The organism is Streptomyces sp. M41, assembly GCF_043673425.1.
Classification (GTDB): Bacteria; Actinomycetota; Actinomycetes; order Streptomycetales; family Streptomycetaceae; genus Streptomyces.
The window spans coordinates 57,672-113,574 of sequence record NZ_JBIMKE010000007.1; the positions used below are offsets into that span (position 1 = coordinate 57,672).

Below are 55,903 nucleotides of genomic sequence, written 5' to 3' on the forward strand. Positions count from 1 at the left end.
CATGTCGCCACCGGCACCGCCGCGCACGTCCTGCTGGCCGCGACCGCCCACGGCTGCCTGACCGTGGTCGGCCGCAGACTCCATCTGTCGCAGCTGACCTGGAAGCTCGGCCCGGTCGCCCACGCGGCCCTCCACCATGTGCCGTGCCCGGTCGCCGTGGTCCCGCACGACTGAAGACCGGGCGTGACTGAAGACCGGGCGTGACTGAAGACCGGGCGTGACTGAAGACCGGGCGTGACTGAAGACCCGGCCGGGACTGAAGGCCGGGCCGGGACGCCCGCCGTGGGTCGCCGGTCAGTCCGGCAGCTCCAGCCTCGCCGTCTGCCCGGGCTGGACGCTCACCACGCGGCCCGGCAGACGTACCTCGATCGGGGACGCGTCGGAGGAGGGTACGGCGATCTCCAGCTTTCCGCGCTCCAGGCGCAGCCGCACACCCCAGTGGCCCTGATAGCGCAGGGCGAACCCGTACGAGGACAGCTCGGGCAGCGGCACGGGGTCGAGCCACAGCGCGCCGCCCCGGGTCTCCAGGCCGGTCAGCCCCCGCTGGACCAGGTCGAGCGTGCCCGCCATGGCGCCCAGGTGGATGCCCTCGCCGGTGGTGCCGCCCTGGACGTCCGCGATGTCGCCCTGGAGGGCCTCCTGGCAGAACTTCCATGCCTCCGCCCGCCGCGCCCGGGCCAGCACCCAGCCGTGCACCAGACCGCTGAGGGTGGAGCCGTGGCTGGTGCGGTGCAGGTAGTAGTCGACGGTGCGCTGCCAGGTCTCCTCGTCGAGGCGCAGCCCCAACCGATGGAAGAGGCCCCGTAGTTCGGCGGGGGCGAAGAGGTAGCCGAGCATCAGCACGTCGGCCTGTTTGGATGCCTGGTAGCGGTTGACGGTGTCGCCCTCGGCCTCCAGGATCCGGTCCAGTCGGCGGATGTCGCCGTACCGCCCGCGGTAGCCCTCCCAGTCGAGTTCCTCGAGCTTGCCGTAGCCCTCGAACTGGCTGATGACGTCGTCGTGGAAGGGGATGTGCAGGGTGCGGGAGACGTCCTCCCACAGTTCGAGTTCGCCGCCGTCCAGCCCGGTGCGTTCGACGAGTTCGCGGCGGCGGGGTTCGGGGAGCGTGTCCAGCAGCTCCAGGGTGCGGGTGAGCACCCAGGCGGCGGTGACGTTCGTGTAGGCGTTGTCGTCCAGCCCGGGCCGGTCGGCGTCCGGGTAGGCCTCGTGGTACTCGTCCGGGCCGACGACGCCCTTGATGCGGTGCCGGCCCAGGGTCTCGTCGTAGACGGCCTTGTCACCCCAGAACCGGGCGATCCGGAGCAGCATCTCGGCGCCCTTGGTGTGCAGGAACTCCATGTCGCCGCTCGCCTCGCAGTACTGCCACACGTTGTAGGCGATCGCCGAGCCCACATGGTGCTGGAGCCGGGAGTGGTCGGGCAGCCAGCGCCCGGAGCGCGGGTTGAGATGGAGCTGCTGGGTCTCCTCTCGACCGTCGCTGCCGCTCTGCCAGGGGTACATCGCGCCCCGGCGGCCGGCCCTCATCGCCGCTGTACGGGCCTGTTCGAGTCGTCGGTGGCGGTAGCGCAGCAGGGCGCGGGAGACCTCGGGAAAGTGCAGGTTGAGGTAGGGCAGGACGAAGAGTTCGTCCCAGAAGACATGGCCGCGGTAGGCCTCGCCGTGCATCCCGCGCGCGGGCACGCCGACGTCGAGGTCGGCGGTGTGCGGGGAGAGGGTCTGCAGGACGTGGAAGAGGTGCAGCCGCAGGATGCGGCCCGACTCGCCGGGGACGTCGAGTTCGGCGCGGCGCCAGAGCTGGTCCCAGGCGGTGAGGTGGGACTCGACCAGGTCGTCGAAGCCGGGAACGCGGCCCACCCGGTCGACGGCGGCGTGCAGCGGGTCGCTGATGGCGGGGTCGCGCGAGGTGTGCAGGGCCACGGTCTTGTCGACGGTGGCGGTGCGGCCGGGGGCCAGGTCGAGGGTCAACCGCTGGACCACGCGGGGCCGTTCGTGGTGGATCGTGGCCGCCGTCTCGGCCGTGAGGCGGGCCGCCATGCCGATACGGATGTCCGAGGTGCGGGTACGGCAGCGCAGCCAGACGGTCTCCGGATCCGCGGTGCCGGTCTGCACATGGGTGAGGTGGCGGCCGTCCAGGTCCCGGTAGCGCGGCACGCCGGAGTTGGTGACGCCGCCGTCCAGAGCAGCCTCCACCTCGAGCGGCCCGGAGAACCCCTCGACGGTGAACTCGGTGCGCAGCGCCCCGATATGGGGGTCGGCCATATGTGCCAGGCGCTGCTGGCGTACCGTCAGCACCCTTTTGTCGCCGAGGTCGTAGCGGGTGCGGCGCTCCAGCAGCCCGGCGGACAGGTGCAGCATCTGCCGGTGTTCGAGCACGGTCGCGTCGTCCGGGGTGAGCCAGTGCCCTTCGGGGAGGCGGAAGCGCAGGGGCAGCCAGTTCGGGAGGTTGACCATGTCCTCGTTCTCGACCTGGCGGCCGGACACCTTGGAGGTCAGCCGGTTGTAGATGCCGGCCACATAGGTCCCCGGGTAGTGAATCTCGTCGGCAGCACATTCGGGCAGCGCTCCGCGGGTCGCGAAGTAGCCGTTGCCGAGAGTGCACAGCGATTCGCGCAGGCGTTGGTCGGCGGGCCTGTAGCCCTCGTACTCCCAGCTCCAGCCCGTCACTTCGGCGCTCCTCCCGAACAGAGTTCCGCGAGATCCAGGACGACGATGTCGGCGCCGTGCCGCAACAGCCGCGCCCCGGTGTCCGCGCCGGCCGCCCGGTCGACGCCGACCACCAGGGCGAACCCGCCGCGCCGGCCCGCTTCCACGCCCGCGAGGGCGTCCTCGACGACAGCGGCCCGGTCGGCGGGCGCGCCGAGCCGGCGGACCGCCTCCAGGAACAGATCGGGCTCCGGCTTGCCCGGGAGGCCGAGCCGGGCCGCCTCACCGCCGTCCACGAGGACGTCGAACAGGTCCAGCACTCCGGCCCGGCTCAGCAGCTCACCGGCGTGCCGGGACGCGGAGGCCGCCGCGCGGGGCACCCCGGCGTCCCGCAGGGCCCGGACCAGCCGTACGGTCCCCGGATACGCCTCGACGCCGTGCTTGCGCAGCCGCTCGGTGAAGAGGCGTTCCTTGTCCGCCGCGACGGCGGACACGGTCTCCTGCGAGGCGTCGATGCCGCGCGCGGCGAGAAAGGCGGCGGCGCCGTCCAGGCGGGACTTGCCGTCCACATGGCGCAGATAGTCGTCCCGCTCGTCGAACGGGCGGCGCTCGCCGGGGTCGTCGGGCGGGTGGGCGCGCAGAAAGGCGTCGAACGCCGTCTTCCAGGCGGCGGCGTGCACCCGGGCCGAGTCGGTGATCACCCCGTCGGTGTCGAACACGACGGCGTGTATGTCCCGCAGGACCGGGGCGAGCGCGGCGGGGGCCGTCGCGGGGCCGGTGGGTCGGCGCATGGTCACTCCTGCTGCGGTGCGACGGAGGCCGGACGGTCGGGGTGGCCGGGGCGGTGCGGCGTCCTGGGCGGCACCCGGCCGGCGCGGGGAGGAGGCGTTCTGCCGAGGCGTCGGGTCCGGGCGCCGGCCGCGTACGCGGACACGAACGCGCACCGCACAGCCTGCTCGCCTCCGCTCGCCGTTCCTCCCGCCCGGGTCCGCCGGTGGGTACCCGTCAGGCCCGGCTCGTCATCCTGGGTCATGCCGACCGGGCCGTCGGCGGCGGTGGCCGAGAGTGGTTCCATGGCACCCACCCCCTTGTGTCGCGCCGCGGGTGGTGCGGCGCGGGGTCTTCCTCCACCGTCGCACGCACACGGGGCGGCAGCAGGGTGGGAGGGCCGCCCGGGTGCTCGGCGGGCGGGTCTGCCTGCCTCCTCAGCGCTCCGCCGCCGCCAGCGGCACCCGCCACACCAGGGTGGTGCCGCCGCGCTCGGGGGTGAGCAGCTTCAGTTCGCCGCCCAGCTGCCGGGCCCGTTCGGTCATGTTGGCCAGGCCGCTGCGGCGCCCCCCGGGGGTGATGCCCACGCCGTCGTCGGACACGGTCAGCCGCACCTCACGGCCGTCGGTGCTCAGGACGACCTCGGCGTGTCGGGCACGGGCGTGCCGGCCGATGTTGGTCAGGGCCTCGGACAGCACGGCCACCACATGGTCGGCGACCTCCCTCGGCACGTCGGTGTCCACCAGGCCCTCCATGCGCACGCCCGGCGCGAACCCCAGGACGGGCGCGGCCTCGCCGGCCACCCGGACGACCCGCGCCCGCAGCCCGGTTCCGGCGGCTCCCTCGCGGGCACGCAGGCCGAAGATCGTCGACCGGATGATCTTGATCGTCTCGTCCAGGTCGTCCACCGCCCGCGACACGCGTTCCGACGCCTCCTCGTGCTCGATGAGACGGCCGGTGCTCTGCAAGGTCATGCCCGTCGCGAACAGCCGCTGGATCGCGAGGTCGTGCAGGTCGCGGGCGATCCGGTCGCGGTCCTGGAGCACGGCGATCTGCGCCGCGTCCCCGCGCCGCTCGGCCAGTTCCATCGCGATCGCGGCCTGCGCGGCGAAGCCCCTCAGCGGCTCGGTCTCCTTCTCGGAGAACGACGCGTGCCCCGCCTCGCGCACGAGCAGGACGACACCGCGTACGCCGTCCGCGGCCCCGATGGGCACGGCCACGGCGGCACCGAGTCCGTCGAACCGGGGCGAGGGGGACGGCACGCGCGCGTCGACGGTGACGTCCGGGCTGGTGACCGGGGTGGCGGTGGCGAACGCCTGACCCATCAGACTCCCGTGCACGGGCAGCACGAGCCCGCGATGTGCCTCGGCGCCCTGTCCGACGGCCAGCTCGACCTCCAGCGCGTCGGTGTCCTCCAGGGGCATGGCGACCACGGCGAGGGCCGCGCCGGTGATCTCCCGGGCGCGTTCGGCGATCAGGCCGATGGCCTCGCCGCGCTCGCTGCCGGACATCAGGCGGCGGGTGAGTTCCGCGTTGGCCTGAAGCCAGCGCTCCCGCAGCCGCGACTCCTCGTACAGCCGGGCGTTGTCGATGGCCACTCCGGCCGCGACGGCGAGGGTCGACAGGACCGACTCGTCCTCCTCGTCGAACTCCGCCCCGCCCCGTTTCTCGGTCAGGTACAGATTGCCGAAGACCTGGTCGCGGACCCGGATCGGGACGCCGAGGAAAGTGCTCATGGGCGGATGGTGCGCCGGGAAGCCGTACGAGGCGGGGTGCTCGGAGATCTTCGACAGCCGCAGCGGCTCGGGGTGGCGGATCAGCTCGCCCAGGATGCCGTGGCCCTGCGGAAAGTGGCCGATCCTGGCGATCTGCTCCTCGTCGACGCCGACCGTGTGGAAGGCGGACAGCCGCTCCCCGTCGGAGCCGATCACGCCGAGGGCCGCGTACCGGGCGTCGACCAGCACGGCCGCGGCCTCCACGATGCCGCGCAGCGCCTGCTCCAGGTCCAGCTCCCGGCCGACCGAGAGCACCGCCTCCAGCAGGCTGTGCACCCGGTCGCGGGTGCCGCGGGCCGCGTCGAGCCGGGCCTGCAACTCCTCCAGCAGCTCGTCCAGCCTCAGCTGCGGCAGCCGCACACGAGCCTGCCCGGCCCGCCCCTGGCTCTCCACCGGTAGCTCCTCCACGTCCCCTCGGCCTCAGCGAAGCCGACCCGTCCCGCCCCCTTGCCACGGTAACGGCCCGAGGAGGGGAGGGCATGGGATCAAGCCTGACGGCAGGACGGTCCCTCAGTCCCCCCGGTACAACGCGCTGAGCAGCTCGATCGTCGCCTGGGTGGCCGGCGGCGGGTCGTCGCGCCACCAGGCCAGCCGTACGGGGATGGGCTCCGCGTCGCGTACGGGCCGGTAGACGACGCCGGGGCGCGGGTACTGGTTGGCGGTGGCCTCGGCGGTCACGCCGACGCAGCGGCCGGTGGAGATCACCGTGAGCCAGTCGTCGACGTCGTGGGTCTCCTCGGTCGCCGGACGCGCGTCGGGCGGCCACAGTTCGGTGGTGGTGGTTCCGGTACGGCGGTCGACGAGGAGGGTACGGCCGCTGAGGTCGGCCAGCCGGATCGCGCGCCGCCGGGCCAGCGGGTCGTCGGCGGCCACGGCACACAGCCGTCGCTCCAGCCCGACGATGGCGGAGTCGAACCGCCGGCCGTCGACGGGTCTGCGGACGACGGACAGGTCACAGGCGCCCTCCGCGAGACCGGCGGTGGCCGAGTTGACCCGCACGAGCTGGAGTTCGGTGCCGGGGTGCGCGGCGGCCCAGCGACGCTGGAGGGCCGGGGTGTGCCGGCCCAGAGCCGCCCAGGCGTAGCCCATCCGCAGCCGGTCGTGCCCGGAGCGGGCCTCCCTCACGAGGTCGTCCACCTCGCCGAGCACCCGCCGGGCGTGGGCCAGGACGCGCAGTCCGGTCGCCGTGGGGGACACCTCGCGCGAGGTCCGCCGCAACAGCCTTACTCCCAGGGCGCGTTCGAGCGAGGCCAGGGAGCGGGACACGGCCGCCTGGGAGACGCCGAGGGCGATGGCGGCATCGGTGAAGGTGCCCTCGTCGACGATCGCGACGAGACAGCGCAGCTGCCTCAGCTCCACATCCGCATCCCTGTCCATGCGTCCAGCGTATAGATGGAGACCCCAGCGCATTTTGCGCAAAGATCGGCCGGCCTCAGCATCGGCGCATGCGTCTGCGACCCGCACCTGAGTCCGCACTTGTGTCCGCCCCGGTACCCGCCCCCGCGGCCCACCCCGCACCCGCCGAGCCGACCGGCGGGCGCCTCGCCGCGGTGGCGACGATGATCGGCAGCGGTCTGTCCAACCAGACCGGCGCCGCGATCGGTTCCCTCGCCTTCCCCGTCCTCGGCCCGGTCGGTGTCGTCGCCGTGCGCCAGTACGTCGCCGCCCTTGTCCTGCTGGCCGTCGGCCGGCCCAGGCTGCGTTCGTTCACGTGGCGCCAGTGGTGGCCGGTCGCCTCGCTGGCCGTGGTGTTCGGCACCATGAACCTCTCGCTGTACTCGGCGATCGACCGCATCGGCCTGGGCCTCGCGGTGACCCTGGAGTTCCTCGGCCCGCTCGCCGTCGCCCTGGCCGGCTCCCGCCGCCGCGTCGACATCGGCTGTGCGCTGATCGCCGGGGCCGGTGTCGTCACCCTGATGCGCCCGCAGCCCTCGGCCGACCCTCTCGGGATGGCCCTGGGCCTGCTGGCCGCCGTGTGCTGGGCGTCGTACATCCTGCTCAACCGCACCGTCGGCCTGCGGGTCCCCGGCGCCCAGGGCGCGGCCGTCGCGGCCGGTCTGTCGGCGGTGATGTTCCTGCCGGTCGGCATCGCCGTCGCCGTACGGCACCCCCCGACGGCCGGTGCCGTCGCCTGCGCGGTCGCCGCGGGCGTCCTCTCCTCGGCCGTGCCCTACCTCGTGGACCTGTTCACCCTGCGACACGTCCCGGCGCGGGCCTTCGGCCTGTTCATGAGCGTCAACCCGGTCCTCGCCGCCACCGTCGGCTGGATCGGTCTGGGGCAGACCCTGGGCGGCCCGGAGTGGGCCGGCATCGGCGCGATCGTCACCGCCAACGCGCTCAGCATTCTGACCTCGCGGAAGTGACACGATGTCAATCGCTCGCGGCCCTCTTCGCGGCGGGTCCCGGGAACCGTGATGGCGGGTCCGGGAAGAGGACCCGGGTCGAGGCCGGTCGCCGGTCGCCGGTCGCCGGTCGCCGGTCGCCGGTCGCCGGTCGCCGGTCGCCGGTCGCCGGTCGCCGGTCAAGATCGACACGACGAGGGCCAGGTCACAATGTCGGAGAGGGCAAGGTCACAGCCCTGCCCTCTGCTGCTCCTTTGCGCTCGTGGCCTAGCATCCGAGCATGACGGTCCTGCCTGACGACGGGCTTGAGCTGGCCGCCGAGTTCCCTGACGTGACCCACGAGCAGTGGCAGCGCCTCGTTGCGGGCGTGCTGCGCAAGTCGGGCAAGGACGTCGAGGGCGCCGAGGCCGAGGAAGCCCTGTCCACCGCGCTCGAGGACGGGTTGCGCACCCGGCCTCTGTACACCGCGCACGACACCGCGCCCGAACCGGGCCTGCCCGGATTCGCGCCCTTTGTACGCGGCAGCCGTGCGGAGGGAAACACCGTCGGCGGCTGGGACGTACGTCAACGGCACACATCCGGCGACGGCGGCGCGATCCTCGCGGACCTGGAGAACGGCGTCACCTCGCTGTGGCTGGCCGTCGGCGAGAGCGGCATCCCGGTGCCGTCGCTGGCCGCCGCCCTGGAGGGCGTCTATCTCGACCTGGCACCCGTCGTCCTCGACGCCGGCCGTGAGGTCGAGTCCGCCGCCCGTGCGCTGCTGCGGCTGTACGAGGAGCGCGGTGTCGCCAAGGACGCGGCGCGCGGCAACCTCGGCGCCGATCCGCTCGGCTTCGAGGCCCGCACCGGGCAGGCGATGGCGGACGACTTCGCGGCACCGGCCTCCCTGGCGCGGCTGTGCGCCGAGGAGTACCCGGGGCTGCGGGCACTGACCGTGGACGCGCTGCCGTACCACGAGGCCGGCGGCTCGGCGGCCCAGGAGCTGGGCTGCTCGCTGGCGACCGGTGTCGCGTATCTGCGGGAGCTGACCGAGGCGGGGCTGAGCGTCGAACAGGCCTGCGCCCAGCTGGAGTTCCGGTACGCGGCGACCGCCGACCAGTTCCTGACGATCGCCAAGCTGCGGGCCGCGCGCAGGCTGTGGGCCAGGGTGGCCGAGGTCTGCGGCGCCCCGGCCGCGGGTGCGCAGCGTCAGCACGTCGTGACGTCGCCGGTGATGATGACGCGCCGCGACCCGTGGGTGAACATGCTGCGCGCGACGATCGCGACGCTGGCCGCGGGGGCGGGCGGCGCCGACTCGGTCACCGTGCTGCCCTTCGACCACGCGCTCGGTCTGCCGGACGCGTTCGCGCGGCGCATCGCCCGCAACACTTCGACGATCCTGATCGAGGAGTCGCATCTGGCCCGGGTCATCGACCCCGCGGGCGGCTCCTGGTATGTGGAGCGGCTCACCGACGAACTCGCGCAGGCGGGCTGGGAGTTCTTCCAGCGCATCGAGCGGCTCGGCGGGCAGGCGGCGGCCCTGCGCTCCGGCCGCCTCGCCGAGGACCTCGCCGCCACCTGGGAGGCGCGCAGCGGCAAGCTCGCCAAGCGCCGTGAACCCATCACCGGCGTCAGCGAGTTCCCGCACCTGGCGGAGAAGCCGGTCGAGCGCGCGAGCGCGCCCGAGCAGCCGTCCGGCGGCCTGCCGCGCGTCCGCCGCGACGAGGCGTACGAAAAGCTGCGTGCCCGCTCCGACGCCCACCTGGCCGCGACCGGCTCCCGGCCCCGGATCTTCCTCGCCGCGCTGGGCCCGGCCGCCGCGCACACCGCGCGCCTCACCTTCGCCTCGAACCTCTTCCAGGCGGGCGGCATCGAGCCCGTCACCGAGGGCACCTTCGAGGAGAGCGGTGCCACCGAGGCGTGCCTGTGCTCCAGCGACGCGCTGTACGAGGAGCAGGCTCAGGCCGTGGCCGCGCAGCTGAAGGCCGCCGGCGCCGCGCAGGTGTGCCTCGCCGGGCGTCCCGGGCAGTACGCCGGTGTCGACTCGTACGTCTTCGCGGGCTGCGATGCCGTGGCCGTGCTGTCCGCGACCCTCGACCGCATGGGAGTGTCCCGATGACCGCCCCTTCCGGCCCTGCCGTCCCCGACTTCTCCGGGATCGAGCTGGGCACCCCGACCGCCGACGGCGGCAGCGCCGAGTGGCGTACGGCGGTCAAGAACGCGGCCGGCGGGGACGACCTGCTCTGGGAGACCCCGGAAGGCATCCCGGTCAAGCCGCTCTACACCGGCCAGGACCTGGAGGGCCTGGACTTCCTGGGCACGTACCCGGGCGCGACGCCGTATCTGCGCGGGCCGTACCCGACGATGTACGTCAACCAGCCCTGGACGATCCGGCAGTACGCGGGATTCTCCACGGCCGAGGAGTCCAACGCCTTCTACCGCCGTAACCTCGCGGCCGGCCAGAAGGGCCTGTCGGTCGCCTTCGACCTGCCCACCCACCGCGGCTACGACAGCGACCATCCGCGGGTGACGGGCGACGTCGGCATGGCGGGCGTGGCCATCGACTCGATCTATGACATGCGGCAGCTGTTCGACGGCATTCCGCTGGACAAGATGACCGTGTCGATGACGATGAACGGCGCCGTGCTGCCGGTGCTGGCGCTGTACATCGTGGCGGCGGAGGAACAGGGCGTCGCGCCCGAGAAGCTGGCCGGGACCATTCAGAACGACATCCTCAAGGAGTTCATGGTCCGCAACACCTACATCTATCCGCCGAAGCCGTCGATGCGGATCATCTCCGACATCTTCGCGTTCACCTCGCAGCGGATGCCGCGCTACAACTCCATCTCCATCTCCGGCTACCACATCCAGGAGGCGGGTGCGACGGCCGACCTGGAGCTGGCGTACACCCTCGCGGACGGCGTGGAGTACATCCGGGCGGGCCGCGAGGCGGGCCTGGACGTGGACGCGTTCGCGCCCCGGCTGTCGTTCTTCTGGGCGATCGGCATGAACTTCTTCATGGAGATCGCCAAGCTGCGCGCGGCCCGGCTGCTGTGGGCGAAGCTGGTCAAGCAGTTCGACCCGAGGAACAGCAAGTCCCTGTCGCTGCGTACCCATTCGCAGACGTCGGGCTGGTCGCTGACCGCGCAGGACGTGTTCAACAACGTCACGCGTACCTGTGTCGAGGCGATGGCGGCGACGCAGGGCCACACGCAGTCGCTGCACACCAACGCCCTCGACGAGGCGCTCGCGCTGCCCACCGACTTCTCGGCCCGCATCGCGCGCAACACCCAGCTGCTCATCCAGCAGGAGTCGGGCACGACGCGGGTCATCGACCCGTGGGGCGGCAGCGCCTATGTGGAGAAACTGACGTACGACCTCGCGCGCCGGGCCTGGCAGCACATCCAGGAGGTGGAGGCGGCGGGCGGCATGGCCAAGGCGATCGACGCCGGCATCCCCAAGTTGCGCATCGAGGAGGCCGCGGCCCGCACCCAGGCCCGCATCGACTCCGGCCGCCAGCCGGTCATCGGCGTCAACAAGTACCGCGTCGACAGCGACGAGCAGATCGACGTGCTCAAGGTCGACAACTCCTCCGTGCGGGCCCAGCAGATCGCCAAGCTGCGCAGGCTGCGCGAGGAGCGGGACGACACCGCCTGCCAGGACGCGCTGGACGCGCTGACCCGGGCCGCCGGCGGCGAGGGCAATCTGCTGGAGCTGGCGGTGCGCGCGGCCCGCGCGAAGGCGACCGTCGGGGAGATCTCGGACGCCCTGGAGAAGGTGTACGGCCGGCACGCGAGCCAGATCCGTACGATCTCCGGTGTGTACCGCAACGAAGCAGGCGAGTCCCCCTCGGTGGACCGCACCCGCGCCCTGGTCGACAACTTCGACGAGGCCGAGGGCCGCCGTCCGCGCATCCTGGTCGCCAAGATGGGCCAGGACGGCCACGACCGCGGCCAGAAGGTCATCGCGACGGCCTTCGCCGACCTCGGCTTCGACGTCGACGTCGGCCCGCTGTTCCAGACGCCGGCCGAGGTCGCCCGTCAGGCCGTGGAGGCGGACGTGCACATCGTCGGGGTGTCGTCGCTGGCGGCCGGGCACCTCACGCTCGTCCCGGCGCTGCGCGAGGCGCTGGCCGAGGAGGGGCGCGAGGACATCATGATCGTGGTCGGCGGGGTGATCCCGCCGCAGGATGTGCCGACGCTCCTGGAGATGGGCGCGGCGGCCGTCTTCCCGCCCGGCACGGTCATCCCGGACGCGGCGTACGACCTGGTCGAGCGCCTGTCGACGGACCTCGGGCACGACCTGTGATCGATGTCGACGCGTATGCGAAGGGCGTGCTCGACGGCAAGCGGGCGGTCATCGCCCGTGCTATCACGCTCGTCGAGTCGACCCGGCCCCAGCACCGGTCACTGGCTCAGGAGCTGCTGACCGAGCTGCTCCCGCACAGCGGCCGGGCCCGGCGGATCGGCGTCAGCGGGGTGCCGGGCGTCGGCAAGTCGACGTTCATCGACGCGTTCGGCACGATGCTGACCTCGCTCGGGCACCGGGTCGCCGTCCTCGCCGTCGACCCGTCCTCCAGCCGTACCGGCGGCTCGATCCTCGGTGACAAGACCCGGATGGAACGCCTGGCCGTGGACCCGGCGGCGTTCGTCCGCCCCTCCCCCACGGCGGGCACGCTCGGCGGGGTCGCCAAGGCGACCCGGGAGTCGATCGTGGTGATGGAGGCGGCCGGCTACGACGTGATCCTGGTGGAGACGGTCGGCGTCGGCCAGTCCGAGACCGCGGTGGCGAACATGGTCGACTCCTTCCTGCTGCTCACCCTGGCCCGCACCGGCGACCAGTTGCAGGGCATCAAGAAGGGTGTCCTGGAGCTGGCCGACGTGATCGCCGTCAACAAGGCGGACGGCCCGCACGAGGGCGACGCCCGCGCCGCCGCGCGTGAACTGGCGGGCGCGCTGCGGCTGATGCACGGCAGGGACGCGGCGTGGACGCCGCCCGTGCTGAGTTGCAGCGCACGGCAGTCGACCGGCCTGGACACGGTCTGGGAGCGCCTCGAACAGCATCGCACCCTGCTGGACTCGACCGGCCGCCTCGCCGCCAAGCGGCGTGATCAGCAGGTCGACTGGACCTGGAGCATGGTCCGCGACGAGCTCCTGGGCCGTCTGCACGCCGATCCGGCGGTACGGGCTCTCGCGCCGGTGCTGGAACAGCGGGTCAGGGACGGCGAGTTGACGCCGACGCTGGCCGCCGAGCGCATCCTCGGGGCACTCGGAGGCCCCGGGACGGGGACGGGGACGGACCAGCCCTGACCGGTGGGGGCCCGCACCGGGTGGCGCCCGTTACTACTTCAGCAGGGGCAGCGCGGGGAATTCCTGCCCCTCCCACAGCCGACGCGAGACCTCCTCCGGGTACGGCCGCACCGCCGGCTCCACGTCCAGCACCTGCGTCGGCCGGCTCACGGTGTCGTACGCCGGCCAGCCCGGGTCCCCGGTCCGGGCGAACGCCGTCCACGAGGTCCGGAACAGGGCGCCCAGCGCCTCGGCCTCCGCGGGGACGCCGGTCCCCGCGAAGAGAAGTTGGCCGAGGTCCGCTTCGTATGTGCCGAACAGCAGGGGGATGTCCAGGCCGTGGCAGGCGCCGAGCAGGCCGCCGTAGCCCGGTGCCGGCCAGGTCAGTTCGTAGACATGGGCCCGGCCGCCGCCCGCCACCTGTGCCTCGGCCAGGTTCAGGGAGGGCCGGTTGAAGAGCCAATCGGTCTGCACGCGTTCGTACAGCTCGCTCGGGCCGGCGTCCGGGAAGGCCGTGCGGTAGGCCCGTTCGCCGTCCGGGCCCGGTCCGAACGTCCGCAGCGCCCACGCCGCCCGCTCCTCGTCGATCCGCTCCGGCCCGCCGGCCATGACGAGGAACAGCCGCCACTCGTCGCGGTTGTGCCCGACGAGCAGCTCCACCTCGCTCGCGGCACCCGCCTGAAGCGCCGGCCAGGGCGTGCACGGCAGCACCTCGCCGTCGACGACCGGCGAGAAGGGCGTGACCGCGGGGGCGGCCCGACCCCATCTGTCCTCGTACTGCCGCATCCGCGCGCTCAACGCCTCGCCGGCCGAGGTGAGTCGACGGGGGTCGACGGTCGAGAGGGCGGCTGCCGTCGGGGGCAGCCCCGCCCCCGACGCGATCTCGGTGGCGATGTCCCGGGCGAGCTCGTCGGAGAAGAACGTGCCGGGCACGCTCTGCGTGATCGCCCGCCGGAACAGGCCGTGGGCGCTCGGCATGGCGAGCAGCGCGGCGATGGACCCGGCTCCCGCCGACTCCCCGAAGACCGTGATCTGCCCGGGGTCCCCGCCGAACGCCGTGATGTTCTCCCGCACCCATTCCAGCGCGGCGACCTGGTCCAGCAGGCCCCGGTTCGCCGGCGCCCCGTCGATCCGTGCGAACCCCTCGATGCCGACGCGGTAGTTGAAGGTGACGACGACCAGATCACCGGCCCGCGCGAGGTGCTGAGCGTCGTACCCGGGGCTGCCGGCGTGGCCGAGCTTGTAGGCACCGCCGTAGATCCACACCATCACGGGGCGGCGGGACTCCGGGTCCGCCTCGGGCGTCCAGACGTTGAGGGTGAGCCAGTCGTCGCCCGTGGGCGCGTCGAGTGCGCCCCGCATGCCCTGGAAGATCGCCTCCTGCGGGGGCGGCGGGCCGAACACATACGCCTCCCGGACCCCGTCCCAGGCCCGCGCGGGCCGCGGTGCCCCGAACCGGGCCGCCCCCACCGGGGGTTCGGCGAACGGAATGCCCCGGAAGACGTCGAGGCCGTCCGCCCGGCACCCGCGCACCGCACCGGCCGCGGTGCGTACGACAGGGCCCTGAGGCGCGGATTCACGGGGTTCGGCTGTCGTCATCGTCCATCCTCAACAGTCGGTCCGGCGGAGCCCCTTCGAGCTACCGAAACAGGTACGGGCTACTGACCCAGGCACGGGTACGGGTACGGGTACGGCCACTGAAACAGGTGCGGGTTGTCTCAGGCAACCATTCCCTCGCGCCCCGCACGCTACCCATCAGTAATTTGTGGCGTTCGGCAGGGACCGACCAAGAGCGTGGCGGCGACACGGTCGGCCGGTGGCTCCACCGCGTGACCTCCGCGGCCACAGGGTCGATACTTTGCGGCAGCAGCGCTTCCGGCGACCACGAACGACTCCCGACCGCTAACTGACAGACCGTCACCGACAGCAGCGTCCAGTCAGCGCACTACAGAGATCGAGAACTGGCCCGACACATCCTGACCTGCAAAAATTGCGGTCAGAGGCACATCTGCTCTCCGGGAGGTACCGATGAAGATGCTGATCAACGTCGCGGAAACCGTGGTCGCGGATGCCTTGCGCGGCATGGCAGCGGCCCATCCCGAGCTGGTCGTCGACGTGGAGAACCGGGTGATCGTACGGCGGGACGCCCCCGTCGCGGGGAAGGTCGCGCTGATCTCCGGTGGTGGGTCGGGGCACGAGCCGCTGCACGGTGGATTCGTGGGCCCGGGGATGCTGTCGGGGGCCTGCCCCGGAGAGGTGTTCACCTCCCCGGTGCCCGACCAGATGGTGCGGGCCGCGGCGGCCGTGGACAGCGGGGCCGGTGTGCTGTTCATCGTCAAGAACTACACGGGTGACGTGCTGAACTTCGACATGGCCGCGGAGCTCGCCGAGGACGAGGGCATCCGGGTCGCGAAGGTCCTCGTCAACGACGACGTGGCGGTCACCGACAGCCTCTACACGGCCGGGCGGCGCGGTACGGGCGCGACACTGTTCGTGGAGAAGATCGCGGGTGCCGCCGCCGACGAGGGGCAGCCGCTGGAGCGGGTGGAGGCCGTCGCGCGGCAGGTGAACGAGAACGCCCGCAGCTTCGGCATCGCCCTCAGCGCCTGCACCACGCCCGCCAAGGGCACCCCCACCTTCGATCTGCCGCCCGGTGAGCTGGAGTTGGGCATCGGCATCCACGGCGAGCCCGGCCGGGAGCGGCGGGCGATGATGACGTCCGGCGAGATCGCGGAGTTCGCGGTGGGCGCCGTCCTGGACGACATGACCCCGCGCAACCCGGTGCTCGTCCTCGTCAACGGCATGGGCGGCACACCGCTGTTGGAGCTGTACGGGTTCAACGCCGAGGTGCAGCGGGTGCTCACCGAGCGCGGGGTGGCCGTCGCCCACACCCTCGTCGGCAACTACGTCACCTCGCTCGACATGGCCGGCGCCTCGATCACCCTGTGCCAGGTCGACGAGGAGTTGCTGCGACTGTGGAAGGCGCCGGTGAAGACGCCGGGGCTGCGCTGGGGCATGTAGGACATCGCGACGGGCGACGCCGAGGTGTCAACGTACCGACCACACAAGGAGATCTTGTGCTCGACGCCGATTTCTTCCGCCGTTGGATGACGGCGACCGCCGCTGCCGTCGACCGTGAGGCGGAGCGGCTCACCGCCCTCGACTCACCCATCGGGGACGCCGACCACGGCAGCAATCTGCACCGTGGCTTCACCGCCGTCACCGCGGCGCTGGAGAAGGAGGCTCCGGCCACACCCGGCGGGGTCCTCACGCTCGCCGGACGGCAGCTGATCTCGACGGTCGGCGGGGCGTCGGGGCCGCTGTACGGCACGCTGCTGCGCCGGACCGGCAAGGCCCTCGGGGACGCCGGCGAGGTGAGTGCGGAACAGCTCGCCCAGGCGCTGCGGGCCGGAGTGGACGCGGTCATGACGCTCGGGGGTGCGGCGCCGGGCGACAAGACGATGATCGATGCGCTGGTGCCGGCCGTGGACGCCCTCGAGGAGGGCTTCGCCGCGGCTCGGGCCGCCGCGGAGGAGGGTGCCCGGGCCACGACGCCGTTGCAGGCCCGTAAGGGGCGGGCGAGTTATCTCGGGGAGCGCAGCATCGGGCACCAGGATCCCGGGGCGACGTCCTCGGCACTGCTGATCGCCGGACTCGCGGAGGCCGACGGTGAGTGACGCGACGGTGGGCGAGGAGAGGGCGGGCGAGGAGACGGCGGGCGAGCGGCTCGTCGGCATCGTGCTGGTCTCGCACAGCGCGCAGGTGGCGGCGTCGGTGGCCGAGCTGGCGCAGGGGCTCGCGGGTGCCGGTACCGCCGTGCCGGTCGCCCCGGCGGGCGGTACCGAGGCCGGTGACCTCGGCACCAGCGCGGAGCTGATCGCGGCGGCGGCTGCGTCCGTGGACCGCGGTGCCGGGGTGGCGGTCCTCACCGACCTGGGCAGCGCGGTCCTCACCGTCAAGGCCCTGCTCGCCGAGGGCGACGAACTGCCGGACGGGACCCGCCTGGTGGACGCGCCGTTCGTCGAGGGCGCGGTGGCCGCGGTCGTCACGGCGGCCACCGGGGCCGACCTGACGGCGGTGGAGGCGGCGGCTGCGGAGGCGTACACGTATCGGAAGGTGTGAGGCGCACGACAGTGCGCGGTCCGTCCCCGTGCCCGCCGCCGTCACTTGCCGTGCACGAACTCCCTCGCCAGCCGCTCGCCCGTCGTCGCGGCGGCTTCACGGCTCTCGACGGGCTTCACCGGTGCCCGGTCGAAGACGATGTAGGTGACTCCGGAGGGCGTGCCGCCACTGCGCGGATCGGCGGGGATGCCGAGGGCCTCGGCGGCGGCGTACGACGCCTCACCGATCATGTCGCCCGGGCCCACGTCACCGACGACCGCGTACCGCACCCGGTCCCGGTACACGACCGCCGCCACCGAGCCGCCTCGGATGCCGTGGTCACGGTGGTTCCAGATACCGCTCGGGGCGGGGACGACGATGTACGGGAGGCGTTCGGCGTTCAAGTAGCGCCCGTCGGACTGCTGGAAGGCCGTCGCGGCGGTGAAGGAGGGGTCGCTGCGGCGGTTGCAGCGCCGGGTGGGTCGTCCGTCGCAGTCGATGTCCATGTCGGCCTTCCAGTGGACCGCTCCCCGCATCCCGCAGACCGGGATCTTCGCGGGCGCGCCCCTGTCGGTGCGGTAGCGCCCCTGTGACACGGCGTCACAGCCGCGCAGCTTCGCCAGCAGGTCGGCGGCGCCGACATCGCCCTCGCGGCGCGTCATGGGCCCTGCCTGGGCGGTGGCGGGCGGGGCCGTGGGCGAGGTCGTCGGAGCCAGCAGGGCGGCGCTTGCCGCCACCAGCGTCAGCGAGCGGAAGGGGCCGGGGCCCTGAGTCCATGTCGGACCCGGGCTCGCCGGCCCCCGGCGTCCGGCGCGGGATCAGCGACGACAGCGGTCCGCGTCGGCGGCCCGAACTCCCCACCTCGCACGGAGAGTTCGGCCGTGAAGAGCTTCAGCATACGTAACCCTCCACACGGGTCACCAACGGCCACCCTCTTGATGTGACCGCGTCAGTCACGTCATATTGGTCCGGACCATTGCGGTGAGGTCACCCCCGGGAGGCAGACTCGTGCGACGCGTTCTCCTGCTCGTCCCCGCTCTCTGCGCAGCGTTCGCACTGCTCTGCGCCTGCGATCCGGGCGAGACGGGCGAGGGCGGTGGACGGCCTCCCGGGGCGCCCACCGGGGTGACGGCCGCGGCGAGCAGCGCGACCAGCGTGCACGTCATGTGGAACGCCGTTGCCACCGACCGGGGCATCCAGGTCTACGAGGTATATCGAGGGCCCACAAAGGTCAAGGAAGTGCCTGGTTCCGCGCACATGGTGGATGTCACCATGCTCAAGCCGTCCACCTCGTACGCCTTCACCGTCCGGGCCCGTGACACCGACGGGCGTCTCGGGCCGCCCAGCAGGGCGGTCCGGGCGAAGACTCCCGCGGCCGTGGCCGCCGACCGCTCGGCCCCGACCCGACCGGGCACACCGAAGGGGCGGGCGATCGGCAGCCGGGCGGTCCAGCTGGCGTGGTCGAGGGCGACCGACGACCAGGACGTGATGTCGTACGACATCCATCAGGGTGACACGAAGATCCACAGTGTGGGCGGGAACCAGACGGCGACGGTGGTCACCGGCCTGCGGCCCGGGAAGCGCTACTCCTTCACGATCCGGGCCAGGGACGCCGCCGACAACGTCTCCCCCGCCACCGAGGCGCTGCGCATCACCACGCCCGGCACCGACGACGGGCGCGGCACCGCCCCGACCGGCTTCCGGGCGACGACCCACCAGGAGGACGGGGCCTTCCACCTCGACCTGAGCTGGATACCGCCGCGGACCGACGGGGTGGTCACGGAGTACGAGGTGCGCCTCGACGGCCGCACCGCGACCTCGGTGGTCTTCGGCGGGAACGCGCCGCGCGAGCGGGCCACGTACAGCTTCTACCTGGGCCCGGAGAGGGGCGTCAGTCATCGGGTGCGCATCCGGGGCAGGCTTCCGGACGGCACCTGGGGCGGCTTCTCCACGGAGCGGACGGTGACCACCGGCGTGATGACCGGCGCACGGGACTGACGGACCGCCCAGCCCCTCGAACGCCGCACTCCGTCACCTGTCCGGGTGCGGCCCGCATGCGGGACGGGCCCGGGGCGCGTTGGCTGCCCCTGAGGCAGCACGGGCGTTCCCGATCCCGGCGGCGCACCGGATGTACCGCCGACCGTGCCGCCGGAGGGCAGTCCACATGCGCAACTCATCGCTATCGCTCCTCCTCCGCTCGGGCCTGACCGCGGCAGCCGCCTCCGCTCTTCCCCTGGCCCTCGCCGCCGGTCCGGCCGGCGCGGTCTCGGGGATCTCCGTGAGCACGACCGGGAGCACGGTCTCCGTCACGACGAGCGCCTGCACCAACATCAACGGCAATTGGGGCACGGCTTCGCTGCTCAACAGCAGACAGGCGAACTTCGCCCAGGGCCGCCAGGTCTCCCTCTCGGGGACGGCCTCGCTGCAGTCGGCGGCCTGGTCGGGCGTGAGCGCGGGCACGTACACGGTCATCGTGGTGTGCTCCAACGGCTCGACGGCGGGCACCCAGTCGGTCATCGTCACGGCACCCCCGACGCGCAGGCCCTCGCCCACGGCCTCGCCCTCGCGCGGAGTCATGGGCGGCGTCGGCGGGACCACCTCGGACTACGGCACCCTGACGCTGGTGGGCGGCGGGGCCCTGGTCGGCACGGGCGCGCTGGCCACGGTCTGGTTCCTGCGCCGCAAGTCCAAGCCGTACCGGCTCTGAGCCCCCACCGGTTCAGGCCGTACCGGCTCTGAGCCCCCACCGGTTCAGGCCGGTTCGTGCCCCGGCCCCGGCACATCGGCGAACTCGTCCAGTGCGCGGGTGAGCCACTGGATCCAGAAGGTCTCCAGGTCGATACCGGCGCGCAGCACCAGGTGGCGCAACCGGTCCGGGGCACTGTCCCGGTCGGACGGGAAGTCGCGCTGCTCGATCTCCTCGTACTCGGCCAACTGCCGCCGGTGCAGGTCGAGATGGCGACGCAGGTCCGCTTCGATGCCCTCGGTCCCCACGACGGCCGCGGCACGCATGCGCAACAGCAGCGTGTCGCGCATGGGCCGGGGGTCCTGGGACGCGCCGGCCCACCGGGCCAGTTCCGCGCGCCCCGCGGGCAGGACCTCGTAGCTCTTCTTCTGCCCACGGGCCGGCTGTTCGGACGGCAGGGTGCGGATCAAGCCCTCCGTCTCCAGTTTGCCCAGCTCGCGATAGATCTGCTGATGCGTCGCCGACCAGAAGTAGCCGATCGACTTGTCGAAGCGACGGGTCAGCTCCAGCCCCGAGGACGGCTTCTCGAGCAGGGCTGTGAGGATCGCGTGCGGGAGTGACATGGGCTCATCCTAGGGACGCGAGGAGGTCGCCCAGCGCGGGCGACCGCTCGCTCCTACAGCCTCGCCGCCAGCTCCGTGCCCTGCTTGATGGCGCGCTTGGCATCCAGTTCGGCGGCCACGTCGGCGCCGCCGATCAGATGCACGCTGCGGCCGGTGGCGCGCAGTGCCTCGTACAGATCGCGGCGCGGTTCCTGCCCGGTGCACAGCACGACGGTGTCGACCTCCAGGACCGTGCTCTCCTCGCCGACGGTGACATGCAGCCCCGCGTCGTCGATACGGTCGTAGCGCACGCCCGGGACCATGGTGACGCCGCGGTGCTTCAGCTCCGTGCGGTGGATCCAGCCGGTGGTCTTGCCGAGGCCCGCGCCGACCTTGGTGGTCTTGCGCTGGAGGAGGTGGACGGTGCGCGGCGGGGCGGGGCGCTCGGGGGCGGCGAGGCCGCCGGGGCCCGTGTAGTCCATGTCGACGCCCCAGAGGCGGAAGTACGTCTCGGGGTCCTCGCTCGCCTTGTCGCCGCCGTCGGTGAGGAACTCGGCGACGTCGAAGCCGATACCGCCGGCGCCGAGGACGGCGACGCGGTCGCCGACGGGGGCGCCGTCGCGCAGGACATCGAGGTAGCCGACGACGCTCGGGTGGTCGACGCCGGGGATGTCCGGGACGCGGGGGGTGACACCGGTGGCGACGACCACCTCGTCGTAGGCGGCCAGGTCGTCGGCCGACACCCAGGTGTCGAGGCGTACGTCGACGCCCTGCCAGTCGAGCTGATGGCGGAAGTAGCGCAGGGTCTCGTCGAACTCCTGCTTGCCCGGGACCTTGCGGGCGACGTTCAGCTGGCCGCCGATCTCGCTCGCGCCGTCGAACAGCGTGACCTCGTGGCCGCGTTCGGCGGCGCTGACGGCACAGGCGAGGCCGGCCGGTCCGGCGCCGACGACCGCGACGCGCTTGCGCAGCCGGGTCGGGGACAGGGTCAGCTCGGTCTCGTGGCAGGCGCGCGGGTTGACCAGGCAGGATGTGATCTTGCCGCTGAAGGTGTGGTCGAGGCAGGCCTGGTTGCAGCCGATGCAGGTGTTGATGGCCTCCGGCTTGCCGGCGGCGGCCTTGGCGACGAAGTCGGGGTCGGCGAGCATCGGGCGGGCCATGGACACCATGTCGGCGCAGCCGTCGGCCAGCAACTCCTCGGCCAGCTCGGGGGTGTTGATGCGGTTGGTGGTGACGAGCGGCACGGACACCTCGCCCATCAGCCGCTTGGTGACCCAGGTGTAGGCGCCGCGCGGCACCGAGGTGGCGATGGTCGGGATGCGCGCCTCGTGCCAGCCGATGCCGGTGTTGATGATGGTGGCGCCCGCGGCCTCGACGGCCTTCGCGAGCGTGATCACCTCGTCGAGCGTGGAGCCGCCCGGGACGAGGTCCAGCATCGACAGCCGGTAGACGATGATGAAGTCCTCGCCGACGGCCTCGCGCACCCGGCGCACGATCTCCACCGGGAAGCGCATGCGGTTCTCGTACGAGCCGCCCCAGCGGTCGGTGCGCCGGTTGGTCTGCGTGGCGATGAACTCGTTGATCAGGTAGCCCTCGGAGCCCATGATCTCCACGCCGTCGTAGCCGGCCTGCCGGGCGAGGCGGGCGGCGCGGGCGTAGTCGTCGATGGTCCGCTCGACGTCGGCGTCGCTGAGCTCGCGGGGCGGGAAGGGGCTGATCGGCGCCTGGAGCGGGCTCGGGGCGACGAGGTCCTGGTGGTAGGCGTACCGGCCGAAGTGCAGGATCTGCATCGCGATCCGGCCGCCCTCGCGGTGCACGGCGTCGGTGATGACCTGGTGCTGCTCGGCCTCCGCCTCGGTGGTGAGCTTGGCGCCGCCCTCGTAGGGCCGCCCCTCGTCGTTGGGGGCGATACCACCGGTGACGATCAGGCCCACCCCGCCACGCGCCCGTTCGGCGTAGAAGGCCGCCATGCGTTCGAATCCGCGCTCCGCCTCCTCCAGACCGACGTGCATGGAGCCCATGAGGACGCGGTTGGGCAGCGTGGTGAAGCCCAGGTCGAGCGGGCTCAGCAGGTGCGGGTAACGGCTCATCGGGGCCCTCCGTGCGGTGTCGTGCCTGACGTAGTTGTAGAGGACCGGACAGTCCTTATGCAACTAGTTGCACAACCGGGAGGGCGTGACAACGGCCACGGACACCTCGGACGGAGGGCGATCGCGGGTGCGCCGACGACCAGCCGCCGCACTGCTCGACGCCGACGCCGGGCCGTCATGAACGGCTGACGGGGCTCGTCATGAGCGGCTCATGGGGCGGTCATGAGTGGCCCCTGCCGGTCATGACGTGCCGGTGCGGCTCTCCAGCACCACGTGCAGCTCCCGCTCCTGGTCGCCCGAGGCCGAGGTGAGGTCGTGCACCGTGAACAGGGAGTCCAGCGTCGTACGCAGCCGCTCGATGGCCCAGTAGCCGCCCTGCGCGTCGGCCTCGACGGAGGCCGAGAGGCGGGCGGGTGGCGGACACTCCTGCGCGTCCGTGACCTCGAACGTGCCGAGCCACACCATGGGCCGGGTCTCATGGAGCTGCTGCGGCACGTCCTCGGGGCCCCGGTCGGACTCGAAGCACGCGCACAGCGCGTCGAAGACGATCCGGGCGTCCTCCTTGCTGCATCCGCTGATCTCGACGGAGACGGGTTCCTCATGCAGTCGTTCACGGTCCATCGTGATCGCTCCTCTCGTGGCCGCACCGCGGTACCACGGGTTGCCCGCGGAACCGGACCCAACCCCAAGAAAAGCAAAGCACCGGAGCCGGTCGAGCACTACCGGCGGAACCAGCGGCGTGACAACGTTGCCAGAGATGCAGGGCCATGCGAGCGACTCCTCGGGGTGGGGGCGTGTCGGCCGACAATCTGGCGGCGCGATGCGGTCATGTACAGACCAAGCGAATGGCCCTCCGGCGTTCCGTCGGACACAGTCACGTGCTCGGGTGCCGACTTCGACGGACGTGCACCCTCGTGTTGAGAGATGGTGGAGGAGGACGACCGAGGGGGCCCGGAGACGGTTGAACGCGGTAGAACAAGGGGAGTCGGCACGGGGGAACGGCGTGCCGCGACAACCGGTGAAGGCGGTGCGTGGGATGTCTGCAGCCGAACGCCCCGTACCCGAGGGCAACGAGCGGGTGCGCGGGCCGGTGGGTCCGAGCGGGCTGCTCGACGTCCTGGGCGTGGCCTCGGTGGTGCTGGACACCGACGGGCGCATCGTGCTGTGGAGCCCCCAGGCCGAGGAGCTGTTCGGCTATCCGGCGCGCGAGGCGCTCGGCCAGTACGCCGCCCGGATCATGGTCCATGAGCAGTACGTGGATCTGGTCGTCAAACTGTTCGCCGACGTCATGGCGACCGGTGAGGGCTGGGCCGGTGCCTTCCCCATCCGGCGCAAGGACGGCAGCACACGGCTGGTGGAGTTCCGCAACATGCGGCTGCTCGACGACCAGGGGGACGTCTACGCGCTGGGCCTGTGCGCCGATCAGTCGACGGTGCGCCAGGTGGAGCGGGACGTGGCGCTGTCCACGCGGACCATCGCGCAGGCGCCGGTCGGCCTCGCCGTCCTGGACACCGATCTGCGATACGTCTCGGTCAACCCCGCGCTGGCGACGATCAACGGGGTCGCCGCCGAGGACCACATCGGCCGCAGGCCACGCGACGTGCTGGTCGACCCCGAGGCCGCCGAGGCCCTCGAAGCGGCGCTGCGCGAGGTGCTGCGCACCGGGGACGCGCTGGTCAACCGGCGCATCGTGGGCCGTACACCGGCCGACCCGGACCGGCAGCACTTCTTCTCCGTCTCGCTCTACCGGCTCGAGGACACGACCGGTACGGTGCTCGGCGTCGCCGGCATGGCCGTGGACGTCACCGAGCAGCACCAGGCCGCCGTCGAGGCCGAGACCGCACGCCGCCGGCTGGCCCTGATCGCCGACGCCTCCACGCGGATCGGCACCACCCTCGACCTGGACCGTACGGCGCGTGAGCTGGCCGATGTCGCCGTGCCGGAGCTCGCCGACGTGGCGGCCGTGGATCTGCTCCAGGCCGTGGTCGAGGGCAGACGCAGCAGCCTCGCGCCCTCCGAACCGGCGGTGATCCGCGCCCTGGCCGTACGGGCCGGTCATGCCACCGAGGCCCTGAGCGCCGCCGACCCACCGGGCCAGGTCGCCCGCTACGGCCCCGACCGCCTGGTCACCGAGTGTGTGCGCACCGCGAGCCCGGTCATGATCGCCCAGGTCGGGGAGGCGGACCTGCCGCGTATCGCCCGCTCCCCCGAGGCCGCCGTCCAGCTGGCCCGCGCGGGCGTGCACTCCTATCTGGCGGTGCCGTTGATCGCGCGCGGCGAGGTGCTCGGCGCCCTCGATCTCAAGCGGACCCGCAATCCGCTGCCGTTCAGCGAGGACGACCTGTTGCTCGCCCGGGAACTCGCCGCCCGCGCGGCCGTGCAGATCGACAACGCCCGCTGGTACCAGAACGCCCGCGACACCGCCCTGACCCTCCAGCGCAGCCTGCTGCCCAGCCACCCGCCGGTGACGGGCGGTCTGGAGGTCGCCTCCCGCTACCAGCCGGCGGGCGCCAGCGCGGAGGTCGGCGGCGACTGGTTCGACGTGATCCCCCTGGAGGGCGGCAAGACCGCGCTCGTCGTGGGCGATGTGATGGGCAGCGGCATCGACGCCGCCACGACGATGGGCCGGCTGCGCACCGCGACGCACACCCTGGCCTCCCTCGATCTCGAACCGACCCGGCTCCTGGAGCACCTCGACAAGATCACCGAGAACCTCGACCACTCCATCGCCACCTGCGTCTACGCCGTCCACGACCCGCAGCTGCGGCAGTGCAGGATCGCCAACGCCGGGCATCTGCCGCCGGTGCGCGTCCGCCCCGGCCGGCCCCCGGAGCTGCTCGAACTGCCCACCGGGGCGCCGCTGGGCGTCGGCGGCGTCGCCTTCTCGACGACGACCCTCGACCTCGATCCCGGCGACCGGCTGGTGTTCTACACGGACGGCCTCGTCGAGACCCGCCAGCACCCGCTGGACGAGCGCCTCGACGCGCTGCTGGAGCTTCTCGAAGGCCCCGACCGCCCCCTCGAGGAGTGCTGCGACTTCCTCCTGCGCACCCTGCACCAGCCGGACAACTCCGACGACGTCGCCCTGCTCATCGCCCGTGTGCTGACGCCCGATTGACGGGCGGGGCGGCGGCTCCCGGTGAGGGGCCGGGCGGGGCCGGGCCGAGGGTCACTTCGGTGCGGCCGACGCCCGGTTGAGGCCGATCACGATGTGCGCGTACCACTCCTCGGAGAAGGCCAGGTGGGCCGCGAGTCCGCTGCGTGTGAAGGTCTCCACGGCCGTCGGGGCCTGGCGTTCGCTGGTCTCCACGAGCAGGCAGCCGCCGGGCGCCAGCCATCGGGGCGCCTCGGCGGCGACCCGGCGCAGGACGTCCAGCCCGTCCGGACCGCCGTCCAGCGCGACGTGCGGCTCATGGTCGCGCGCCTCCGCGGGCAGGAAGGCCACCTCTTCGGTGGGGACGTACGGCACGTTCGCCGCGAGGACGGCCACCCGGCCGCGCAGGCCGTCGGGGAGGGCCTCGAACAGATCGCCCTCGTGGACCTGGCCGCCGAACGGCGTCACGTTCCGGCGGGCGCAGCGTACCGCCGCGGGATCGATGTCGGCCGCGTGCAGCTCGACGGGGCCGAGGGCGGCGGCCAGTGCAGCGCCGACCGCCCCCGTGCCGCAGCACAGGTCGACGACGACGCCCGCGTCGGGGGCGTGCGCGAGGGCCTGTTCGACCAGGAACTCGGTACGGCGGCGGGGTACGAAGACGCCGGGTTCCACGGTGATGCGCAGACCGCGGAACTCGGCCCAGCCGAGGACGAGTTCGAGGGGGAGCCCGGTGACACGGCCGTCCACCATGGCGGCGAGCTCCTCCGGGGTGCGGGCGGCTGCCAGGATCAGCCGGGCCTCGTCCTCGGCGAAGACGCAGCCGGCGGTGCGGAGGGCGGTGACGACGGCGGCTCGGGAGAGCGGCGAGGGAGCGGAGGGCGACGAAGCGGAGAGAGAGGGCATGGAAGCCGAGAGCCTTTCGGAAGCCGAAGGATGCTCTCGCGGTCGCCTACGGGCGGTGACCCGCGCCGACTCGAGAGGAGAGCACCCGACCTGACACAGCGGTAATGGGTCTCACCTCCTGGGATCCGTACGACCGGGGCTGTCCCGACCGAAGGCTCACCCTACCCCAACGATCACGCCTGTTCTTCCGTGCGCGTACGGTTGTATGCACACCCCACGATTCACACTCAACGGCTCACATCCCACAGTCACAGCCCACCGTTCACAGCCCACAGCTCATTGCTCACACGCGACCCGCGGGCCGTCACCGACGGCGGCCTGGAGGCATCACCCGCATGCACGTCACCCGAGGCTTCACCGGACGCCCACGCGCCCGCAACGCCGCTCTGCCACCCGGCCAGTACGACACGGGCGACGACTGGCCCGTCCTGTCCGCCGAGGTCACGCCCGAGCTGACGCCTGCCGAGTGGTCGTTCCGGATCGACGGCCTGGTGGCGCAGCCGCGCACCTGGAGCTGGGAGGAGGCGCACGAGCTGCCGGCTTCGGTGTACCAGGGCGACATCCACTGTGTGACGAGCTGGTCCAAGTTCGGCGTGCGGTTCGGGGGTGTCTCGCTGGACGCCTTCCTGGCCATGGTCCGGCCCCATGTGTCCGCCACACATGCCGTGGCCTACGCGCACACCGGGTACACCGCCAACCTGCCGCTCGCCGACCTGACCGGCGGACGGGCCTGGATCGCCTGGGAGTACGACGGGCAGCCGCTCGCCCCCGAGCACGGCGGCCCGGCGAGGCTGCTGGTGCCGCACCTGTACTTCTGGAAGAGCGCCAAGTGGATCGCCGGTCTGCGCCTCCTCGACCACGACGAACCCGGGTTCTGGGAGCAGAACGGCTACCACGCCCGCGGTAACCCCTGGGAAGAACAGCGGTACTCCGGTGACTGACGTGTTCGACGTGACTCCCCCGACCCGGTTCGCCGTGCCCGGGCGAATCGCCGTGGACGGCCAGGCGACCGCGGTGTGGCAGACCGCCACGATCGCCGAGATCCGTCCCGAGACCGCGCGGGCCAGCACGTTCCGTCTCGCGGTGCCCGCCTGGGCCGGCCATCTGCCCGGCCAGCACCTGCTGTTGCGGCTGACCGCCGAGGACGGCTATGTGGCCCAGCGCCACTACTCGATCGCTTCCGCGCCGGACGACGACTCCGGGCACATCGAGCTGACCCTCGACCATGTGGCGGACGGTGAGGTCTCCGGCTGGTTCCACACGGTGGCGCAGGTGGGTGACACGGTCGAGGTGCGCGGCCCGGTCAGCGGCTTCTTCGCCTGGCCCGGCGACCGGCCCGCGCTGTTGCTCGGCGCCGGTTCCGGTGTCGTACCGCTGATGTCGATGGTGCGGCACCACCGGGCGCGCGGCCTGGACGTCCCGCTGCGGCTGCTGGTGTCGGCGCGCAGCCCCGAGGAGCTGATCTACGCGCGGGAGTTCGGCGCGGAGACGACGCCCGTGTTCACACGGAGCGCGACGGCAGGTGTGTCCGTGGGACGTATGGCCGCAGCACATGTGGCGCCGCTACTGGCCGATCCACCTCCGGGTGGGTGGGAGGCCTATGTGTGCGGCTCCAACGGGTTCGCGGAACATGCCTCGCGCCTGCTGGTGGCGGCCGGGCAGCCTGTGCACAGGATTCGGATCGAGCGCTTCGGCTGAGCGCTTCGACTGAGCGCTCAGCCGGGCGCGAGTCCCTGCGGCTCGTCGGGAACGATGTCCGGTGTCCGGGGTACCTGAACGGCATGCGAAGCCGGGTGCGTGGGTGGCGTCGGCGACACGGTCCGCTGCGGCGCCGTTCGGATGTCGTCGAGGCATGGACCGTGCTGGCCGCGGCCGTGCTGCTGTTCGTCGGCGCGCCCCTGGCCGGGCTGGTCGCGGCCTGGTGGGCCCATGACGTGGCCCGGGCGACGGTCCAGGACCAGCGCGCCGAGCGCCGTCCCGTACGGGCCGAGGTCATGGGCAGGGTGTCGGACGCGCTCCCGCTGACGCAGGGTGGTCGGCGGTCGTCCACCAGGATGACGGTCCGTTGGACGGAACCGGGAGGGGCCTGGCGTACGGCCACGACGTATGTCCCGGCCGGGACCGGCGCCGGCGACACGGTCGAGGTGTGGCTCGACTCCCGGGGCCGGGCCGTGGACCCGCCCCCGGACGGCACGGCGGTCTGGGAGCACACCGTCACGCTCGGTGTGTGTGCCGCCGGTGGCGCGGTCGCCGTGATCCTGTTCGGCCACGCCGTCGTACGGCGTGCCGCGATGCGGCGTCGCCTGGCGGAATGGGAACTGGAGTGGGCTCGCACGGAGCCGGACTGGACGCGCCGAAGGGCATGACCCCACCTCTTGCGCCCCTCGTATGCCTCACGGGGCAGCCACCCGGTTCATTCCGGCCTCTCCCGCGCCGGTGACCCGGCCTCCGCTGTCGGCCGGCCGGCCACCGGCGAGCTCCAATCCGTCGTCCACGACCAGCAGTTCGGCGGCTTCGACCAGCAGTTCCGCGGTCCGGACCGGGGCTTCGACGGCAGACGTCATGGCGCCATCGCGGGGGGCATGAAGGGGCGGGACCTGGCGAGTCCTCCGACCTCCCGCGTACGGTGTGATCACTGACAGTCACTCTCCGCGAAGGCGGTCCAGATGGCCCTGTTCGACCTTCCGTTCGACGAACTGCGCGAGTATCGCAGCGGCTCCGCCGAACCCGAGGGTTTCGACGCGTTCTGGTCCACAACGCTCGACGAGGCCCGCGAGCACGAGCTGGACGCCCGCTTCGAGCCGGTCGACACGGGGTTGTCCACGGTGCAGGTGTACGACGTGACGTTCGCCGGGTTCGGCGGCCACCCGGTGAAGGGCTGGCTGCGGCTGCCGACGGGGGCCACGGAACCGCTGCCGCTGATCGTGGAGTTCATCGGATACGGCGGTGGGCGCGGTCTGCCGCACGAGAATCTGCTGTGGGCGTCCACGGGCCGCGCGCATTTCATGATGGACACACGGGGGCAGGGCAGCGCATGGGGCGCCGGTGGCGGGACGGCGGACCCGGTGGGGTCCGCGCCGGCCTATCCCGGTTTCCTGACCCGGGGCATCGACGCGCCCGAGAACTACTACTACCGCCGGGTGTTCACGGACGCGGTGCGTGCCGTGGAGGCCGCCCGTTCACATCCGCTGACCGACGCCACCCGCACCGTCGTCATCGGCGCGAGCCAGGGCGGCGGCATCACCATCGCCGTCGGCGGCCTGGTGCCGGACCTCACGGCGATCGCGCCGGACGTGCCGTTCCTGTGCGACTACCCGCGCGCGGCGACCCTCACGGACCGCCATCCCTACCGCGAGATCGGCCTCTATCTCAAGACGCACCGGGGCCGCGGCGAGGACGCCCTGCGCACCCTGTCGTACTTCGACGGCGTCCACTTCGCGTCCCGCGGCCGGGCGCCGGCCTTGTTCTCGGCGGCCCTGGAGGACCAGACCTGCCCGCCTTCGACCGTCTTCGCGGCCTTCAACGCCTGGGCCCACGAGGAGAAGTCCATCGAGGTGTACGACTTCAACGACCACGAGGGCGGCGGCCCGTTCCAGGAGGCGGCCAAGCTGGAGTGGCTGCGTACGCGCGTGTGAGGGACCTGGCCGACGCCGCGGCCATGGCGTCGCGGGGTCGGGAGGCGGGGAGTCCTCCGGGTGCGTTCGGCGCGTTCGGCGCGTTCGGCACCTTCCGTCCAGTCCGACCAGTCGGTACGTTCAGGGCGGCCCGGTCGCGATGGCGCGGACCTGGGCTTTTTGGTGGCAGACGAAGGGTGACCCATGACGGAGCACGAAGCCCAGGTGCACGGTCACTGCGATCCGCGGTTCGCGGCGGTGCGGACGGCGTTCGAGGCGAACTTCCGGGAGCGTGGGGAACTGGGCGCCGCGGTCGCCGTGACGGTCGGCGGCCGGACCGTCGTGGATCTGTGGGGCGGATGGGCCGACATGGCTCACAGCCGCGCGTGGGAGCGCGACACGCTGGTCAATGTGTGGTCGACGTCGAAGGGACCGACGGCGCTGTGCGCGCACATCCTCGCCGACCGGGGGCTGCTCGACCTCGACGCACCGGTGGCGGCGTACTGGCCGGAGTTCGCCGCCGCGGGAAAGGAGCAGATCCTGGTACGGCATCTGCTGTCGCATCGCGCCGGATTGTCCGGGCTGCGGGAGCCGCACTCGCTCCAGCAGCTGCTGGATTGGGAGTTGACGACCCAGCGGCTCGCCGCGATGGAGCCATGGTGGGCGCCAGGAACGGTGTCCGGGTACCACGCCCTGACGTACGGCTTCCTGGTCGGGGAGGTGGTACGACGGGTGTCGGGGCTGCTGCCGGGGGCTTTTCTGGAGCGGGAGGTGACCGGGCCGCTCGGCATCGACTTCGCGATCGGGCTGCCCGAGGAGGAGTCCGGGCGGGTGGCCGAGCTGGTACAGCCGCCCGTCCGGAGGGCCGGCGAACAGGCGGCGGTCTTCAGCCAGTTGGCGCCCGCGGCGCTGGCCGCACTGGCCAACCCGGCCGTGGGGGCGGCGCAGGCCAACTCGCCCGAGTGGCGGGCCGCCGAGATTCCCGCCGCGAACGGGCACGGCACGGCACGGGCGGTCGCCGCCCTGTACGGGATCTTCGCGGGCCGCGGATCGCACGACGGGCACCGCGTCCTGTCCGCCGAGGCGGCCGAGCGGGTGCGCGAGGGGCAGGGCGGCTGCCGCGATCTGGTGCTCGGCGCCGGCTTCGAACACGAGACCGAGGTCGCGCTCGGCCTGTGGCTGAGCGGGCCGAACGGCTCGTACGGGCCCAACCCGCGGGCTTTCGGACACGACGGCTTCGGCGGGTCCTGTGGTCTGGCGGATCCGGAAGCCGGTGTGTCACTGGGCTATGTGATGAACCGGATGGGCCCTCATATCGCCGATGACCCACGGAAGACGGCGCTGATCGAGGCCCTGTACGGCGCGCTGTGAGGGCCGGCCGGCGGGGGCCGTTTCGGCCGAAGTGACAGGCCACCCTTCCGTGTTGGTTTAGACCAATGCTAGACCTGGTGGCGCACCGAACCCGCACGACTACCACACGTCACCAACAGGAGGCGCGGCATGGCCCGCACCACCCCGCACGACCGCCCGCTCACCGAAGCGCAGTCGCTTTACGGGAGAATCGCCACCCAGTTGCTCGGCGAGCTGCGCGACGGCAGCATCCCGCCCGGCGAACGACTGCCGGGGGAACGGCAGTTGGCGGAGCACTTCGGGGTCAGCAGGGAGACCGTACGGCAGGCGCTGGAGGTGCTGCGCCGCAGTGGCCTGGTCGCCACCGACCGGCGCGGCAGCCATGCCACCCTGCCCGGTCTGCCGGTCGAGACCCCGACGTCCCTCACCTTCCCCGTCGGCGCCCGGGCCACGGCACCGGGGGCCGTGCACCGCGCCACGGTCACCTGGGAGACTCCCCCGCCGGAGCATGCCGAGGCGCTGGGGCTCGCCCCGCACCGCGCGACCCTGGTCCATCGCTACGAGTCCGCCGGGGCCGACGGGCGCGGCCGGCGTACGGCCGTGACGTCCTTCTCCGCGGTGGCCCTGACCGAGGTGGCCGAGCTGGGCCGCTATCGCGATCGCGCCGACGGCACCGGGTCGGCCCAACTGCGGCGCGCCTACGACTGGATGCGCCAGGCGGGCCTCACCCTGCATCACCGCGATGCCATCAGCCGGCTCCCCGGCGCGCCCTCGGTGCGGGTCACGCGACGGGTGCACGACCAGTACGCCCGCCCACTGGAGATCACCGACCTGGTCGTGGACGCCCAACAGGACGCGCTCGTCTATGAGTTCACGCTGCCCGCGGCGGTGTGAGCACATGCGGCCCGTCACTCCCCGGGGCGCCGCGCCACCACCAGCCGTACGCGCGGGCTTCCGTCGCGGCGGCTGCCGAACACGTCCAGCGCCTGGAGCTCCACCCGGAAGCCGGCGCGTTCCAGCTCGCCACGCACCTCACCCAGCCGGAAGGACCGGTAGTACATGACGAACGGCGGCCGCCACACGGCGTTGCGCACCCGCATCACCGCGTCGAAGCCGAGCAGCATCCAGTAGGCGGGGTCCACGGGGCGGGGCGGGGCGACGACCGGCAAGGCGAAGGCTCCCCCGGGACGGAGGACGGAGTGGACCCCGGCGAACAACCCGGGCAGCTCGCGTGGCAGGAAGTGACCGAAGGCCCCGAAGCTCACCACGAGGTCGAAGGCGGTGCGGAACGGAAGGGCCCGCGCGTCCGCCCGAACCCACGCGACGCGGGGCTCCCCGGCCGCCGCCTGAAGCTTCCGCGACGCGCCGCCCTCCATCCGCTCTCGCGCGACGTCGAGCATGCCGGCGCTGAAGTCGATCCCCGTGACACTGCGCCGGCACACCTCGGCCAGTACGTCCACGCCCGCGCCCGTTCCACAGCACAGGTCGAGGCCGTCGTCGTAGGGCCCCGTCCGCGCCAGCGCCTCCTCGACGGCGGAGAGCACCGAGTCCGGCGTACGGAACGGTGTGTGGTCGAACTTCGGGGCGAGCAGGTCGTATCCGCGCTCCACGGACGACAGGGCCTGGACGGCGAGTTCACGCAAGGAGGGGCCTTCGGGGCTGAACATCCCGGTCACCTCGCGGCGACGCGTTGCTTCAGGACCGTGCGGACGCGGTCGCACCAGCGCAGGTTCTCCTCCTCGAAGGCGATTCCGGCCAGCAGCGTCAGATACGGCCCGATGCGGTCGGAGTCGCGCAGGTAGGCGTCCTCGGTCCGCCCGTCGAGGAGGCGCTCGCGGACGCGTTCGTAGCGGTCGAGCTTGGCGCGCGCCCAGGTCCCGCGCTCCTCGACGAGGGCGCGGGCGGCCTCGGGGTCGTCCATGGCCTGGACCTTGATCAGGAGCTCGTCGCGGATGGCGGTGGGCCGCCGGGGCGGCTCGGCCGCGAAGGCCCGCAGATCCTCCCGTCCGGAGGCGGTGAGCGTGAACATCCGCTTGTTGGGCCGCCGTTCCTGCTGCACGAACCGTGCCTCGACCAGACCGTCCTGCGCGAGGCGTTCCAGCTCGCGGTAGAGCTGCTGCGGGGTCGCGGGCCAGAAGTTGGCGAACGAGACGTCGAAGAGCTTGGACAGCTCGTAGCCCGAGGCCTCGCCCTCCAGGAGGGCGGCGAGCACGGCGTACTTGAGGGACATGTGGACACCGTAACAGCGGGTGATTATTGTCATCGGCACCTACTCAACTAATTGACTATGAGGTGATCCGATGCGCGCGTTCCGTGAAGCGGTCGAGGCCGGCGACGCCGACGCCGTCGAGGCCCTGCTGGCCGAGGATGTCGTCTTCACCAGCCCGGTCGTGTTCAAGCCGTACGCCGGCAAGGCCGTCACGGCGGCGATCCTGCGCGGTGTCGTGCGGGTCTTCGAGGACTTCCGCTATGTGCGCGAGATCGGCGACCCGGAGGGCCGGGACCACGCGCTGGTCTTCACCGCACGGGTGGGTGACCGGGAGATCACCGGCTGCGACTTCCTCCGGGTGAACGAGGACGGCCTGATCGACGACTTCATGGTCATGGTGCGTCCGCTGTCCGGGGCGCAGGCACTGGCCGAGGCGATGGGTGCGCAGTTCGACCGGATCCTCGAGGAGGCCGAGGCCCGGCCGGCGTAGCGGCCCGCCGGACGCGGCCCGCCCGGACCCCACGCCCGGGCGGTCCCCGTCCGGGTTTCTGCCGCGCCGCCCGGCGCGTTCGCGGTTGGATGTCCTCATGACGACCGACGAGCACGCACGGATGATGTCGGCCAACCAGGCGAACTGGGACGCCCGCACCCCCGTCCACCTCGCCAGCCGGTTCTACGGCCTCGACCAGGACCTGGACCCCGCCCGCTGGTTCGCTCCCTTCGAGTGGGACGATCTCGGCGAACTCGCCGGCCGCGATGTGCTCCATCTCCAGTGCCACCTCGGCACCGAGACCCTCGCCTTCGCCCGGCGCGGGGCGCGGGCCGTCGGCCTGGACTTCTCCGCGGCCTCGGTGGCCGCCGCGGACGACATCGCCCGCAGGGCAGGGCTCGACGTCACGTATGTACGGGCGAACGTGTACGACGCCGTGGAGGCCCTGGACGGACGGCAGTTCGACGTGGTCTACACCGGCAAGGGCGCCCTGTGCTATCTGCCCGATCTGGCGCGCTGGGCGGGCGTGGTCGCCCAACTCCTGCGGCCGGGTGGCCGGTTGTCGGTCGTGGAGTTCCATCCGCTGCTCAACTCCCTCGGCCCCAAGCCCGGCCCCGGCGAAGGCCCCGAGCTGCTGCTCCGCCACGACTACCTGGGCGGCAGCGGTGCCGTGCACCGGGACGCGACCCGCACCTACACCGACGGGCCCGCCGTCGAGGGCGCCACGGACAGCTTCGAGTGGATGCACTCACTGGGCGAGGTCGTGAACGCGTCGGTGGGTGCGGGGCTCACCGTCCGGCGTCTCACCGAGAGCGACGAGCTTCCCTGGCCGCGCTGGCCGCGGATGGTCCGCACGGCGTCCGGCTGGTGGCGGCTGCCCGAGCCGCGCATCCCGCTGCTCTACGGACTCCTCGCCACGCGCTGAACCGTCGTGGTACGGTCGCAGCAGCACTTGTGTACGCCCGGATGAGGGCGCCGGTGCCAGTTCCATCCTCAGTCCGCCGGTCGGCGTACCGGCTTCTTCTCACCATCTCGTGATCAGCGGTTGGGCCGTGTCCGAGGTGCTGTTCTCCGCCGCTCGAAGGCGCCTTTCGTCCGCCTTCCCGATGTCCGCGGCACTCCCTTCCTTCCGCATGTCTCAAGCCTTCCGTCCGTGAAAGGACCGACCACCATGACCACCACACTCGAACAACCCCCGGTACGGCAGCAGCCCCCGGCGCGTCCCGTGACCGGTGTGCTCGACATCGACGCGAGCGGGAAGGGGCACCTGCGCGCCGAGGACCTGCTGCCCTCGCCGGCCGACCTCCAGGTCTCCCCCGCGCTGATCCGCCGCCACGGCCTGCGCAAGGGCGACCTCGTCGACGGGGTCCGCGGGGAGCGGCGCGCCCTCACCGAGGTCGCCCTGGTCGACGGGCGCGCTCCCCGGAAGAACCGCCGCGTCTTCGGCGAGCTGACGCCGCTTCACCCGCGTGAGCGGATCCGGCTCGAGCATCCCGCGTCCGGTCCGACGGGCCGGGTCGCCGACCTGATCGCCCCCGTCGGCAAGGGGCAGCGCGGCCTGATCGTGGCCCCACCCAAGACCGGCAAGACCGTACTGCTCCAGCAGATCGCCGCGGCCGTCGCCGGTAACCACCCGGAGTGCCGGCTGATGGTGGTGCTCCTCGACGAACGCCCCGAGGAAGTCACCGACATGCGGCGTTCGGTGCGGGGCGAGGTGTACGCCTCGACCTTCGACCGGGCGCCCAAGCAGCACATCGCGATGGCGGAACTCGTGATCGAGCGGGCCAAGCGGCTCGTCGAGGCGGGCGAGGACGTCGTCGTCCTGTTCGACTCCCTGACCCGGCTGTGCCGGGCCCACAACAATGCCGCCGCGGCCGGCGGCCGTACGCTGAGCGGCGGCGTCGACGCGGCGGCCCTGCACGGCCCGAAGCGGTTCTTCGGTGCCGCGCGGTGCGCCGAGGAGGGCGGTTCGCTCACCATCCTCGCCACGGCGCTGGTGGAGACCGGCTCCCGCGCCGACGACTTCTTCTTCGAGGAGCTCAAGAGCACCGGCAACATGGAGCTGCGTCTCAGCCGGGACCTCGCCTCCCGCCGCGTCTTCCCCGCCGTCGACCTCACTCCCTCCGGCACCCGCCGCGAGGAACTCCTGCTGTCCGCGGCGGAGTTGCACGCGGTGCGCGGTCTGCGCCGGGTCCTGCGGGGCCGGGACGGGCAGAGCGGCCTGGAGACCCTGCTGGAGCGCATGCGCGAGACGCCCGACAACGCGACGTTCCTGCGGCGGATCCAGCCGACCCTGCCCGCTGACTGACATGTCGTCCGGGCGTCGCCCGTCCGGGTGCAGGCGCGGCCCGTCCGGCCCGGGCAGCACTATGCGGGGCGGCACACTTCCTACGTTGACGGTATGAAGATCGGATTTACCTCCCGGATCCTCGTGTCCACATGCGCGCTGTGTGCGGCCGGCCTGCTGTCGCTCGCCCCGGCCACCGCCGTCACCTCAGCCACCGCCGTCACCTCAGCCACCGCCGCCACTCCCGCCGACGGCGGCCCCGACCGGCCGAGCGAGCAGCGGGCGGCGCCCCCGGCGCCCGCGCTGCTGTACCGGTCCGGCATCCATGTACGGCCGCACGGCGGGGCACCTCGGGTGCCGCGTGTCTCGGCGCTGGCCTGGCTGGTGGCCGACGCCGAGTCCGGTGAGGTGCTCGCCGCCCGTGAGGCGCACCGGGAACTGCCGCCCGCCAGCACCTTGAAGACGCTGTTGGCGCTGACCGTGCTGCCCACCCTGCCCGGCGGCATCCGGCACCGGGTGAGAGAGGAGGAGCTGACGGGCATCGGACCCGGCAGCAGTCTCGTCGGGGTCGCCGAGGGACGGGTGTACCAGGTCGCCGATCTGTGGCGCGGAGTGTTCCTCAGCTCCGGCAACGACGCGGTGCGGGTACTGGCCGCGATGAACGGCGGCTGGCGCTTCACTGCCGCACGTATGCAGGAGAAGGCCCGTGCCCTGGGCGCCCTCGACACCAAGGTGCTGTCGCCGGACGGCTACGACACCCCGGGCCAGGTCTCGTCGGCGTACGACCTGGCGGTATTCGGCCGGGCGGGGCTGCGCAGGGCGGACTTCGCGCGGTACTGCGGCACCGCCGGGGCCTGGTTCCCGGGCCGGGGCGGCACGTCGTACGAGATCCGCAACACCAATCGGCTGCTGACCGGCGCGGACGGCGTGGAGCGCTACCCGGGGATGATCGGCGTCAAGAACGGCTACACCAGCAAGGCGGGCAGCACCCTCATCGCCGCCGCCCGCCGGGGCGGTCGCACCCTCGTCGTCACAGTGCTGAACCCTCGGGCGGGCGGCGCTCACGCCGTCTACGAGGAGGCCGGCGAGCTGCTCGACTGGGGGTTCGGCGCGGCCGGGCGGGTCGAACCGGTGGGGTCGCTGGACGCCTTGCGGGCCAAGCCCAGACCCGGCCCCGTGAACGAGCCCGTGGCCGCCGAGGCCGGACCGCGGGGCGGGGCCGGCGGGGTCGGCGCTGTGGGCTGGCCGGAGGCGTGGGCGATCGCGGGCGCCGCCGGGATGGGAGCCGGCGCCATGTCACTGGCACTGCGCGGCAGGGGCGTCGAACGGTCGGCGCAGGACTGACCGATCGGCAGGCGCAGCAGCAGGGCGAGGGTGATCCAGACATAGGTGTTGCTGCCGAGGAAGCCGTCGACTCCGGAGGCGTCGTCGAACCAGAGCCACACCACGCTGGTGCACAGCAGCGCGTACAGCCCGCCCGCCACCCGTGGGTGCCCGGCACGGACCAGGACGGCGAAGGAGGGCAGCAGCCACACCAGATGGTGCACCCAGGTGATGGGGCTGACCAGGCAGGCGGTGAGTCCGGTGAGGGCGAAGGCGGCCGTCCAGTCCCCCGCGCCGACGGCCCGGCGGGTGCGCACCGCCCACACGCCCAGGACCATGAGGACCAGCACCGCCCACACCGCACGGTCCGTGAGGTCCAGCCGGGCCAGGACGCCCTGGAGCGACTGGTTGGAGACGTAGTCGAGGCGGCCGATCCGCGTGGTGTCCCCCATGGCGTGCGTCCAGTAGAACCGGGAGGCGTCGGGAACGATCCAGGCCGCCAGTGCCGTCGCGGCGAGGGCGACGGCGGTCGCCACGGCCGCGGCCCGCCGGCGTCCCGCCACCAGCAGCAGACCGATGAATGCGGCAGGCGTCAGTTTGATCGCAGCGGCGAGGCCGATGCCCACACCCGCCCAGCGGCTCCGTCCGGTGGCCAACAGGCGGCAGTCCAGGAGCACGAGGGCCAGCAGCAGGATGTTCACCTGGCCGAAGCTCAGAGTGTCCCGGAGCGGTTCGAAGAGGGCCAGCGCGCAGGCGGCGAGCGCACAGCCGTACCAGCCGTGGCGCCGCAGGGCCCCGCCCGCCAGCACGTGCAGCGCGAAGCCCAGCGCCGCCAGGTTGAGCAGCAGCGCCACCGCGACCGCGGCATGCAGACCGAGCAGGGACATGGGCAGCATGGCGACGGCGGCGAACGGCGGATAGGTGAAGCCGTAGGCCGTGCCGGGCACCCGGTAGTCGTAGATACGGCCGCCGTGGTGGATCCAGCTGTCGACGGTGCCGTGGTAGACGCGCAGGTCGAACCAGTCACGCAGCAGCGGCACGGTCGCGGTGAAGGCGGTCACAGCGGCGGCCAGGACGAGGACCAGGGCGAGCCGGCCGGGGTCCGTGCGCGGAAGCCTCATGCGGTGCGCTCCCGTGCCGGGGCCTGCGCGGCCAGGTGCGCCTGCCACAGGACGACCACGGCGAGGGCGCCGCCCGAGACGGCCAGGACCAGCTGCCCCAGGTCCGCGGGCCCGCCGCTGGGCAGGGCGGCCAGGGCGAGCACCCCCGTCAGGGCCGCCGGCCGGTACCGTGCCGAGGTGCTGGGCGCGGCGGCGGCGATGAGGAACAGGCCCCACAGCGCGTACCAGGGGCGGATCGCCGGTCCGAACGCGGCCACGGTCGCGAGGCTCAGGCCGAGGGCGTACACGGGGTGCGGTCGGCGGCGCCACCAGATGAGCACCACGACAGCCGCTGTGACGACCAGTCCGACGGTGTGCCATGCGGGGACGGCCAGCGGTGCCAGATCGCTGCCGGCCCGGTCCAGCAGCGAGGCGGTGGCCCGGCCGAGCAGGCCGGTGAGCGCCCAGTTCTGCGGGGAGACCGGGGTGTCCAGGGCGTGTATCCAGCCGTATCCCGTGCCCGCGACGGTCGTCGCCGCGACCGTGGTGGCGGCGCAGGCCGCGCCCGTGGTCAGGACCGCCTTGGCCGGGTGACGGCCGGCCCGTGTCTGAAGGGCGATCACCGCGGCGAGGCCGAGGACGGCGGGCACCTTGACGAGGGCGGCGAGGGTGACGAGTACGGCACCCAGGGCGGGCCACCGGCCGAGGGCCGCGACCAGGCCGGCGCCGAGCAGGCCGAGCATGAGGGCGTCGTTGTGGGCACCGGCGACCAGGTGCAGCAGCACGAGCGGGTTCAGTGCGCCGAGCCACAGCGCGGCGGCCGGGTCGGCTCCACCGTGCCGGGCCAGGCGCGGCAGCACGGCCACCATCAGGGCGACCCCGAGCAGCGCCATCAGGCGCATGCCGAGGAGCCCGGTGGGCAGTTCGGCGCCGGTGAGGCCGGACAGCGTGGAGGCGATGCCGAGGAACACCGGGCCGTAGGGGGCCGCCGTGTTCCGCCACAGCGGGGCGACCTCGTCCGCGAGCGGGCCGCCGAGGTGGGCGGGGCCGTACGCGTACACGTCGAGGTGGGCGTCGACCATGGCGCCCTGGGCCAGATAGCTGTACACGTCCCGGCTGAACAGCGGGGGTGCGATCAGCAGCGGAGCGGCCCAGATCGCCAGCACCGGCAGCAGGGCGCGCGGGGCGGGCGGGTCGGCGCCGCGCACCAGCCGTCCGAGCAGCAGCCAGGCGGCTATCAGCAGGACCAGTCCGAAGTAGACGCCGACCAGGCCCAGGGCGGCGTGGACCGAGCTCGGGGCGAGGAGTTCCCGGACCGGCAGCGCGCCGGACGTCTCACCGCCCAGGGCGAGGGAGGCGGTACCGGCCAGACCGAGCATCTGGCAGCGGCGGAGATCGACGGGGAAAGCCATGGCCAACACTCGGTCAGCGTGTCAACGCAGGGTGGCCGGAAAGCGAAGCGGGGCGCTCCAGACGGCGGCCCGTGTGTGACCGCCGCGTGATCCGTCCCGGTCAGGGCATCACAGGAACCGCGAACTGGCCACCGGCCCCGAGGACGTGAGGCCGGCCCGGTCGCCCCGTAGCCAGGAGCCGCGGACGGCGGCGGCGAAGTCGGTGAGCGCCTCGACCGGGTCGGCGGGGCTCCGGCCGTCGCCCTCGTCGGGCGTGGCGTCGGCCGCCAGGATGTCGGCGGCGATCTCCCGCTCCGGCCGGTCGTCGGGGGCGCCGCGCTCCACGTTCCCGTCGTCGTCGGCGCGCAGTTGTCCCGCCCAGGGTGCCGTCGCCGACTGGTGGAGCAGGGCGACGCTGTCGGCGGTGACCACCGGAGGGTCGGTCCAGTTGCTCGCGTGCTCGTGCAGGACCTGCCCCGGAGCCCGTTCGAAGAGCCCGCCGATGACGTCCGGGCCCTGGTCGCCGACCGCTACCTCGTTCAGGTCGTAGGCGACGACTACGGTGTCCTCCCGGTGCGGCACGAACGGCTCGGCCGGCAGCTGGAGCACCTCGGCCGCGGCGAGTCCGAGGATCCTGCTGCTCCGGTCGGGCAGCAGGGACACGGAGGTGGGGCGCACCCCGGCGGCGTCGAGGATCGCCTGGAGCCGGAGCAGGCCCCGCAGACACTGGTCGTGGGAGTCCTGCAACCAGGCGTACCGCCCGGCCATGCCCGCGTCGAAGCCGTACGGGGACAGCGAGCCGAGCACGGTGCCGCCGATGACGTACTGCCAGCCCCGCAGATCGCCGCCGTCCAGCGGGCTCACCGGCTCGGCGCTCGTGGCCCGCTCCAGCATGCGGCGCTGGCGGGCCTGGGTCGGCAGCCACATGTCGTCGTCGGGGTCGGACAGCAGGGCGTGCTGACGGCGGGCGAGACCGAGGTCGCCGGACATGAGGGCGTTGAAGACCAGCAGGTAGCGGTCCGGCCAGTCGGTGAGGGCGCTCGCGCGTGCGGCGAGAAGGTCGGTCGCCTCGCGGTGGCGGCCCTCGCGTTCGTAGGCCGAGACCAGCTCCCGCAGGACCGGCACCGACTCCGGCGCCTGGTCCAGGGCCTCGCGCAGGGCGGGTATCGCGAGGTGGGGCACGCCGCGCTCGATGCAGGCGTACCCGAAGTCGTAGAGCGCCCTGGCCTTTCCGGGGCGGGCGGCGAGCGCGCCGGCCGCCTGGTGCAGATCCTCGAAGCCGGCCGCTTCGGCGGCCCGGGCGACCACGAGGGCGACCTCGCCCAGGGGCAGGTCGTCGGTGCCCTGCCGCAACTGGCGCAGCGCACCGGGGACGTCGCCCTCGTCGAGGGCGTCCCAGGCCTTGAGGAGTTCGGGGGTCTTCGGTCGGCGGTGCTTGCGCGAGAACATGAGGAGGATCTTCACCGAAGATCCGCATCTTCCTCAACCGCATTACGCAAGGGCGCGCAAGAAGGGCACGCAAGAGCAACTGCCCCACGGGGGCGGCCGTCAGAAGACCGACAGACCGGTGAGCGTCGTGAAGCGGTCCAGGGCGGCCACCCCGGCCACCGAGTTGCCGCGCTCGTCGAGGCCGGGGCTCCACACGCACAGCGTGCAGCGGCCCGGTACGACGGCGATGATCCCGCCCCCGACGCCGCTCTTGCCGGGCAGGCCGACCCGGTAGGCGAAGTCGCCCGCCGCGTCGTAGGTGCCGCAGGTCAGCATGATCGCGTTGATCTGCTTGGCCTGGCTGAGGCTGAGCAGCCGGGTGCCGTCGGCGCGGATGCCGTGGCGGGCCAGAAAGCCCGTGGCCAGGGCGAGGTCGGCGCAGGAGGCCGTGATGGAGCACTGCCGGAAGTACTGGTCGAGCAGGTCCGGAACGGGATTGTCGATGTTGCCGTACGACGCCATGAAATGGGCGAGGGCGGCGTTGCGGTCGCCGTAAGCGGTCTCGGAGGCGGCGACGTCCCGGTCGAAGTCCAGGGAGGCGTTGCCGCTCTCGGCACGCAGGAAGGCGAGGAGTTCGCCCGCGGCGTCGCCGGTACGGGTCTGGAGGCGGTCGGTGACGACGAGCGCGCCCGCGTTGATGAACGGGTTGCGGGGGATGCCGTTCTCGTACTCCAGCTGGATCAGGGAGTTGAAGGGGTTGCCGGAGGGCTCGCGGCCCACGTGCTCCCAGAGTTCGTCGCCCTCGCGGGCCAGGTCGAGCGCGAGGGTGAAGACCTTGGTGATGGACTGGGTGGAGAACGGCTCGCGCCAGTCGCCCACGCCGTACACCGTGCCGTCCGGCTCGGCGACGGCCATGCCGAAGCTGCGTGGGTCGCGGGCCGCGAGCGCCGGGATGTAGTCGGCGGGGCGGCCCCGGCCAGGAGTCCGCTCGATCTCGTCCGCGATCCGCTCCAGGATCGGCTGGAAGGTCAGTGACGACGTCGACGCTGCCATGATCACCATTGTGCCTTCCGGCCGGTCCCTTCGCGTGTCAGAGCTGATGTCTCCCCTGGTCAGACCAGGGACTGCCGGCTACCCGCCAGCACCTCGGGGCGCAGCAGACCGGCCAGGGTCTCGGCCGGCAACAGGCCCTTCTCCAGGACGAGTTCGGCCACCCCCCGGCCGCTGACCAGGGCCTCCTTGGCGATGTCGGTCGCGGCCGTGTATCCGATGTGCGGGTTCAGGGCGGTGACCAGGCCGATGGAGTTCTCCACGGTCCGGCGCAGGGCCTCGGTGTTGGCGGTGATGCCGTCCACACAGCGCTCGGCGAGGGTGAGGCAGGCCGCCCGCAGATGCGTGATGCTCTCCGAGAGGGAGTGCAGGATGATCGGCTCGAAGGCGTTGAGCTGGAGCTGTCCGGCCTCGGCGGCCATGGTGATGGCGACGTCGTTGCCGATCACCTCGAAGGCGACCTGGTTGACGACCTCCGGGATCACCGGGTTCACCTTGCCCGGCATGATCGACGAACCGGCCTGCACCGGCGGCAGGTTGATCTCCCCGAGCCCCGCGCGCGGACCGGACGACAGCAGCCGCAGGTCGTTGCAGCTCTTGGACAGCTTCACCGCGATCCGCTTGAGAACGCCGGACATCTGGACGAACGCGCCGCAGTCCTGGGTGGCTTCGACCAGGTTGGCGGCGGTGACCAGCGGCAGTCCGGTGATCTCGGCGAGGTGGCGGCGCGCGGACTCGGCGTATCCGGCAGGGGCGTTGAGCCCGGTGCCGATGGCCGTGGCGCCCAGGTTGATCTCATGGATCAGCTCGACGGCCTCGGCGAGACGGGACCGGTCCTCGTCGATCATGACGGCGTACGCCGAGAACTCCTGGCCGAGCGTCATCGGCACGGCGTCCTGCAACTGGGTACGGCCCATCTTGAGCACGTCCTGGAACTCGACCGCCTTGCGGGCGAAGGCGTCCTGGAGCACCGACATCGCCTTGAGCAGCCCGCGGACCGCGAACACCGTCGCGATCTTGACGGCGGTCGGGTAGACGTCGTTGGTCGACTGCCCGAGGTTGACGTCCTCGTTGGGGTGCAGATGCCGGTACTGCCCCTTCTCGTGGCCCAGCAGCTCCAACGCCCGGTTGGCGACGACCTCGTTGGCGTTCATGTTGGTCGAGGTGCCGGCGCCGCCCTGGATGACGTCGACGACGAACTGGTCGTGCAGCTTGCCGGACCTGATCTCCCGGCAGGCGGCGACGATCGCGGCGGCCTTCTGCGGCTCCAGCAGCCCGAGCTCCTCGTTGGCCCGGGCGGCGGCCTCCTTGACGGCGGCGAGGGCGTCGATCAGGTGCGGGTACGCGGAGATCGGTGTCCCGGTGATGGGGAAGTTCTCGGTCGCGCGCAGGGTGTGGACACCCCAGTAGGCGTCGGCGGGAATGTCACGGTCGCCGAGCAGATCGTGTTCGCTACGGGTGACGACGGTCATGAGGGAACGGGTTCTCTTTCCATGCTGATGAGGCCGAGCGCCCCATCAGGGGCGCGGGGCGTGGTGGATGTGCGGCTACCGCCGCGCGGGCGCGACAAGCCACGAACAACCCGCAGCCGCCGCACCAGGGATCCGGCAGATCCTTAGGCGCAGGCCGAAACGACGACCGGCTCCAGCGAGCGAACGGGCCGCACGCACCCGACCGCCTGACCGCCCCCGAGGAGCGCCTCGCCCTGGAACTCGGTGAGCAGCTCAGGGGCGACCCCGGCGAAGGCGAGCGCCGCCGCGGCAACCGGCACCCGCGCCCGGTTCGCCCCGTCGGCGATCTTCACGGCGACGGCCCGGCCATCCGGCAGCGCGGCGACCTGGACGCCCTCGAAACCGTCCTTCACGAGCAGCCCCGGCACGGCCCGCATCAACGCCGCCACATCCCGCCCGGAGCCGGAGGCCATCTCGGCGTGCTCACGCATGGCGTCGGCGACCCGGGCCTCGGGCGTACCCGGCGCCGCCGTGGTGATGCGGGCAGCCGCGCGGGCCAGACCGTGCAGCGAGACGGAGAACAGCGGCGCCCCGCACCCGTCGACGGTCACCCGCGCGATCCGCTGACCGGTGAGGTCCTCGACGATCTCGGCGATCGCCTGCTGAAGGGGGTGCCCGGGTTCGAGGTAGTCCTCCAGGGGCCAGCCGTTGAGCCGGCAGGTGTACAGCATGGCCGCGTGCTTGCCGGAGCAGTTCTGGGCGAGCCGGGAGGGCAGTCGGCCCTCCCGCACCCAGGCGTCCCGCACGACCGGGTCGAACGGCATGTCGGGGACGTTGCGCAGATCGTCCTCGGTGAGCCCGGCGAGTTCGAGGATGCGCCGGGTGCCGGCGAGGTGGCGTTCCTCGCCGGAGTGGCTGGCCGCGGCGAGCGAGAGCAGCTCGCCGTCGAGCGGCAGCCCGGCCCGCGCCATGGCGACGGCCTGTACGGGCTTGAGCGCCGAGCGCGGGTAGAAGGCGGCCTCGATGTCACCGAGCTGGAACCGTACGTCGCCGTCGGCGCCGAGGACGACGACGGAGCCGTAGTGGATGCCTTCGATCATTCCGCCGCGTATGAGGTGGGCGACGGGGGCGTGGAGGGGTTCGCGGACAAGGGGTGCGTCCGCGGGGGAACTGCTGAACATCATTTCCTGCTTCTGGGGTGCGCCTTGCGGATCACGCGTCGGCGGCGGTGGATTCGGTCTCGTGGGACGCGCGGGCGACCCGGCCGCGGACGGCGAACCATCCGGCGACCAGCGCCCCGGCGATCAGCGGCAGGCACTGCACGGTGGTGCGGCCGGCGCCGCCGTCGGCGTACATGAGGACCAGGACGGAGGCGAGGAAGGCCAGCGTCACGAGTTCGGTCCAGGGGGATCCCGGCAGTCGGTAGCCGGGGCGGGTGAGGTCGCCCTTCTGGGTCTTCTGCCAGAAGAGCAGGTGACAGATCATGATCATGCCCCAGGTGGCGAGGATGCCGATCGCCGCGAAGTTCAGCACGATCTCGAACGCCTCGGCGGGGACGACGAAGTTGAGGCCGACGCCGAGGACGCAGACGCCGCTGGTCAGCAGGATGCCGCCGTACGGGACCTGGCTGCGGCTCATCACCGAGGTGAACTTGGGGGCGGAGCCGGACATCGCCATGGAGCGCAGGATGCGGCCGGTGGAGTAGAGGCCGGAGTTGAGCGAGGACATGGCCGCGGTGAGGACGACGAGGTTCATCACGCCGCCCGCCGCCGGGATGCCGATGTTGGACAGCACGGTCACGAAGGGGCTCTGGCCGGCCGTGTACTTGTTCCAGGGCAGCAGCATCGAGAGCAGGACGACCGAGCCGACGTAGAAGAGGCCGACACGCCACATGATCGAGTTGATCGCCTTGGGCATGATCTTCTCGGGGTTCTCGGTCTCCCCAGCGGCGACGCCGACCAGTTCGACGGAGGCGTAGGCGAAGACGACGCCCTGGATGATCAGCAGCATCGGCAGCAGGCCGTTGGGAAAGACACCGCCGTTGTCGGTGATCAGGGCCGGGCCGGGGTGGTGGCCGTCGATCGGGTGCTGGGTGGCCAGCAGGAAGATGCCGATCAGCATGAACGCCACGAGCGCGCCCACCTTGATGATGGCGAACCAGAACTCCAGCTCGCCGAACATCTTCACCGAGATGAGGTTCACCATCAGGACGACCGCGAGCGCGATGAGGGCGATCACCCACTGCGGTATGTCGGAGAACATGCCCCAGTAGTGCGTGTAGAGGGCGACGGCGGTGATGTCGGCTATCCCGGTGGTCGCCCAGTTCAGGAAGTACATCCACCCGGCGACATAGGCGCCCTTCTCACCGAGGAACTCCCGGGCGTACGACACGAAGGCGCCCGAGGAGGGCCGGTACAGGACGAGTTCGCCGAGGGCGCGCACGACCAGGAAGGCGAAGACCCCGCAGACCGCGTAGGCGATGAACAGGGACGGGCCGGCGTCGGCGAGTCGGCCGCCGGCACCGAGGAACAGGCCGGTGCCGATGGCTCCGCCGATGGCGATCATGTTGACGTGCCGGGACTTCAGCGACTTGCTGTAGCCGACGTCTCCGGCGTCGACGTGACCGGCCGAGGGGCGCGTCTCTTCCTTGAGGTGCTGTTCGCTCACGCCTCGGGTCCGCCTTCCGTGGTGCTGTCCGTGCGCGCGGGGCGCACGATGTCGGTGAGGGTGGTCTCGACGCGGTCCAGGTGGTGGGCCATGGCGTCGGTCGCGTCGAGTTCGGAACCGTCGATCAGTGCCTCGACGATGGCCCGGTGCTCGCGGTTGGACTGCTCGCGGCGGCCACCCAGCTCGTTGAGGAAGGCCGACTGACGCGCCAGTGCGTCGCGGATCTCCTCGATGACCCGGCGGAAGACCGGGTTCTGGGCGGCCTCCGCCACGGCGAGATGGAAGAGGGTGTCCATCGCCACCCAAGCGGTGGTGTCCGTCTCCCGCTCCATGCGGTCGAGCAGATGGGCCAGGTGGTCGAGGTTCTCCGGGGTGCGGCGCAGCGCCGCGTACCCGGCGACCGGGATCTCGACATGGCGGCGCACTTCCAGCAGGTCGCTGGCCGCGTAGTCGCCGAAGGTGGGGTCCTCGACGGCGTTGGCGACGACGAAGGTGCCCTTGCCGGTCTTGGAGACGGTCAGCCCCATGGTCTGCAGGGCCCTGAGGGCCTCGCGCAGGACCGGGCGGCTGATCTCGAGGGTGCGGCACAGCTCCGCCTCGGAGGGGAGCTTGTCGCCCACGGCGTATTCACCGCGCTCGATGGCGCCACGCAGATGCGCCAGTACGGCCTCCATGGCGCTGATGCGACGCGGGGGCTGTCCGGCTGTCCGGCTGTCTGACAGGTTCACGGGAGAGATACTCCGGGCGAGCCCTGGGTGGTGTCAAGGGAACCAAGGGGGGAGATTCACCGCGCGTGACGCCGGTGCCTTGCTGGGCGCTCGCGGGACGGCCCCGGGGTGGCCTCGCGCCGGGCTCGGTCCGGTGACGCGGCGGACTCGGTCCGGTGAGGGGGCCGGGCTCGATCCGACGAGGGGGTCGGGCTCGATCCCGGCGACGGGGCCGGGCTCGATCTCGGTGACATGGCTGGTCCGGCTGTGGACACGGGTCCGGTCCGACTGTGGGCACGGGTCCGGTCCGCCACGAGCACGCCGCCGGTTCGGCTACCAGCACGGTCCGGTTCGGCCACGAGCACGCCGCCGGTTCGGCTACGACCACACCGCGTGAGCCACCGACACGCCCAGGAACGCCGCGCCGAGGCCGGTGATCACGCTGCCCACGGCGTTGGCGAGGGCGTAGCGCCCCGCCCCTGCCTCGGCCAGCCGCAGGGTCTCGTGGGAGAACGTCGAGTACGTGGTCAGGGCCCCGCACAGTCCGGCGCCGAGCAGCAGCTGAAGGTGGCTGCCCGCCACCCCCGCGGCCACCGCGCCGGTGAGCAGGCCGAGGATCAGGCTGCCGCCGACGTTGGCCACAAAGGTGCCCCAGGGGAACACCGAGTCATGGCGGGACCGCACCGCGCGGTCGGTGAGGTGGCGCAAGGGCGCGCCGATCATGGCGCCCGCGATCACCAGGAGCCAGTTCACGTCGAGCTGTCACCCTTCGTGTCGGGGCCGGTCGGCCTGGTCATGGCTGCCTCCGTCCCAGGACGCGGCGGGTGGCGGCGCTCGCCAGCCAGACCGCCGTCAGCGCCGCGACGAGCGTGGCGGCGAGGTAGGCCAGTGCGGTGCCGGGGTGACCGCCGTCCACGAGCTGCTGGATGTCGACGGCGTACGTCGAGAAGGTGGTGAAGCCACCGAGGACGCCGGTTCCGAAGAAGGGGCGGACGAGGCGGTGGGCGGCCCACGCCTCGGTGATGACCACCATGAACACCCCGATCAGGGCGCAGCCGAGGACATTGACCCAGAAGGTGGCCCAGGGGAAGCCGCCCGGCTGGGCCGGCCACCAGAGGGTCGCAGCGTAACGGGCGCTCGCGCCGATGGCACCGCCGAGCGCGACCACCGCGACCACCGGCGCCTGGCCCCGCCGGTCGGGGCGCCGGGGTGTGACGGCGGGGGCGCGTGGGCTCTCGGCCTCAGGGCCTGTCATGGTCGTACCTCTCCTACTCGCCAGGCCCGGGCACGCGGGCGCGGATCGCAAGTAGGGACCGTTGGCGGTGTGTGCACCGCGGTTCGGGTACGGCGGGCCCCACCGCCGCGCCGCGAGGACGATCGCGGCCGGTGAGAAGCCTAACCCCGGCGTCTTCGGAAGGTGACTTCGGGACGGGCGGGTCACTTCGGGACGGGCGCCTCGCAGACCGCCAGGCCCCGCTCCCACAGGCTCCCGAGGATCAGCCGGCCGCCGGTCTCGCAGACGCTGGTGACCATGCGGAAGCGGGAGTGGCGGCGGGTCAGGTGCTGCAGGACCCGGCCGGTGTCGTCGACGGCGAGCACGCCGATCGTGCCGGTGGGGCGGAAGGGGGCGTGGACGGCGACGCGTGCGGCGGCACAACGTACGGCGGGGGTGGCACGGTGCAGCAGGTCCAGTGGGGGGACGCGCGGGCCGGCCAGGGCCACCCGGATCGGGCCGTCCGGTGTGCCGCGCCAGATGTTGTCCGGCATGCCCGGCAGGTTCTCGACGAAGGGCTCGCTCCGGCCGGCCCGCGGCCCGGTGAGCCAGTAACGAGTGAGGCGGTACGCGCTTGTCTCGGCGACGACGAGGAAGGAGCCGTCGGCGCTCGCGGTGAGGCCGTTGGCGAACTGGAGCCCTTCCAGGAGGACTTCGGGGGTGTCGTTGCCCGGCGCGAGGCGCAGGAGCCGGCCCGTCGCCGTGTGTTCGACGAGATCTCCGATCCAGTGCTCCAGAGGGTGGCGACGACTGCTGACGGTGAAACAGACGCTGCCGTCGGACAGGGCCACGACATTGCTGCAGAACCGCAGCCGCTCCCCAGCCACCGAGTCGGCCAGGACGCGCACGGTTCCGTCGGTGAGGTCGACGCGGAGCAGTCCGCGTTCGGCGTCGCACACCAACAGGACGTTTTCCGGGAGCAGTTCGAGGCCGAGGGGCCGGCCGCCGGTCTCGGCGAGCGTCTCGACGCGGGCCTCGGCCTTCGGCTCCGCGAGTCCGTCGACGCGCAGGATCCGGCCGTCCTCGACGCCGGTCAGGACCCGGCCGTGTGCGTCGGCGACGACATCCTCCGGGCCCCGGCCGCCGACGTCGACGTAACGGAGGGGTGTGAGAGCGGTGGGTCGGTCCATGCGCTGTTGCTACCAGCCCTTCTCGAACATACGGGCGACTTCGGCGACACGGACCTCGTCACGGCGGTAGTACAGGCGTCGCCGGATCCGCTTGGTGCGCAACAGGCCGAGGGCCACGAGCAGGGAGAGGTGGGTCTCGGCGGCCTTGCGCGGTACGCCGAGCTTCGCGGCCACGGCGTGTGCGCTGACTCCGTCGTCGGTCAGGTCGGCATGGCGCTGCGCCGGGAAGTGCGCGACCGGGTCCTTCAGCCACTCCAGGATGTCCAGCCGTCGCTCACCGACGGGAGCCCTCAGCATGTCGCCCCCTTCCGATCCGGCCTCCTCGTGCCGGGTGTTCCCACTGTCCCGCAGTCCAGGCTTGGGCGTACGCACTTCACACGGCTTGTCCGATACCGGACCCGCGGAGGTGGATCGTGGGCGCCGCGTACTGATGCGCATGCAGTAGTTGCACAGTCAACGAATGGCGGGATCGGTGCTACCGTGCCCATATGGCAGTGAAGACGGCCGACACAGGGCTCGAGGAACGGTGGCGGGACATCCTGTCGGTGCACGCGCGCACGATGTGCGAGATCGACCGCGTCCTGCACCCGCACGGCCTGGGCGCGAGCGACTTCGAGGTCCTCGACATCCTGGCGTCCGCCGCGCCCCGGCAGGGCGAGCAGTGCCGGGTGCAGAACCTGGTCGGACGCGTCCACCTCAGTCAGAGCGCGCTGTCCCGGCTGATCGGCAGGCTGGAGAAGGACGGCCTGGTGGAGCGCTCGGTCTGCGCGGAGGACCGGCGCGGTGTGTACGTCACCCTGACCCGCAAGGGCCGTGATCTGCACACGGAGGTTCTGCCGCTGCAACGGGAGGTACTGGGACGGATGCTGGGCGGCTGATGCGGGCACGGGGATGGGGATGGGGCCGCAGCTGCGGTGCCGCCGCTCATCCCCATCCCCTCGCTCTTTCCCTCGCTCCTCCCCCGCTCTTCGCCTTCGCTCGCTCCGCGGCGCTACGGCCGGGCCAGCAGCGTCCGTACGCCCTCCGAGGTCAGCGTCAGAGGGTGGGTGGACCCGGCGTCTATCGTCAGGGCCAGCTCGTCCGCGGGCCACTGCGAGGCGAGTGCGCCCAGCGGCACCAGTCGGTACCGGGAGACGTACGGCAGCAGCTCGGCCATCGCGGGCTCGGAGGTGAACACCGGCACCACCGGCTCCCCGCCCGGCCGCTCGATGACCGGGAGCGCCACGGCTCCGGGGTCCATGGCGTCGTCCTCGTTGGCGTCGTCGGGGACGGGGACGAGGACGTCGCTGCTCGCGAGCGTGTCCATCGCCGCCCTGTCCTCGGTGTTACCGGCCAGCGCGTCCAGCGCCTGCCGCGCCGGTGTGGCGGTGTTGTCGTTCGCGGGTGTCTCCATGGCAGATCCCCTGGTAGCGGCGTTCGTCCGACCCGCCCGGGACGTGATCGTCCCCGAGGCGGTCCTGCTCACGTACCCCATCCGGAGTGAGGCATTCCTATTGCCGTCCAGGGGATCGGGGATGAGAGATCAACGGAGTGTGACGTGCGATCAGTCGTAGCCTGAAGAGAAGGGACAGGCTCCCGTCCTCATGGGCGCGGGAGGCGGGTATGCGTTACGACGACCGCAGGATGGCCGGGCGGCTGCTGGCCGAGCGGCTCGAGGAGCTGCGCGGCCGGGACGTGGTGGTGCTGGGCCTGCCGCGGGGCGGGATGCCGGTGGCGGCGGAAGTGGCCCGGCGGCTCGGTGCCCCGCTGGATGTGCTGGTGGTCCGCAAGCTGGGCGTCCCCCGGCAGCCGGAGTGGGGCTTCGGGGCGATCGGGGAGCACGGGATCCGGGTCCTCAACCCGGACGTGATCGACGAGGCCGGCCTGGATCCGACCGGGCAGGAGGCCGTGGAGGCGGCCGAGCGGGCCGAACTGGAACGGCGTGTGCGCAGCTACCGGCAGGAGCGGGACGCGGTGCCGCTCGCGGGACGTACGGCCGTGGTGGTGGACGACGGGCTCGCCACCGGCGCCACGGCCGAGGCGGCCTGCCGGGTGGTACGCGGCCGGGGCGCGGCGCGGATCGTGCTGGCCGTGCCCGTCGGGGCGGCCCACAGCGTGGCACGGCTGCGGCAGGTGGCCGACGACGTCGTCTGTCCGCAGCCGCACTGGAGCCTCGGTTCGGTGGGCGCCTGGTACCGGGACTTCACCCAGGTCGAGGACGCCGAGGTCACAGCCCTGCTCGCGCAGGGCGGGCCGTCGCCGTCCCCCTCCCCCGCCGGGTCGTCGTCGGACGACGAGGTGCTGATCCCGGCCGCGGGCGCGCGGGTCGGCGCCCGGCTGGTCGTGCCGGACGGTGCGCCGGAGGTGGTGGCGTTCGCGCACGGCAGCGGCAGTGGCAGGCATAGCCCGCGCAACCGGTACGTCGCCACCGCCCTCAACCGCGCGGGCCTGGCCACCCTGCTGCTGGACCTCCTCACCGACGACGAGGCACACGACCGGCACAACGTCTTCGACATCCTGCTGCTCGCCCGGCGCCTGCATGGCGCGTCGATGTGGCTGCGCCGGGAAACCGGGCTGCCCGTGGCCTACTTCGGGGCGAGTACCGGAGCCGCCGCCGCGCTGGAGGCCGCCGCGATCTCCGATTCGGAGATCCGCTCCATCGTCTCCCGCGGTGGCCGCCCCGACCTGGCGACGCCGGCGGCGCTGACCCGGCTGCGCGCACCGACCCTGCTGATCGTCGGCAGCCGCGACACCCAGGTCCTCAGCCTCAACCGCCTCGCGGGCGACCGGATGCACTGCGAGCACCGGATCGCCGTAGTCCCCGGCGCCACCCATCTCTTCGAGGAACCCGGCACCCTCACCACCGTCGCCGAACTGGCCCGCGACTGGTTCACCGCCCACCTCGGCCACCCCACCTCGCGAACACCCCGCCGTTCCGCGTAGCCCGAGGCGACGACTCCTCCCGTGCGCCGGACCCGGAAGCCGTACCGATCAGCGCCGCCCGTCGGTATCGCCGTCCGCGTCACCGTCGCCCCCGGCTTCGGTGGCGCCGCGATGGGACAGGAACCGGCACGGCAGCGCCCGCTCCTCCGCTCCCCCGGCCCCGTCCCGCACCACCCGGTACACGGACGCACCCGGTGTCCGAGACACCGTCTCCGTGAGCCGGCCGTCCGTGAAGAGGGCGCCGGCGCCGTCGTCGAGGGCCCAGCCGTCGGGCAGGTCACCGGCCGCCACGGCCGAGCGGTAGGAACGGCGGCGTCCGGGTTCGCTGTCGTAGTGCGGGCACACCGAGCCCGGCAGCAGGCCGAGGCCGTCCGGCAGGAAGGTCAGCGGGCCGAAGGAGTCGGTGTGCGAGCCCTCGGCCCAGCAGTTGGCGCCCGCGCTGGCCTCGCGGTCGGACCGCTCGCGCCGAGCGCGGTCAGGAACTTCTCGATGTAGCCGGGCGCGTCACCGCTGGCAGTGGGCAGGAAGCACACCTTGGGCTGGGGAGTCCGCGCGTGTCCCAGCACCCAGTCGTCCAGCAGCCCGTCCTCGTCGGTGGAGAAACCCCCACCCAGGAGAGCCAGACGGTGCGGGTGGCTCACGTCGTCTCCTCCGGCAGTTCGGTCGCCGTCTTCACACGCACCAGCGGACCGTACAGGTCCGGCAGGTGCAACGCCTGCTGGGACCCGGGATCACCGACGCCGAACCCCATGCAGGTCAGCCGGTGTCGGGCCGCAAGGCATGGGTGCGCAGGGCCAGTAGGGCCTCGAAGCGGAAGCGTGGGTCGTCGAGGCGGTCGCCGAACAGGGTTTCCAGTTGACGCAGTCGTTTGCGGGCCGTCTGCGGATGGATGCCGAGTGCCTGGGCGACCTCGGGAGCCGTCCGGCCCCAGGACATCAGCAGGGCGTCCAGGGTCTCGGCGAGCCGGGCCGCCCGTCCCGTGGGCAGGTCGGCGAAGACAGCCAGTACCCGACGGCCGAGCAGCCGCCCGATGGGGGCGCCTCGGAGCAGATGCAGCTCGGCCAGTTCGTCGTCGACGTGCAGGAAGGCTCCTTCGTCCGCTTCCGCCGGCAGCTGCGCGCGCCGGTCGAGGGCGAGCCGTGCGCACTGGAGGGACAGCCATGTCTCGGGCGGGGGTACGGCGGGGCCCACGACAGCGACACGGCCGCGGGTGGCGGCCCGAACCCGGTCGATAAGCCCGCCGGTCAAGGGCTCGGGCACGATCAGGACGAGGTCGCCGCCCCGGTTGACGGAGAGCAGGTGGGTGTCCGCGCCGGGCACGGGAAGACGCCCCGTGGAGCGCACCACCACGCATGCCACGGTCTGCGGCAGCGCCCAGTGGGCACGCTCGGCCAACGGCCCCAGCGGGGCGCCTTCATGGCCTCTCGGCTGGTCCAACAGCCGCTCCACCAGAGCCCGGCGGGCTCGCTTCACCTCGCCCTCCGAGCGCAGCTGCGCCGCGAGGAAGCCTTTCACCGCCTCGTTGGACAGGACGTTGATGTGGATCAGCACGGCGTCGTGCAGCGTGAGGACGACCTCGGGCGGCAGCGAGGCCTCGTGCACGATCTCGGCGTAGCGCCGGCTGCCCACCCGGGCGCCGACCCGGAAGGCGGCCTGGATGCCGTCCGTCGTACGGCCGTTGAGGAACTCGACCCGGCCCAGATTCCGGAAGTGGGCGATGTGGTGGTCCTGTGCACTGTCGGGGTGCTCGATCAGTTCGGCGAACTGGTGCACGGCCCGACGGATCGACTCGGTCAGGTCGCGGCCCGCGGCGGAGTCATGGGCACGGCGGTAGGCGGACACCTCGTCGCGGATGGCCCGGGTCATCTCCTTGACGATGCTCTCGGTCCGCGAGCGGATCAGCGCGGCCAGCGCCGGGGGCAGCTCGTGCCAGGGCTGACGCGTGAACGTCTCGTCCTGTGACGTCATCGCGGTGGCTCCGTCTCGGGCTGGGGGCGGCCGGGGGCAGGGCGGGGTCGGCTCGCGGTGGGTGGCAGGCAGTGGTGCACACGGAAGCTGCCCCTGGTGAGGCGCAGCGCGGGAAAGGTGTCACGCCCCTGACACCTTTCCCGTCTCTCCCGCGGCCGTCCTGGTCGCTCGCCCGCGGGCGACGCGAGTGTGGATCCGACGTTACGCGCCAGTAGCTTCCGTGTCTCTCCCCTGTGCCGAGGAATCACCCTGTGGTGATCGACACCTTGTGACCAGGTCACACGGATCCGCTGCCGCACCCCACGACATCCAGGCAGAGGAGCACCCCTCATGCGCGCTCGCAGACTCCGGCCCACCCGCCGGCGCCTTCTGGCCTCGTCGCTCGCCGGGCTCACCGCCACCGTCTGTATCGGCGTGGCCGGCGTGGACCGGTCCCAGGCGACCTCCGGCAGGAACGATGCCGCGCCGGTCGCGGCGGCGACCGACCCGGTCGGCCCTCCCCAGGACGACTTCGGCTCGGCGTTCGCCTACTCCCTCGCCCATCCCACGGCCGTCCCATCGGGCGCCAACGACTTCACCTGCCGTCCCGGCGCCGCTCATCCGCGTCCCGTCGTCCTGGTGCACGGCACCATGGAGAACCGCTACGACAACTGGGCGGAACTGGCTCCACGGCTCAAGCAGGCTGGCTACTGCGTCTTCGCCCTCAATCACGGCGGCAGTTCCGGTGCCCTGCTCGGCACCGAGGACATGGTGGCCTCGGCCCGGCAGCTGGCGGACTTCGTCGACCGGGTGCGGAGCGCCACGGGGGCGGCGAAGGTCGACCTGGTCGGGCATTCGCAGGGCGGCATGATGCCGCGCTACTACATCAAGAACCTCGGGGGCGCGAGCGAGGTCGACAAGCTCGTCGCCCTCACCCCGTCCAACCACGGCACGACGTTCTCGGGTCTGGGCCTCCTCGCCCTGGCCGTGCCCGGGGGCGACGCACTGCTCGGGACGGGCTGCGAGGCGTGCAGCCAGCAGCTCATCGGCTCGGACTTCCTGCGGGACCTCAACGCGGGCGGGGAGACCGACCCCGGCATCGACTACACCGTGATCACCACCCGGTACGACGAGGTCGTCACCCCGTACACCTCGGCCTACCTCGACCGGGCCTCGAACGTCACCAACATCAAGCTCCAGGACCTGTGCCCGGCTGAGTTCACCGACCATGTCGACATCAGCTACAACGACCTGGCCCAGCGCCTCGTCCTGAACGCCCTCGACCCGGACCGG

At 72.3% G+C, this 55,903-nt stretch carries 51 protein-coding genes and 2 pseudogenes (2 of these 53 only partly in view); 24 read left to right on the forward strand and 29 right to left on the reverse strand.

Going from position 1 to position 55,903, the window contains the following annotated elements; all coding sequences use genetic code 11:
• A protein-coding gene (locus tag ACHBTE_RS12060; RefSeq protein WP_394723677.1) for a universal stress protein crosses the window boundary here: on the forward strand, positions 1-174 show its 3' end. 693 nt of this gene lie to the left of the window's left edge; only the last 174 of its 867 coding nucleotides appear in the window; the start codon falls outside the window, past its left edge; the stop codon is at positions 172-174.
• Between the two features lie 120 nt (positions 175-294).
• On the opposite strand, the gene ACHBTE_RS12065 is transcribed toward ACHBTE_RS12060, so the two are convergent.
• The 5 genes from ACHBTE_RS12065 to ACHBTE_RS12085 form a co-directional block, all read right to left on the reverse strand.
• A complete protein-coding gene (locus ACHBTE_RS12065) occupies positions 295-2,664 on the reverse strand; it encodes a glycoside hydrolase family 65 protein (RefSeq protein ID WP_394723678.1) in 2,370 nt (789 codons plus the stop codon).
• Entirely contained in the window at positions 2,661-3,434 is a 774-nt protein-coding gene (locus ACHBTE_RS12070) for an HAD family hydrolase (protein ID WP_394723679.1), read from the reverse strand. Before ACHBTE_RS12070 ends, ACHBTE_RS12065 begins: the two co-directional genes overlap by 4 nt.
• Before the next feature lie 2 nt (positions 3,435-3,436).
• Positions 3,437-3,718 (reverse strand): hypothetical protein, encoded by a 282-nt coding sequence (locus ACHBTE_RS12075; protein WP_394723680.1) that lies wholly within the window; start codon positions 3,716-3,718, stop codon positions 3,437-3,439.
• A gap of 130 nt (positions 3,719-3,848) precedes the next feature.
• Positions 3,849-5,579, reverse strand: coding sequence for a GAF domain-containing protein (locus ACHBTE_RS12080; protein WP_394723681.1), 1,731 nt, complete (start codon positions 5,577-5,579; stop codon positions 3,849-3,851).
• A 117-nt stretch (positions 5,580-5,696) separates the two neighbouring features.
• On the reverse strand, positions 5,697-6,563 hold the full coding sequence (locus ACHBTE_RS12085) for a LysR family transcriptional regulator (protein WP_394723682.1): 867 nt from the start codon (positions 6,561-6,563) through the stop codon (positions 5,697-5,699).
• 68 nt (positions 6,564-6,631) lie between these two features.
• On the opposite strand from ACHBTE_RS12085, the gene ACHBTE_RS12090 reads away from it, so the two are divergent.
• From ACHBTE_RS12090 to meaB, 4 genes are all read left to right on the forward strand, one after another.
• The gene (locus ACHBTE_RS12090; protein WP_394723683.1) at positions 6,632-7,549 is read left to right on the forward strand and encodes an EamA family transporter; all 918 of its coding nucleotides are present in this window, start codon (positions 6,632-6,634) and stop codon (positions 7,547-7,549) included.
• 259 nt (positions 7,550-7,808) lie between these two features.
• Positions 7,809-9,626: a methylmalonyl-CoA mutase family protein gene (locus ACHBTE_RS12095; protein ID WP_394723684.1), complete on the forward strand. Its 1,818-nt coding sequence runs from the start codon at positions 7,809-7,811 to the stop codon at positions 9,624-9,626.
• On the forward strand, positions 9,623-11,815 hold the full coding sequence (gene scpA / locus ACHBTE_RS12100; protein ID WP_394723685.1) for a methylmalonyl-CoA mutase: 2,193 nt from the start codon (positions 9,623-9,625) through the stop codon (positions 11,813-11,815). The genes ACHBTE_RS12095 and scpA overlap by 4 nt, the downstream gene beginning before the upstream one ends.
• On the forward strand, positions 11,812-12,816 hold the full coding sequence (meaB, locus tag ACHBTE_RS12105) for a methylmalonyl Co-A mutase-associated GTPase MeaB (RefSeq protein ID WP_394723686.1): 1,005 nt from the start codon (positions 11,812-11,814) through the stop codon (positions 12,814-12,816). The genes scpA and meaB overlap by 4 nt, the downstream gene beginning before the upstream one ends.
• Positions 12,817-12,849: 33 nt before the next feature.
• On the opposite strand, the gene ACHBTE_RS12110 is transcribed toward meaB, so the two are convergent.
• Positions 12,850-14,394, reverse strand: coding sequence for a carboxylesterase/lipase family protein (locus tag ACHBTE_RS12110; protein ID WP_394723687.1), 1,545 nt, complete (start codon positions 14,392-14,394; stop codon positions 12,850-12,852).
• Positions 14,395-14,823: 429 nt separating this feature from the next.
• Between ACHBTE_RS12110 and dhaK the strand changes: the two genes are divergently transcribed.
• Genes dhaK through ACHBTE_RS12125 form a run of 3 tightly spaced genes read left to right on the forward strand, consistent with a single transcriptional unit; the run spans position 14,824 to position 16,917 of the window.
• Positions 14,824-15,816, forward strand: coding sequence for a dihydroxyacetone kinase subunit DhaK (gene dhaK / locus ACHBTE_RS12115; RefSeq protein ID WP_394723688.1), 993 nt, complete (start codon positions 14,824-14,826; stop codon positions 15,814-15,816).
• Between the two features lie 56 nt (positions 15,817-15,872).
• Entirely contained in the window at positions 15,873-16,472 is a 600-nt protein-coding gene (dhaL, locus tag ACHBTE_RS12120; RefSeq protein WP_394723689.1) for a dihydroxyacetone kinase subunit DhaL, read from the forward strand.
• The gene (locus ACHBTE_RS12125; protein WP_394723690.1) at positions 16,465-16,917 is read left to right on the forward strand and encodes a PTS-dependent dihydroxyacetone kinase phosphotransferase subunit DhaM; all 453 of its coding nucleotides are present in this window, start codon (positions 16,465-16,467) and stop codon (positions 16,915-16,917) included. Before dhaL ends, ACHBTE_RS12125 begins: the two co-directional genes overlap by 8 nt.
• A gap of 41 nt (positions 16,918-16,958) precedes the next feature.
• Here ACHBTE_RS12125 and ACHBTE_RS12130 read toward each other — a convergent pair whose 3' ends face one another.
• Positions 16,959-17,633, reverse strand: coding sequence for a glycoside hydrolase family 75 protein (locus tag ACHBTE_RS12130; RefSeq protein ID WP_394723691.1), 675 nt, complete (start codon positions 17,631-17,633; stop codon positions 16,959-16,961).
• A 271-nt stretch (positions 17,634-17,904) separates the two neighbouring features.
• On the opposite strand from ACHBTE_RS12130, the gene ACHBTE_RS12135 reads away from it, so the two are divergent.
• Both ACHBTE_RS12135 and ACHBTE_RS12140 read left to right on the forward strand, forming a co-directional pair.
• Positions 17,905-18,894 carry a fibronectin type III domain-containing protein gene (locus ACHBTE_RS12135; protein WP_394723692.1) on the forward strand — a complete coding sequence of 330 codons (990 nt, stop codon included), beginning with the start codon at positions 17,905-17,907 and terminating at the stop codon, positions 18,892-18,894.
• Positions 18,895-19,060: 166 nt separating this feature from the next.
• The gene (locus ACHBTE_RS12140; protein ID WP_394723693.1) at positions 19,061-19,603 is read left to right on the forward strand and encodes a hypothetical protein; all 543 of its coding nucleotides are present in this window, start codon (positions 19,061-19,063) and stop codon (positions 19,601-19,603) included.
• A 44-nt stretch (positions 19,604-19,647) separates the two neighbouring features.
• Here the strand turns inward: ACHBTE_RS12140 and ACHBTE_RS12145 are convergent, their stop codons facing one another.
• The 3 genes from ACHBTE_RS12145 to ACHBTE_RS12155 all read right to left on the reverse strand — a co-directional run bounded on the left by ACHBTE_RS12145 (position 19,648) and on the right by ACHBTE_RS12155 (position 22,895).
• Complete coding sequence (locus ACHBTE_RS12145) at positions 19,648-20,205, reverse strand: PadR family transcriptional regulator (protein ID WP_394723694.1); 558 nt, start codon at positions 20,203-20,205, stop codon at positions 19,648-19,650.
• 53 nt (positions 20,206-20,258) lie between these two features.
• Positions 20,259-22,274 carry an FAD-dependent oxidoreductase gene (locus ACHBTE_RS12150; protein ID WP_394723695.1) on the reverse strand — a complete coding sequence of 672 codons (2,016 nt, stop codon included), beginning with the start codon at positions 22,272-22,274 and terminating at the stop codon, positions 20,259-20,261.
• A gap of 240 nt (positions 22,275-22,514) precedes the next feature.
• Positions 22,515-22,895 carry a hypothetical protein gene (locus ACHBTE_RS12155; protein ID WP_394723696.1) on the reverse strand — a complete coding sequence of 127 codons (381 nt, stop codon included), beginning with the start codon at positions 22,893-22,895 and terminating at the stop codon, positions 22,515-22,517.
• Positions 22,896-23,310: 415 nt separating this feature from the next.
• On the opposite strand from ACHBTE_RS12155, the gene ACHBTE_RS12160 reads away from it, so the two are divergent.
• The gene (locus ACHBTE_RS12160) at positions 23,311-25,392 is read left to right on the forward strand and encodes a SpoIIE family protein phosphatase (protein ID WP_394723697.1); all 2,082 of its coding nucleotides are present in this window, start codon (positions 23,311-23,313) and stop codon (positions 25,390-25,392) included.
• A gap of 51 nt (positions 25,393-25,443) precedes the next feature.
• Here ACHBTE_RS12160 and ACHBTE_RS12165 read toward each other — a convergent pair whose 3' ends face one another.
• Complete coding sequence (locus ACHBTE_RS12165) at positions 25,444-26,271, reverse strand: putative protein N(5)-glutamine methyltransferase (protein WP_394723698.1); 828 nt, start codon at positions 26,269-26,271, stop codon at positions 25,444-25,446.
• Positions 26,272-26,606: 335 nt separating this feature from the next.
• Here ACHBTE_RS12165 and ACHBTE_RS12170 point away from each other — a divergent pair, with 335 nt between their 5' ends.
• The 3 genes from ACHBTE_RS12170 (at position 26,607) to ACHBTE_RS12180 (ending at position 28,637) form a co-directional block, all read left to right on the forward strand.
• Positions 26,607-27,212, forward strand: coding sequence for a sulfite oxidase-like oxidoreductase (locus ACHBTE_RS12170; protein ID WP_394723699.1), 606 nt, complete (start codon positions 26,607-26,609; stop codon positions 27,210-27,212).
• A 1-nt stretch (position 27,213) separates the two neighbouring features.
• Positions 27,214-27,969 (forward strand): ferredoxin reductase, encoded by a 756-nt coding sequence (locus ACHBTE_RS12175; RefSeq protein ID WP_394723934.1) that lies wholly within the window; start codon positions 27,214-27,216, stop codon positions 27,967-27,969.
• An 83-nt stretch (positions 27,970-28,052) separates the two neighbouring features.
• On the forward strand, positions 28,053-28,637 hold the full coding sequence (locus tag ACHBTE_RS12180) for a hypothetical protein (RefSeq protein WP_394723700.1): 585 nt from the start codon (positions 28,053-28,055) through the stop codon (positions 28,635-28,637).
• A gap of 27 nt (positions 28,638-28,664) precedes the next feature.
• Here the strand turns inward: ACHBTE_RS12180 and ACHBTE_RS12185 are convergent, their stop codons facing one another.
• The gene (locus tag ACHBTE_RS12185; RefSeq protein ID WP_394723701.1) at positions 28,665-28,835 is read right to left on the reverse strand and encodes a hypothetical protein; all 171 of its coding nucleotides are present in this window, start codon (positions 28,833-28,835) and stop codon (positions 28,665-28,667) included.
• A gap of 102 nt (positions 28,836-28,937) precedes the next feature.
• Between ACHBTE_RS12185 and ACHBTE_RS12190 the strand changes: the two genes are divergently transcribed.
• The 3 genes from ACHBTE_RS12190 to ACHBTE_RS12200 all read left to right on the forward strand — a co-directional run bounded on the left by ACHBTE_RS12190 (position 28,938) and on the right by ACHBTE_RS12200 (position 32,129).
• A complete protein-coding gene (locus ACHBTE_RS12190) occupies positions 28,938-29,906 on the forward strand; it encodes an acetylxylan esterase (RefSeq protein WP_394723702.1) in 969 nt (322 codons plus the stop codon).
• A gap of 183 nt (positions 29,907-30,089) precedes the next feature.
• On the forward strand, positions 30,090-31,256 hold the full coding sequence (locus tag ACHBTE_RS12195; protein ID WP_394723703.1) for a serine hydrolase domain-containing protein: 1,167 nt from the start codon (positions 30,090-30,092) through the stop codon (positions 31,254-31,256).
• A gap of 129 nt (positions 31,257-31,385) precedes the next feature.
• Positions 31,386-32,129 carry a GntR family transcriptional regulator gene (locus ACHBTE_RS12200; protein WP_394723704.1) on the forward strand — a complete coding sequence of 248 codons (744 nt, stop codon included), beginning with the start codon at positions 31,386-31,388 and terminating at the stop codon, positions 32,127-32,129.
• Positions 32,130-32,143: 14 nt separating this feature from the next.
• On the opposite strand, the gene ACHBTE_RS12205 is transcribed toward ACHBTE_RS12200, so the two are convergent.
• Both ACHBTE_RS12205 and ACHBTE_RS12210 read right to left on the reverse strand, forming a co-directional pair.
• Positions 32,144-32,902, reverse strand: coding sequence for a class I SAM-dependent methyltransferase (locus ACHBTE_RS12205; RefSeq protein ID WP_394723705.1), 759 nt, complete (start codon positions 32,900-32,902; stop codon positions 32,144-32,146).
• A gap of 5 nt (positions 32,903-32,907) precedes the next feature.
• Positions 32,908-33,465 (reverse strand): PadR family transcriptional regulator, encoded by a 558-nt coding sequence (locus ACHBTE_RS12210; RefSeq protein ID WP_394723706.1) that lies wholly within the window; start codon positions 33,463-33,465, stop codon positions 32,908-32,910.
• A 70-nt stretch (positions 33,466-33,535) separates the two neighbouring features.
• Here ACHBTE_RS12210 and ACHBTE_RS12215 point away from each other — a divergent pair, with 70 nt between their 5' ends.
• The 4 genes and pseudogenes from ACHBTE_RS12215 to ACHBTE_RS12230 form a co-directional block, all read left to right on the forward strand.
• A complete protein-coding gene (locus tag ACHBTE_RS12215) occupies positions 33,536-33,934 on the forward strand; it encodes a nuclear transport factor 2 family protein (protein ID WP_394723707.1) in 399 nt (132 codons plus the stop codon).
• 97 nt (positions 33,935-34,031) lie between these two features.
• Positions 34,032-34,859 carry a class I SAM-dependent methyltransferase gene (locus ACHBTE_RS12220; RefSeq protein ID WP_394723708.1) on the forward strand — a complete coding sequence of 276 codons (828 nt, stop codon included), beginning with the start codon at positions 34,032-34,034 and terminating at the stop codon, positions 34,857-34,859.
• 246 nt (positions 34,860-35,105) lie between these two features.
• Positions 35,106-36,242 (forward strand): transcription termination factor Rho, encoded by a 1,137-nt coding sequence (gene rho, locus ACHBTE_RS12225; RefSeq protein ID WP_394723709.1) that lies wholly within the window; start codon positions 35,106-35,108, stop codon positions 36,240-36,242.
• A gap of 93 nt (positions 36,243-36,335) precedes the next feature.
• Positions 36,336-37,253, forward strand: a pseudogene (locus tag ACHBTE_RS12230) (D-alanyl-D-alanine carboxypeptidase family protein); the annotation flags it as partial.
• Positions 37,254-37,291: 38 nt separating this feature from the next.
• Here ACHBTE_RS12230 and ACHBTE_RS12235 read toward each other — a convergent pair.
• From ACHBTE_RS12235 to ACHBTE_RS12290, 12 genes are all read right to left on the reverse strand, one after another.
• On the reverse strand, positions 37,292-38,665 hold the full coding sequence (locus ACHBTE_RS12235) for a glycosyltransferase 87 family protein (RefSeq protein WP_394723710.1): 1,374 nt from the start codon (positions 38,663-38,665) through the stop codon (positions 37,292-37,294).
• Positions 38,662-40,056, reverse strand: a complete 1,395-nt coding sequence (gene mptB / locus ACHBTE_RS12240; protein WP_394723711.1) for a polyprenol phosphomannose-dependent alpha 1,6 mannosyltransferase MptB — start codon at positions 40,054-40,056, stop codon at positions 38,662-38,664. Before mptB ends, ACHBTE_RS12235 begins: the two co-directional genes overlap by 4 nt.
• Before the next feature lie 108 nt (positions 40,057-40,164).
• A complete protein-coding gene (locus ACHBTE_RS12245) occupies positions 40,165-41,484 on the reverse strand; it encodes a tetratricopeptide repeat protein (RefSeq protein WP_394723935.1) in 1,320 nt (439 codons plus the stop codon).
• 99 nt (positions 41,485-41,583) lie between these two features.
• Positions 41,584-42,525 carry a glutaminase gene (locus ACHBTE_RS12250; protein ID WP_394723712.1) on the reverse strand — a complete coding sequence of 314 codons (942 nt, stop codon included), beginning with the start codon at positions 42,523-42,525 and terminating at the stop codon, positions 41,584-41,586.
• Between the two features lie 50 nt (positions 42,526-42,575).
• On the reverse strand, positions 42,576-43,985 hold the full coding sequence (aspA, locus tag ACHBTE_RS12255; RefSeq protein WP_394723714.1) for an aspartate ammonia-lyase: 1,410 nt from the start codon (positions 43,983-43,985) through the stop codon (positions 42,576-42,578).
• A gap of 143 nt (positions 43,986-44,128) precedes the next feature.
• Complete coding sequence (locus tag ACHBTE_RS12260; RefSeq protein WP_394723936.1) at positions 44,129-45,145, reverse strand: asparaginase; 1,017 nt, start codon at positions 45,143-45,145, stop codon at positions 44,129-44,131.
• A gap of 31 nt (positions 45,146-45,176) precedes the next feature.
• Positions 45,177-46,631, reverse strand: a complete 1,455-nt coding sequence (locus ACHBTE_RS12265; protein WP_394723715.1) for an amino acid permease — start codon at positions 46,629-46,631, stop codon at positions 45,177-45,179.
• Positions 46,628-47,305 (reverse strand): FadR/GntR family transcriptional regulator, encoded by a 678-nt coding sequence (locus ACHBTE_RS12270; protein ID WP_394723937.1) that lies wholly within the window; start codon positions 47,303-47,305, stop codon positions 46,628-46,630. Before ACHBTE_RS12270 ends, ACHBTE_RS12265 begins: the two co-directional genes overlap by 4 nt.
• A gap of 411 nt (positions 47,306-47,716) precedes the next feature.
• On the reverse strand, positions 47,717-48,091 hold the full coding sequence (locus ACHBTE_RS12275) for a fluoride efflux transporter FluC (protein ID WP_394723717.1): 375 nt from the start codon (positions 48,089-48,091) through the stop codon (positions 47,717-47,719).
• A 40-nt stretch (positions 48,092-48,131) separates the two neighbouring features.
• Complete coding sequence (gene crcB, locus ACHBTE_RS12280; protein WP_394723719.1) at positions 48,132-48,593, reverse strand: fluoride efflux transporter CrcB; 462 nt, start codon at positions 48,591-48,593, stop codon at positions 48,132-48,134.
• A 182-nt stretch (positions 48,594-48,775) separates the two neighbouring features.
• Entirely contained in the window at positions 48,776-49,741 is a 966-nt protein-coding gene (locus ACHBTE_RS12285) for an SMP-30/gluconolactonase/LRE family protein (protein WP_394723721.1), read from the reverse strand.
• Between the two features lie 9 nt (positions 49,742-49,750).
• Entirely contained in the window at positions 49,751-50,038 is a 288-nt protein-coding gene (locus ACHBTE_RS12290; RefSeq protein ID WP_394723723.1) for an ArsR family transcriptional regulator, read from the reverse strand.
• Between the two features lie 191 nt (positions 50,039-50,229).
• On the opposite strand from ACHBTE_RS12290, the gene ACHBTE_RS12295 reads away from it, so the two are divergent.
• Positions 50,230-50,619, forward strand: a complete 390-nt coding sequence (locus ACHBTE_RS12295) for a MarR family winged helix-turn-helix transcriptional regulator (protein ID WP_394723725.1) — start codon at positions 50,230-50,232, stop codon at positions 50,617-50,619.
• Positions 50,620-50,732: 113 nt separating this feature from the next.
• Here the strand turns inward: ACHBTE_RS12295 and ACHBTE_RS12300 are convergent, their stop codons facing one another.
• The gene (locus tag ACHBTE_RS12300; RefSeq protein WP_394723727.1) at positions 50,733-51,134 is read right to left on the reverse strand and encodes an SseB family protein; all 402 of its coding nucleotides are present in this window, start codon (positions 51,132-51,134) and stop codon (positions 50,733-50,735) included.
• A 209-nt stretch (positions 51,135-51,343) separates the two neighbouring features.
• On the opposite strand from ACHBTE_RS12300, the gene ACHBTE_RS12305 reads away from it, so the two are divergent.
• Positions 51,344-52,663, forward strand: coding sequence for a phosphoribosyltransferase family protein (locus tag ACHBTE_RS12305; RefSeq protein ID WP_394723729.1), 1,320 nt, complete (start codon positions 51,344-51,346; stop codon positions 52,661-52,663).
• Between the two features lie 48 nt (positions 52,664-52,711).
• Here ACHBTE_RS12305 and ACHBTE_RS12310 read toward each other — a convergent pair.
• Together ACHBTE_RS12310 and ACHBTE_RS12315 are read right to left on the reverse strand one after the other, a co-directional pair.
• A pseudogene (locus ACHBTE_RS12310) lies at positions 52,712-53,304 on the reverse strand (Type 1 glutamine amidotransferase-like domain-containing protein).
• A 115-nt stretch (positions 53,305-53,419) separates the two neighbouring features.
• Entirely contained in the window at positions 53,420-54,631 is a 1,212-nt protein-coding gene (locus ACHBTE_RS12315) for a PucR family transcriptional regulator (RefSeq protein WP_394723730.1), read from the reverse strand.
• 330 nt (positions 54,632-54,961) lie between these two features.
• Here ACHBTE_RS12315 and ACHBTE_RS12320 point away from each other — a divergent pair, with 330 nt between their 5' ends.
• A protein-coding gene (locus ACHBTE_RS12320; RefSeq protein WP_394723732.1) for an esterase/lipase family protein crosses the window boundary here: on the forward strand, positions 54,962-55,903 show its 5' portion. Its footprint extends 21 nt past the window's final position; 942 of the gene's 963 nt are visible here — the first part of the coding sequence; the start codon lies at positions 54,962-54,964; its stop codon lies beyond the right edge, outside the window.

Coding starts and splice junctions, on each gene's coding strand:
- ACHBTE_RS12070 (WP_394723679.1), bottom strand. CDS start 3,434: ATGCGCCGACCCACCGGCCCCGCGACGGCCCCCGCCGCGCTCGCCCCG.
- ACHBTE_RS12075 (WP_394723680.1), bottom strand. CDS start 3,718: ATGGAACCACTCTCGGCCACCGCCGCCGACGGCCCGGTCGGCATGACC.
- ACHBTE_RS12085 (WP_394723682.1), bottom strand. CDS start 6,563: ATGGACAGGGATGCGGATGTGGAGCTGAGGCAGCTGCGCTGTCTCGTC.
- ACHBTE_RS12090 (WP_394723683.1), top strand. CDS start 6,632: ATGCGTCTGCGACCCGCACCTGAGTCCGCACTTGTGTCCGCCCCGGTA.
- ACHBTE_RS12095 (WP_394723684.1), top strand. CDS start 7,809: ATGACGGTCCTGCCTGACGACGGGCTTGAGCTGGCCGCCGAGTTCCCT.
- scpA (WP_394723685.1), top strand. CDS start 9,623: ATGACCGCCCCTTCCGGCCCTGCCGTCCCCGACTTCTCCGGGATCGAG.
- ACHBTE_RS12110 (WP_394723687.1), bottom strand. CDS start 14,394: ATGACGACAGCCGAACCCCGTGAATCCGCGCCTCAGGGCCCTGTCGTA.
- dhaK (WP_394723688.1), top strand. CDS start 14,824: ATGAAGATGCTGATCAACGTCGCGGAAACCGTGGTCGCGGATGCCTTG.
- ACHBTE_RS12140 (WP_394723693.1), top strand. CDS start 19,061: ATGCGCAACTCATCGCTATCGCTCCTCCTCCGCTCGGGCCTGACCGCG.
- ACHBTE_RS12145 (WP_394723694.1), bottom strand. CDS start 20,205: ATGTCACTCCCGCACGCGATCCTCACAGCCCTGCTCGAGAAGCCGTCC.
- ACHBTE_RS12150 (WP_394723695.1), bottom strand. CDS start 22,274: ATGAGCCGTTACCCGCACCTGCTGAGCCCGCTCGACCTGGGCTTCACC.
- ACHBTE_RS12155 (WP_394723696.1), bottom strand. CDS start 22,895: ATGGACCGTGAACGACTGCATGAGGAACCCGTCTCCGTCGAGATCAGC.
- ACHBTE_RS12160 (WP_394723697.1), top strand. CDS start 23,311: ATGTCTGCAGCCGAACGCCCCGTACCCGAGGGCAACGAGCGGGTGCGC.
- ACHBTE_RS12165 (WP_394723698.1), bottom strand. CDS start 26,271: ATGCCCTCTCTCTCCGCTTCGTCGCCCTCCGCTCCCTCGCCGCTCTCC.
- ACHBTE_RS12170 (WP_394723699.1), top strand. CDS start 26,607: ATGCACGTCACCCGAGGCTTCACCGGACGCCCACGCGCCCGCAACGCC.
- ACHBTE_RS12180 (WP_394723700.1), top strand. CDS start 28,053: ATGCGAAGCCGGGTGCGTGGGTGGCGTCGGCGACACGGTCCGCTGCGG.
- ACHBTE_RS12185 (WP_394723701.1), bottom strand. CDS start 28,835: ATGACGTCTGCCGTCGAAGCCCCGGTCCGGACCGCGGAACTGCTGGTC.
- ACHBTE_RS12190 (WP_394723702.1), top strand. CDS start 28,938: ATGGCCCTGTTCGACCTTCCGTTCGACGAACTGCGCGAGTATCGCAGC.
- ACHBTE_RS12195 (WP_394723703.1), top strand. CDS start 30,090: ATGACGGAGCACGAAGCCCAGGTGCACGGTCACTGCGATCCGCGGTTC.
- ACHBTE_RS12200 (WP_394723704.1), top strand. CDS start 31,386: ATGGCCCGCACCACCCCGCACGACCGCCCGCTCACCGAAGCGCAGTCG.
- ACHBTE_RS12205 (WP_394723705.1), bottom strand. CDS start 32,902: ATGTTCAGCCCCGAAGGCCCCTCCTTGCGTGAACTCGCCGTCCAGGCC.
- ACHBTE_RS12210 (WP_394723706.1), bottom strand. CDS start 33,465: ATGTCCCTCAAGTACGCCGTGCTCGCCGCCCTCCTGGAGGGCGAGGCC.
- ACHBTE_RS12215 (WP_394723707.1), top strand. CDS start 33,536: ATGCGCGCGTTCCGTGAAGCGGTCGAGGCCGGCGACGCCGACGCCGTC.
- ACHBTE_RS12220 (WP_394723708.1), top strand. CDS start 34,032: ATGACGACCGACGAGCACGCACGGATGATGTCGGCCAACCAGGCGAAC.
- rho (WP_394723709.1), top strand. CDS start 35,106: ATGACCACCACACTCGAACAACCCCCGGTACGGCAGCAGCCCCCGGCG.
- ACHBTE_RS12235 (WP_394723710.1), bottom strand. CDS start 38,665: ATGAGGCTTCCGCGCACGGACCCCGGCCGGCTCGCCCTGGTCCTCGTC.
- mptB (WP_394723711.1), bottom strand. CDS start 40,056: ATGGCTTTCCCCGTCGATCTCCGCCGCTGCCAGATGCTCGGTCTGGCC.
- ACHBTE_RS12245 (WP_394723935.1), bottom strand. CDS start 41,484: ATGTTCTCGCGCAAGCACCGCCGACCGAAGACCCCCGAACTCCTCAAG.
- ACHBTE_RS12250 (WP_394723712.1), bottom strand. CDS start 42,525: ATGGTGATCATGGCAGCGTCGACGTCGTCACTGACCTTCCAGCCGATC.
- aspA (WP_394723714.1), bottom strand. CDS start 43,985: ATGACCGTCGTCACCCGTAGCGAACACGATCTGCTCGGCGACCGTGAC.
- ACHBTE_RS12260 (WP_394723936.1), bottom strand. CDS start 45,145: ATGTTCAGCAGTTCCCCCGCGGACGCACCCCTTGTCCGCGAACCCCTC.
- ACHBTE_RS12270 (WP_394723937.1), bottom strand. CDS start 47,305: ATGGAGGCCGTACTGGCGCATCTGCGTGGCGCCATCGAGCGCGGTGAA.
- crcB (WP_394723719.1), bottom strand. CDS start 48,593: ATGACAGGCCCTGAGGCCGAGAGCCCACGCGCCCCCGCCGTCACACCC.
- ACHBTE_RS12285 (WP_394723721.1), bottom strand. CDS start 49,741: ATGGACCGACCCACCGCTCTCACACCCCTCCGTTACGTCGACGTCGGC.
- ACHBTE_RS12290 (WP_394723723.1), bottom strand. CDS start 50,038: ATGCTGAGGGCTCCCGTCGGTGAGCGACGGCTGGACATCCTGGAGTGG.
- ACHBTE_RS12295 (WP_394723725.1), top strand. CDS start 50,230: ATGGCAGTGAAGACGGCCGACACAGGGCTCGAGGAACGGTGGCGGGAC.
- ACHBTE_RS12300 (WP_394723727.1), bottom strand. CDS start 51,134: ATGGAGACACCCGCGAACGACAACACCGCCACACCGGCGCGGCAGGCG.
- ACHBTE_RS12305 (WP_394723729.1), top strand. CDS start 51,344: ATGCGTTACGACGACCGCAGGATGGCCGGGCGGCTGCTGGCCGAGCGG.
- ACHBTE_RS12315 (WP_394723730.1), bottom strand. CDS start 54,631: ATGACGTCACAGGACGAGACGTTCACGCGTCAGCCCTGGCACGAGCTG.